Here is a 57,671-nt window from a genome sequence, read left to right on the forward strand (position 1 = left end):
GGTAAAGCCACTAACAACTTTATTCATAAAAGACCATTACGAGTTTGGAGTAGTTATTACTGCTGTATTCGGCTTTAATTTAGTTAAGAGTATTCAAAAAAATAGTTAAGTCCATCTTCAATAAAAGACCAGCTATAAAAAGTCAAGGAACTAAATTGAATTAATTTTTATTGTTTTTATTTAGAGTTTTAGGCATGACAAATAAACCTTTATTTGTTTACTGGTAAAAATAGCAAACAAACAATAGGTTAGTTATTATCTGTTTCCTGAATACGAGGTTTATAGGGTTGTCCATCTCTTAAAATAGCGAAAATAATGTGGGTCAACTTTCTAGCAACAGCTCCAACAGCTGTACCATGGGCTTTTCCCCGATTACGTAATTTTTGATAATAAAGAGAAAGTGCGGGGTCATGAAAACTGGCCACAAATGCTGCTTGCCATAAAGCACGTCTAAGATAGGGAGATCCTCGTTTCGACAGCCTGGTGTTGGAACTATTAAAGTCACCTGATTGGTGAACGGATGCATCAAGACCTGCGAATGCCACCAATTGTCCAGGACGGTCAAAACGGCTAATGGAGCCAATTTCACCTAGGACCACCGCAGCTGTTATATCACTTACTCCCGAAATGGTAGTTAGATAATGTTCTTGACGATTCGAGAGTTCAATCATGGCTTCCTCAATTTGATTTAGTTGTTTTTCAAGTAAATCTATTTGTTCCAGTAAAAGATGAATCTGCATTTTAAAAACGTCTGTCCCTATAGAAATACCAAAGGTATTTTGTGCACTATCTTTCAACTTTTCAGCTTTATTTCGAGCTCGTGTTTCACCGTAACGTCCCTTACTAACACGGTAAAGTAACTTAGCAAGTTGATCTGTATCAATTTCTAACAGGTCTTCTGGTAAAGGATATTGTAGAAGAATTTCAGTTGAAGACATCCCGAAAACATCAGAAAAGTTCTGTTCATATTCAGGGAACACTTGATCTAATAGTGCTATGATTTTTCTTTTAATATCTGAACTTTGATCAACTAACGCATAACGTAACCTTTCTAAATGTCTAAGTTGAAGTAATTCTTCTTCTACAAAAGGCGTTTCTTCTGGAGAATCAATTCGAATCACTTGAGCAATGAGGTAAGCATCCTTCACATCCGTTTTTGTCTTACGAATATAAAATTGACGCAATGCATCTGACTGCATTGGATTAAAAGCTGTGATCTTAAATCCAAGTTTATGTAGAAAAGAAAAAACAGATAACCAATAATGCCCTGTGGCTTCTAGTCCACAATTACAATTCTCAGGTGTTACTTTTTGTTGATTTAAAAATTTAAGTAGTTTTTCACTACCCGATTTTGAATTAGCAAATCGAACAGTCTTTCCGATAGGATCGCCTTTTTCATTAATCAATCCAGCTTCATGATGGCGTTTCCCAATATCAATACCAAGATAAATCACAGTAGCACCACCTAGTTTTAATTAATCAGATGGCAGGATTCCTCTTTTACTTTATAGATATCCAACCTCGTTCGATATACGACAACAAAGTGTCATCCAGCTCATTCGAATAGTTCTATAAAGAAAGAGGTGTCAGTCTTTAACACGAAGACAAAGCTTCAAGGGGGCGAGCGACAACCTCTATCTGATTTAAATACATTATACCTTGAAGAAGGTATAACGATTTAAAGCCAGAAAATATCTGGTTAATAATAATATACGAGGGGGCATATCTGGAACTAGATAAGCCTCTTTATCTTGAAATTAATTTTTGATTCATATTCAACAATTTGTAATAAATTGATATTCGAGCATCATTATGGAGGAGGGCTTTAGGTGTTATGTATTTTCGAAACTATTATTTGTTTAATTCGTAAACAGAAGAAGAGATAAAAATCAGGGAGGGCTAAATTGGAAACAAAAAAACTTCACTACCTAATTGCTTTTCTTTCTTTTCCAATAACAGTCCTACACTTTATTTTTGGTGATTATACAACTGAGAAGTTTGTTTCTGGTATTACATTTTATGTAATTGCCACAGCAATGTATTTAAGTTTTGTTTACTTGTTTAATAAAAATGAAGTTGGCAAAAAGGTAGTATTATGGGGGCTAGTCTTTATTGCTATTGCGAGCATTTTGATGTTCCTTAAATACAGCAAATAAATAACGCTCATATGCCACAATCGGATTAATGAACAAATAATAACATCTTAGCGTTTTATTCTAAAAGGGAGAGGGTTAAAAATGAAGGATTCAACTTATAAAATTATCAAAGTCTTATGTTTAGTTGTAATTGCAATATCAGGAATATATATAGGTATACAGTTAACTGAAATTAAAGATTACCTTTGGGATTTAGTTAAATTATCTGCAAATAGTTGAACATTTTTATATACATAGTTTTTTGTAAACAATCTTCAAGAAACGGGGGCGATAATCCAGGAAGGATTACGCCTCTTTTTGTTTAATACATAAGAATTGGGCAGTTTTTTGGAGGAAGTGAAAGGTAAAGGGGGAGCTTTTATTGGACAAAAATGAAAGACATATATATTTATTGTCGGGACCAGCGGGTGTAGGCAAATCAACAACTTCAAAAGAACTTGTAAAGAAACTATCTGATAGTGCTTATTTATCTGGTGACTATATCAGCCATATGCATATTAATGGGAGAGAAAAGCCGTGGAAAAGTAAACACGAACATTCACTAATATGGGATAATATTTTACACCTTACAAGGAACTTTATTGATTATGGAACCGATGTGGTAATAGATTATGTAACATTTCCAAACGAAGCAAGGTGGCTTAGTGAAAATATCAATCAACCAAATACAGTAGTAAAATATGTAGTATTATGGGTCGATAAAAACACCTTAACTCAAAGAGACAATATGAGAAAAGAAGAAGATAGAATGGGAGAACGGTGTTTTATATTGTTTGATGAATTTAGTGAATCAGGATTAGATAAAAAACACTTTCTAAATACAAGTGAATTAACTATCAAAGAAAATGATTTCGTTATTGATACAATATTGAATGATAGAAGGTTTTGTATAAATGGTTAATTCAGCAAACGGGGGCAATTCTACAAGAACGAATGTGTTTTATGAAAGAATTTCAATTGCATACCTTCAACCTAATGTAAAAGTGTAATTTTCATTCGTTAGCCCAGAAAAATAATACTGCAAGAGAGGACATCCACATTTTAATCATATAAAATTTATTAACCCCATAAAATGATATATCTAATTTATATGGGGAGTGTAAAGATGGGTGAATATCAAGTAACAGAAGCAATGCTTGAAAAATTTTATAGGCTTAATCAAAAGAAAAAGGAAATTGAATCGGCCATGAAGGAAATGAAAAAGCATTTCCATGATTACTTTGATGAGACGGTGGGCGAAAATGTTAAAGGGCAAATAACAGTTGGGGATTACATATTACAAAGGCAAGTTAGAACAGTTGAGAAATTTAATGAAGCGAAGACGGTAGAGACATTAGAGGAACTAAAATTAGAAGATTTATTGGTGAAAAAACCGGATATCGACAAAATGAAAGCAGCGATCAATCTTGGTATTTTAAAGGAAAATGACCTGGAAGATTGTCGGGTAATCAATTTGTCTCCAGCTATTTCAGTAAAAACAAAATGAACAATGGAAGTATATTCGTATTCAAGAATGAAAGCAAAGTTTAATAACACGTTAAATAGTTAATAATGAAATTAATGTTCCGCTAAAGTTTAATAGTTTCCGTTCTAATTCAAAATGTGCTCGTTATTCCACAAAAGGGGCTTATCTGGAACTAGGTAAGCCTCTTTATTGTGAAATAGATTATCAATTTAGTTCCGCAAGTTGAAATAAATTAGTTTAACTTTGAAGATTTTTTGTGGGGGAATGCCTTTGTTGGTCTGTATTTTCGAAACTAATATTCGTTTTATTCGTAAACAAAATAGAGGTAAATATCAAATGGTTACATTTAATAGTGAATGCAGCATATTTGGTTTTTATGGGGGGTTTTTATGTTATCAGCAGGCGGGTTTTCATAGGGGATATTCTGTTTCAATTAATCGCATTCTCATTGGTAATTATTGTTCCTTTCGTAATAGTTTTATTAATTAGAAAGAGAAGCAGTAGATTAAGAAAAATTGAAGAAAAATTAGACATGTTATTAGAAAAACAAGATAAACATTAACATTTTCTTCTGTTGAGGATTGTATGTTTAAGAGGAAGTACAATGCTAAATTTTCAAAGCAAAAAAGACATTCAGCTTGAGGATGTCTTTTTTCCTTTTATATAACTTTTGGTTATAGGGGCTATATGGTTTCTGTACTTACTTTTTAACATCAAACAGATAGAAGTTGGTCAGGAGTAACAAGTGCTTCAACAACACTTATAGGTATTCTATTTTTTAATGAACCGGCAAACAAGCGAAAAATTTCATCCATTTTATTAGTAATGTTTGGTGCATTTGTTCTTCATCTCCAAAGTTAAACTGGGAATAGCGTAATCCTTATTTAACAAAAGAGAGCTATGATCAAGTAAGACCTCGCCATATAAACGTAAAAAGAGCTCAAAATCGAGCTCTTTTCTTGTGATTTTATAAATTTGTCTTGCAATACAGTTTGTGAATGCGTTTTTGAACCTTTCTGTTAAATGGAGACCTTTATCAGATTTCCATCACGGTCAAGGAGTTTTTCAAGATCGTCTAGCTTGATTGAAAAACCAGCTTCACGATATCGGTTTGAACAAGTGACATAGTCAACTTTTTCTCCATTAACCTCAACAAACTTGTGGTTATCAGTAAGAGAATACACGAAGGTGACCGGCAACCCGATAATTCGGAACTCGAACCTCAGCCCGTCCAGTTCATCAGATAGAACAGGGTCAATGATCAAACGGCCATCTTCAATACGGATACCGAGGGCATTCGAGATAAGTTGATTCATATAAATCCCAGGGCCGCTTGAATAGATACGCCATCCACCTTTGACTGGAACATTGCCTTTACGAAGTTCATCAAATCGTTCCTGAGCTTCATATCGTGTATTGAATTTTCCGTCCGAGCTGCTGAAATAAGTGTTGCTCTGACGCAATTCCGCATTCGGAACAACATCCTTCAATCCAATCGGGTTGATGATTTCAAGCCCTTTCCAGACCTCATCTCCGCGACCAAGCTTCGCCATCGCCTCCACAAAACGGATATGCGCATGAACGTATTGCAATCCGATTTCCCTTCCGAAATTCGCGGCTTGCTCTGCACGTTTGAAATGTGTGCTGACTCCACCTGCATAATTGGCTGGACGGTTCATCAAACGGACACCGTCAGGACAATAGAGGTACTCTTTGATCAGTTCATAATGTGACTGAGCCTGCTCTGGTGTGAAAAGTTCGCTGATGATGCTTCGGTTCATCGGGATCAACCGATAGTCGATTCCGGTTTTCGTGTCTGTCGGGTGGATCATCAATTCAGGCTGATTTTTATTCTCCATATAAAGGAAACCTGGCAGGACGTCTGTCTTGAACATGAATCGGTTATAGTCTTCTTTAATTCCGAATGCCAGTGTTTTCAGCTCAATCGCTTCCTGATGATCGAACTTTTCCAGCACTTTTGATAGCTGGTGGAGCACTTGATAGGTAAGGGCGACTGTCCAGCTGCTGACCATATATTTTTTCAATTGCTGATTCGCTGGCTGCAGGGTGTCATCCCAATCCCCATCGTCATATGAAGACAAGAACGTATCATGTAAAAAGTGGCTCTTGATATAATCAATCTGTTTTTTGATATGATCGATCAGCGTCTCTTTTTCAGAACTGAAATCGAAACCATCTCTTATTGTATAAGGTATTTCTTCTTTTAATATTTCAAAATCCCCTGTGGCACGGATGTAATCGCTGACGACCTTCAATGGCCATACAATGACATCACCATGGCTTTCATGAGCCTGGATCTTGAAGTACTTATCGAACATGAACCATTGCGGCCAGCTGCCATCATCTCCATATTGATGCGAATAAACCGTTTGGATGATTTCACGAACTGATTCATAATTTTGTGTGGCAAGGAAGTACTCGGTCGGACCCTGGCAAACATCTCTCGTTCCCCATGCTGCACCGCCATACTGTTCAAGACCGTGCGGAACGGAATAGTGGACGAGCATGTTATGTGTATACCACCAGGAAAGGGTATTCAGTTTATCAACCTGTTTTGAAGACGACGAGAGTTTGAACCCGTTCATCACATCAGCATAATAGTGGCGGTATTTCTCAATCTCTTCTGCCACATCTTTTTGATTGAAATCCATTTCTTCGCCATGAAGCAATCCCTGGATTGTTAAAGTCCAATCACTTGAAGGACTAAGATCCAACACCGATAACGAAGCTGATTCCGGCTCAAGGTTTTGAGAGAAGATCCGTTCGTCTGTCAGCTTGATCTCAGCTCCGTCCACCTTCATACGATAACAAAGTTCAGGAAATACTTGTGCGCTATCTGCATGATCAGCTGCACTGTAAACGATCGTTTCCCCTTGTTGTTCGACATTGAAAGGAACTTCGAATTCATTGTTATTCATCGTAACCTGATTGGATAACAAGAAACGATATGCGTTCCCTTTTTCAGAGCGGACGTTCAATCGAACTTCAGGTGTGTCAACGGTCGTATGGTTCGTCACGACAATCAGATCATCTTCTGTTTTATAAAACCAGCGGGTGTAATTGAAGCCGATTTCGAAAAGGGATGGCATGCCGAGTAGATGATACGTACCATCGATTTCGATATAAAGCCGCTGTCCAGATGTTTTAAGGATGTTCAAAGCATTGCGTGTGTTCGTAATCATTTTATTGAAAGATGTGTTGCCTACGACGAGCTGGGAATTGAACACACCAGTCATATAAGAGGTCGTCGTCATGACATTTTCAGTCAATCGGTCGTTATGGCCGCTCATCAAAATGTGTCCATGAGGGCGTTCAACCAGTCGTTCTTTTCCTTTTAAAACGACATGCTCATGCGTGTCTGTGAAAAACGAGAGTAATGCCCCATCTTGATGTTCCTCGTGCTTACGGACAGGGAAGAGGCTGTGAATCTCTTCTGCAGACAGTTCTACAGTCTGTAAAGGTTTACCGAATTTCGAAGATAGCGAAATTTTTTCAACAGGGTGGAATTCTGTTCCTTCTGCTCCTTCGACCTGTCTCCAGGCAGCAAGGACTTCATCTTCAAATGCTAAGGAAGTGACGGCTTCAGGGTGGTCTTCTTTAAAGAGCCCATAAAAGACGACGCGGTCCTTTCCTATAAGAGCCTTGCGCTCTGATTGCAAAGCGATGTAGGCGAACTCGTATTGGTAGATTTCATTTGCGAGTGATTCTTTGGACAATGCCTCAGGTACATTCGTTTCACGATAAGAAGTGCCGAAAAATTGGAACCCGTCTGTTGAAAATCCTGTCACCTTATTCAAAGAACCTTGTTGGAGGTAAGGGAATCCGGATTGCATCGACTGGTTTTGACGGGAGCAGACGACATAGCCTCGTTTTTCGTCCTCATAAACGGTGTGATCGGTATATTGGGAGATGTAGGATTCATTCGAACGAACTGCCCCTTTATCAGCCAAACCGAGATCCTGTCCATAAATCAAATCGTACTCAATATCTGCTCCTTCCAATTCAACGTCCCAGAACCAGACCCCTGAGTCGGTCAAAATGAAGGATACCTCATAGTGGACATTTTCAGTGACACCCGACCACTTGAGAGCGGATTCAGCGACTTCCAGCTTACTATCCGACTGGATGCCGATAAGGGGAATGACTTTTATCCCGTCCGTCTGAAAAAGACGAAGGTATAGGTTGTTAAGGGAACCGTCAATCGGGTTCCCTTGTACCTGGTTGAGCATTGTAGATTGATGGGATGCTTCAAAAAGATCCCCGGTATTTAAGAAAGAAAATTGCAGGTTTCCTGAACGGATTTGAAACTTTCGATCAGTTTGTAAATGTATAGACAATGAAAGCACCTCTATTTCTCTAGTTTGAAAGGATGTACACTGACATCACGGCTGTTCGGTCCAATATAAGCGACGAAATCTCCAGGGTCACTTTCGAAACGGAGATCAGAATGATAGTAACGAAGCTGTTCTTCCGATAATGTGAACGTGACTTGAGCCGTTTCGCCAGGTTCAAGCGAAATTTTCTTGAATCCTTTCAGCTCTTTCATCGGTCGGACGACTTCTCCAGAAACATCCCGGACATAAAGTTGTACAACTTCTTCACCACTCACATCTCCGGTATTCGTGACATCGACGCTCAGTTTCAATGTTTTTTCTGCGTTCAAGACATCAGTGGATAATGTGGCATCATGGTATGAAAAAGTTGTGTAGCTTAATCCATAGCCGAAGGGGAAGAGCGGTTCATTCGGAATATCCAGGTATTGTGAAACGTAATGGACCTGAGCGTCAGGCGCACCCTTCGGACGTCCGGTATTGTAATGGTTGTAATAGACCGGTACCTGTCCGACAGAATATGGGAAGGACATGGTCAATCGCCCGGATGGGTTGGCATCACCATACAACAGATCAGCGACTGCTGAGCCCGCTTCAGAACCTGGGTACCAGGCTTCTAATACTGCATCCGCTTGATCAGCGACACCGTGTAAATCCAGCGGCCGTCCATTGAACAAGACTGCGACGATTGGTTTTTCCAACTCTTTTAAAGTCTGGACCAGATCAAGCTGTGCTTGAGGCAAACGGATGTCTGCCCGGCATCCAGCTTCTCCGCTCATCCCAGAATCTTCCCCAAGAGCAAGGACGATGACATCTGCATCTTTTGCAGCTTGAAGAGCGTCATCGATTTGGGTTTGTGAAACAGTTTCCACTTCACTTCCTTTAGCGATTGAAAGATTCTGTGAATCGAGCTTTGATTTGATTCCTTCGCTAAGTGTTACTGCGTCTTCTCTTGAACCCATCCATGACCACGGTCCAAGGAGATCGTTGTTTTCTGCGAATGGTCCGATCAGTGCAACCTTCTGTTCTTTTTTGAGCGGGAGGACACCCTCATTTTTCAACAGCACTGCTGATTTTGTTGCCAGCTCGTGAGCAGCCTGACGGTGGGAAGAAGAAAAGACGATCTCTTTTTCCAGTTCTTCATCGGTCCCTCGGTACGGGTTGTCAAACAATCCTAGTTTTTGTTTCAATTCTAGAATTCTAAGAACTGCTTCATCGACCAAACTCTCGCTGAGCACATTTTCTTCAACTAATTGTTTCAAGTGATCGACATAACAAGGGGTCATCATTTCAATGTCCACACCTGCAGTCAAAGCCTTGAGTGCAGCTTCTTTTCCGTCTGCGGCTACCCCGTGAGGAATCAATTCTTTTACCGCACCCCAATCTGAGATGAGGACGCCTTCGAAGCTCCACTCTTCACGGAGAAGATCACGCATCAATTTTTTGTTACCTGTTGCAGGAATGCCGTCTAAAATATTGAAGGCTGTCATGACCATTTCACAACCTTCATCCAGCGCGGCTTTGTAAGCTGGCAAATAGTATTCGCGCAGTTGTCTTTCGGACATATCGACAGTATTATAATCACGGCCACCTTCAGGAGCACCATAAGCAGCGAAATGCTTGACACAAGCTGCGACACGATGGTTGTCACTCGTGAGATCCTCACCCTGGTATCCACGTACGAAAGCGCGTGCGAATTCACTATTCAAGTAGGGGTCTTCACCTGTTGATTCCATCACCCTACCCCAGCGCGGATCACGTACCAGGTCGACCATAGGGGAGAATGTAACATGAACACCCGATACTGCCGCCTCTTTAGCAGCAATTTCCGCACTGTTTTCTGCCAACTCCAAATCCCAAGAACAACCGATGGCAAGCGGAACCGGGAATATTGTTTTATACCCATGGATGATATCGCACATGAACAACAATGGAATTTCTAAACGGTTTTCTTCTAAATGAGTTTGTTGAATCTTTCTGGTCATTTCGGCTCCGGAAGCTCCTAAAACGGAACCGCTATTGTTTACGACATCTTTTGTGATACCCATTTCAGCCATTGGACCTGTGATTTGCCCTTCATTTGAAGCACCTTTGTAAAATGGGGTAGCTAACTGGATCAATTGCGCAATCTTTTCGTCTAACGTCATCTTGTTTACAAGTGAAGTAAGCTGTTCGCTCATATTCATCCTCCCGAGAGTTCTTTGTCATTAGTAGTGTTCATATAAATCGTGTTTTTTCAATTTGGAAAATATACTCGTTTTCCACGGGTGACATGTAAGCCCCGAGAGTGGGTCTATTTAGCTTGCTTTTCCATAGGAATCTCGCATATTTCCACTGTCAATCAGAGTTCATTCATCTCCACATTGGCAATTAAAAGTAAATCATAAAGTTTTACATTCGAAACGTTTCAATATATGTTAACAAGGATTATAAGCGCTTTCTTTTTTGGAGTCAATGAAGATATACATCTCATTTAGCTTGAAAACAATTGATATGAAAGAATGAACGTTGATATTAAAGCAGTTTTTTAAATTTTTTTAATGTTTTTTAAAATAAATGTTGAAAGCGGATTCACATTTGATTATAATCAAGTTGTCGAAACGTTTCAACGAAAAGAAGAAGATTTGTGCTTAAGTGTGTTGAATATCACAGTTGCTGCCATTAAATTTTTCTTTTCTTGCACTTAAAGAAAGTTATTCGTACCGTCAAAGTGCAGAAATCGTAAGTGAGGTATAGCAAGAGGGCTATTCGTACCGTCAAAGAACAGATATAGCAATTTGACGTACAGGAAAAGAACTATCTTGATCGTTAAAGGTCGTAAAAATGCAACTATGGCCCTGTCTTCACAAAGGCTTCATCAAGTTTTCTTTACATTTTTTTATTCTTATTTAAAAAGACTAGCATTAACGAATAATTAGAGTAGAAGGGAGAATGTTCGAAATGAACAAGAAGATTGTTTCGCTTTTCTTTGTTTTTCTTTTAACCGTTTCAGCTTTACTTGGAGGTTGTTCCAACGGCTCTGGTAAAGATGATAACACCATTTCTGTCTGGGCTATGGGTGAAGAAGGTAAGAAACTAGGTGAAATAGCAAAGAAATTTGAGGAAGAAAATCCAGAGATCAAAGTAAAGGTTCAAGCAATTCCATGGGAAAACGCTCACGACAAACTTTTGACAGCAGTTGCCTCTCAAAAAGGTCCGGATGTTGTCCAATTAGGAACCACATGGGTGTCTGAGTTCGCCGATGCAGGCGCACTCCTTGATTTATCTGAACATATGAAGGATTACCCTGAATTCAAACCTGAAAATTACTTTGATGGTGCAGCGAAAACGATGAAATACGATGATCAAATCGTTGGTATCCCCTGGTATGTTGAAACACGTGTACTCTTCTATCGCACGGACCTATTAAAAGAAGCCGGCTATGATGAAGCACCAGCAACGTGGGATGAGTTGAAGGATGCTGCAGGTAAACTGGCAGACCGCGGTGACAAATATTATGGATTGGACATCGCTCTCAACGACCAGATCATGCCATTCATCTTTGCATGGCAAAATGGATTCGAATTTGATACTGATAAACCGAACCTTAACCTCGATAGTCCAAAATTCAATGAAGCACTTGAATATTACACTAGTTATTTTGACGAAGGAATTAGTACTACAGCTGAAGGAATGGACATTGTACAAGCATTCAAAGATGGCGTGAAGCCAATGTTCTTCAGTGGTCCGTGGATGGTGAACATTCTCAATGAACAAGCACCGGATCTTGAAGGGAAGTGGGCTATTGCTACAATGCCGAAAAAAGAACAGGTTGCATCAAGTATCGGTGGATCGAACTTTTCCATTTTCAGCAGCTCAGAAAAAGTGGAAGAATCTCTGAAGTTCATTTCTTACATGAATGAAGTGGATACGCAAGTTGAATGGTTCAAAACATCTAACACGTTGCCTTCAAGAGTCGAAGCATGGGAAGATCCAGCTCTCAAGGAAGATGAAATGCTGGCGACTTTCGGTAAACAATTAGAAACGGCAAAAGCATCTCCACAAATTCAAAATTGGGAAGTTGTTGGACAAGAATTACTGAATGCTATTGAGAAGGTTACTGTCGGTGATGCTGATCTTGAAAAAGAATTAGACAAGTACCGTCAAAAAGTGAAAGAGTCAAATGAAGAATGATGATCATACTTGATTAGTGAAAATAGTGGAGTTACAGGCATTCATCGATAATGCCTGAACTCCATTTTTACGAAGTATACTATTCTCAACTCAAGCTTGGGAATCGCATAGTATTCTGAATCAAAAGGCAGGAGTAAGTTTCAGTTAGGTGGGTTATTATGGGCAATGGATTCAAAAGATTATATAGGGATCGGCATCCTTTCATGTTTATCGGGCCTGCAGTCCTGATTTTATTAGTTTTCAGCATCGTCCCGATTTTTGTTGCATTTTTCATCAGTTTTACGGACCTGGATTTGAAGGGTCTTGCGAATTGGGGGAATATCAACTATATCGGATTTGAAAATTATAAAGAACTCTTTTCGGATGAAGTTTTTCATAAATCGATTTTCAACACACTATTCTATGTAATCATCGGAGTACCACTCGTCATTGTTTGTTCATTAGGAATTGCATTACTGCTGAACTATGGATCAAACTTCATATTCCGTTTTTTCCGTGGTGTATACTATATGCCTTCGATTACGAATATTATTGCAGTGGCAGTTATCTGGGGGTATTTGTATAACACGGAATACGGTCTTTTCAACTATATCTTGTCGTTATTAGAAGCAGATAAAATCCCTTGGCTCGAAGAACCAACGATTGCAAAGCTTTCATTGATCGTCCTTGCTGTCTGGAAAGGGATCGGGATTAATATGATCATTTTCCTTGCAGCATTACAGGGGATTCCGCAATCTTATTATGAAGCTGCGAAAATAGATGGAGCAAACCGCATTCAAATGCTCTTCAAAATCACGATTCCACTTTTACGGTATGCTACTTTTTTCGTAACGATCACAACTTTGATCGGTTGGCTGCAATTTTTCGAAGAACCGTTCGTCATGACAGAAGGTGGACCGTTGAATGGTACGATTTCAATGGCATTGTTCATTTATCAGGAAGGCTTCCAGTATAGTGAATTCGGCTATGCGGCTGCAGGGTCGTTCATCTTGTTCATCTTTATCATTGCCGTAACACTCATACAGTTCAAAATCCGAAAATCTGATACAGAGTACTAGATCGGGGTTGATCAAATGGAATCAAATACGCTTAATCGAAAAATTGAAAAGACAATCGTCAGTATTTTACTTATCGTAGGTGGAATTCTCGTATCCATCCCCTTCTTATGGATGATTACGAGTTCTTTCAAACCGAATGGGGAAGTGCTGCTATTTCCACCAACGTTGTTCCCGGAGAACCCGACACTTGAAAACTATATTAATTTGTTTGAACGACTTAATTTTGGTGTGTATCTGAAAAATACCATCATCATCGTCGTAATGTCGTTTGTGGGTCTGTTATTTAATGCGATGGCGGGTTATGGATTCGCTAAATTCAGATTCAAAGGACGTGAAGGGATCTTCTACTTAGTACTAGCAACAATGATGATCCCAGCACAGGTAACGATGATTCCAGTCTATTTGATTTTGAATGAGATGGGCCTTACCAATACGATGACAGGTATCGTGCTGCCAGGGTTAGCCGCAGCATTCAGTATCTTTTTATTCAGGCAGTTCATGACAACGATTCCGATGGATTTAATCGAAGCAGCTCGTTTGGATGGAGCTGGGGAATTCTATATCTTTTTCAAACTGATCATCCCTATTGTAAAACCGATATTCGCAGTCCAAGGAATCCTGACGTTTATCGGTGCATGGAACAGCTTCTTATGGCCGTTGATTATCGCGAATGATGAAAGTCTTTATACATTATCTGTCGGGTTATCGTTATTGCAAGGCCAATACGCTAGCAACTTTGGTCTTCAAATGGCTGGTGCAGCGTTCATGGTTGTACCGATCATCATCATCTTTTCTTTCTTCCAAAAATATATTGTGGAAGGATTTACGATGTCAGGACTTAAATAAGGAAGTTTGGCTGACCTATATGTGTCTGAGTCTCTCCCTGTTGTGTTGGAGGTGTCTGACACTTATCTTTTGGGTCAGCCTGTTTTTCGATGACGAATATTCGAGTGGTTGGAGGATGTTATGGATAAAAAATGGTGGCATACAGCAACGGTCTATCAAATTTACCCGCGTAGTTTCAATGATTCGGACGGGGATGGGATCGGAGACATCCCGGGGACCATTGAAAAACTGGATTATTTAGCTGAACTTGGGATTGATGTTATCTGGCTCAGTCCAGTCTACAAATCTCCGAATGATGATAATGGTTATGATATTAGTGACTATTATGGGATTATGGATGAGTTCGGGACGATGGAGGATATGGAGAGGCTGATTGAAGAAGCAAAAGCCCTGAATATTCGGATCATCATGGACCTTGTGATCAATCATACGTCCGATGAACACCCATGGTTCGTGGAATCCCGTAAATCGAAGGACAATCCATACCGTGATTTTTACATTTGGCGGGATGGAGAGGACGGACCTCCAAGTGACATCCGCTCCGTTTTCAGCGGTCCAGCATGGGAGTACGATGACGAAACCGGCCAATATTATTTCCATCTCTTTAGTAAAAAACAGCCGGATTTGAATCTTCATAACGATGGCGTCCGCAAAGAGCTGCATAAGATGATGAACTTTTGGCTGGAAAAAGGAATCAGCGGTTTCCGGATGGATGTCATTGATTTGATTGGGAAAGAAGTCGACAAGGGGGTCCTGACAGACGGACCGATGCTGCACCCGTATTTGAAGGAAATCAATGAAAAGGTTTTAGCGAAGTTTGATGTGATGACGGTCGGGGAAACCCCTTCAGCTACGACCGATTCAGCAAAGTTATATACTGCCCCGGAACGGAATGAGCTTGATATGGTGTTCACTTTCGAGCATATGTCGCTAGATGAGGTGGAAGGTGAAGGGAAATGGGCGTTGAAACCGTTGGAGCTTAAAGAGTTGAAAGCGGTCTTAAGCAAGTGGCAGACTGAACTCTACGGGCAGGGCTGGAACAGTTTGTATTGGAATAACCACGACCAGCCACGCATCGTCTCTCGCTGGGGAAATGATGGCGAATATCGGGTCAAGTCTGCTAAAATGCTTGCGACGGTTTTACACATGATGCAAGGCACACCATACATCTATCAAGGTGAAGAAATCGGAATGACCAATATTCATTTTGATGATCTTGAGGATTACCGTGACATCGAGACATTGAACATATATAAGGAAAAAACAGAACAGGGTACGCCGCATGAGGACATCATGAAGTCGATCTATACGAAAGGACGGGACAATGCCCGGACCCCGATCCAGTGGAATGGTTCGGAGCATGCCGGTTTTACAACTGGTGTGCCATGGATCAAGGTGAACCCGAATTACACCGAGATCAATGTGGAGAAAGCTTTAGCTGATGAGCAATCGATTTTTCATCATTATAAAAAGTTGGTTCAATTACGAAAAGAACATGAGATCATCGTCTATGGAGAGTATGAACTGATTGAAGCGGAACATGACGAGATTTTTGCGTATGTACGCCGGCTTGGCGAGGAAACGCTACTCGTAGTTGCAAATTTTTATGACCGCACACCAAAATTTACCTTACGAGAAGGGTTTTCAGCTAAGAATGCGGAAATAGTAATAAGTAACTATGACGATTCACCAAAATCTCCAGAACAGATCGATTTGCGACCATATGAAGCTGTCGTCTATCGTCTAGGACAAGGGTGATATCATGGCCAGGATTACTTGCGATTTTTATTCAGAAGCATTGCAATGTTCAACTTCGATTACCGTGATTCTGCCTCAGCAAATCGGGGTGCTCGAGTCCGAAAAAGTGCCGAAATTCAGAAAAACCTATCCGACGCTCTATTTATTGCACGGGCTTTCGGATGATCATACAACCTGGAGCAGGCGGACTTCGATCGAGCGATATGCGGATTCTTATGGAATTGCGGTTGTCATGCCTGCTGTCGGGAGAAGCTGGTATACGGATATGGAATATGGCCATGACTATTTCACTTATGTGAGTCGTGAGCTTCCGAAAGTAGTCCAATCCATGTTTCCTCTTTCACCAAAACGAGAAGACACCTATATCGCCGGGCTTTCGATGGGTGGATATGGCGCGTTGAAAACCGCATTCCATTTTCCGGATAAATTTTGTGCCGCGGCTAGTCTCTCAGGAGCTGTCGATGTAGTGGAACGGCTTTCTGATTTTAAAAAGGATTTCCCTGCTATATTCGGGAACCGTCAAGTTGAGGGCAGTGGCGATGATCTTTTTCATATGGCAAAAGAATTGGCGGAGAGTGATTCTCCAAAACCATTTCTCTATGCGAATTGCGGAACAGAAGATCACCTTTATGAAGCCAATCTCCGCTTTCGCGATCATTGCAGGGAAATCGGACTTGATCTGATGTATGAAGAATTCCCAGGGACTCATGAATGGGGCTACTGGGATCAGCATATTCAGAAGGTGTTGGCGTTGTTTTTTAAAAGATAGATAATTAGCAAGCAGTAGGATGTGAAGGTTATGGCAACGATCAAAGATGTAGCGAAACGTGCGGGTGTAGCAGTATCGACAGCTTCCTATGCACTGAACAATATCGATAAAATCAGTCCAGACACGAAGAGGAAAGTGATTGAAGCAGCAAAAGAGCTGAACTATCAGAAGAACGGGATAGCCTCAGATTTGAAGAGGACGAAGACGAACACGATCGCGTTGATCTTGAGTGATTTGTCAGGTCCTTATTATTCGGAGCTGATCAACGGGGTCCAGACCGTCGCGATGACGAACGGCTACGATCTGATTGCGTGTAACTCGATGGGAGATACACAATCGACCGCGGTCAAGTTTCTAAAAGAAAAGCGTGTCGACGGTGTCATCATTTTAGCGCACAACGTCAGTGATGAAACGATCCTTGAATCTGCACGTGAAGGGTTTCCAATTGTCGTCCTGGACCGGCATCTGGTCCATGATCATGTGCTCCAGGTAGAGGTCGATAACTGGCAAGGCGGATTCCTTGCTACAGAACATTTGATTGAAAAAGGACACCGTAAGATCGGGTTCATCAGCGGTCCGAGCAACTCCCATGATAATTCGCTTAGATTTCGGGGATATGAAGCGGCATTAGAGAAGCATGGGCTGCCTTATACTTCAAAATGGAAAATCTCAGGAGATTTCACACGGGAGAGCGGATATCGTGCGACGAAAATGCTGATTGCGCAGAATGATCTTCCTGAGGGGATCTTTTACGCGAATGATGAAATGGCGATCGGCGGACTGCAGGCATTCAAAGAAAGGGGTGTGCGTGTCCCAGATGACGTGTCGATTGTCGGCTTTGATGATATCCAGTTGGCTGAGTTCGTTGAGCCGCCATTGAGCACGATCCGCCAGCCGAAGTACGAAGCAGGTGCACTAGCCGTGCACTTGATCTTTCAACAACTATCCAAGGAAAAAGTCGAGCCATACTACAAACTATCAACCGAACTGATCGAGAGGGAATCTGTAGTGGAACGGGATTAGCTGAGTGGAATGAGAACCTATCGCCGAAGTGGCGATAGGTTTTTTTTGTGTTTATTAATTAGGATTTTGTGTAAATTTACACCTTTGGCCGGATTCCGTGTAAAATCGGCCGGATTAATACTCAAACCCGCCGAATTACCACAAAAACTGGCCGGATTAGCTTTCAAACCCGCCGGATTACCGCTTCAACTGGCCGGATTAAATCATCCAAAAAGGATTTTTACAGTTTATCAGGAATATATTCTTATCCAATATTAGAAAAGGAATGATTTTTTGACGCAAAAAATCCACTTTATTAATCAGAAACACGAAAAGCTTGAAGCAATGGAGAGAAGAACACCATTCACTCACCCTGCCCGGTTAAAAGTTGAAAGTTCGGTGGACATCAGCAGATCGGGAGAATGGGGAGAACGGCGGCTTGATTTCTATATAAGCTTTCTCCATAAAAACAACTACCTCATTATTGAAGGACTTCGCTTATCGAGTGGAACGTACCATTTCCAAATTGATACCCTCCTTGTCCACCCAACTTTCATTCTCATCTTTGAAGTGAAAAACCTCACTGGTAATTTAATTTTTGATACCGATTATAATCAACTGATCCAGCAATTTGATGATAGGGAAGTCATCCATAAAGACCCGATCCAACAGGTAAACCTTCAGCATTTCCAACTTTCCGAATGGCTTAACCACTATGATTTTTCAAAAAATATCCCCATTCTTTCATTTGTTGTCATAGTAAATGATAATGCCAGGATACTACCAATGAATAATCACGACCTACTAACCAAAAAAGTAATTCGTAATACGAAAATCCGAGATGTTTTGAATGAATTTCACGCTACATATGATAAAGAAATCCTTTCTCGAAAAGACCTGCAAACTTTAAAAAACCTCTTCCTTAAGTTGCATACCCCAAATAATCCCGACCTTCTTTCCAAACTAAATATAAAAAAGGAAGAACTTATCACTGGGGTTCAATGTCCTGGTTGTTCAAGGTTTCCAATGAGAAGGCATTATGGGAAGTGGCATTGTCTAGAATGCAATGCTGTTTCTAAAAACGCACACATACTATCATTACGTGATTATTTTTTATTGTTCCATCCTGCGATCACGAATAGGCAATTAAGACAATTCCTTCATGTTTCCTCTGATTCTGTTGCAAAAAAAATTGCTCATTCACTCAACCTCACCCACACTGGTTCCACCAAAGACCGCATTTACCACTTGGGTTCTCTTTGGCCGAAAAATTATAGATGAAATTGGCGGTCGCCAATTAATCCGAATAATCCTTTCCTTTCTTTTCCCTCAATAAGTCCGCAGCCTTCCTTTCTACTAAGTCTCAAGCCTTATTGCAAGACCCTTCTTGAGCCAGTTACTGTTTCCGTTTTCAGTCGTTACAATTAACGGTGCAGCTTAACCAAAACAAGAAAGGGGAGAGGACATGAATTCATTAATCCGATTCAGTCTCAAAAATGTTGCCGCTATTTTCATTATTACTTTTTTAATCATTCTAGGAGGACTTTACGCGATCACCAATCTCCGTATCGAAATGTTCCCGGATATTGAAGATCCGACATTGACGGTTGAAGCCGTGTATCCCGGAGCTTCACCTGATGACGTAAACAAAAACGTCACGACCAAACTCGAAGAACAGTTCAATTCGTTGGAAGGATTGAAAACACTAAATAGTTCATCCTACGAAAGCTTCGCACTGCTCTCACTGAATTTTCCGCACAACACGGATCTTGATAAAAAAGAACAGCAAGTGAATAAATTGATTGAGGAATCCAACTTAGAAGATTCTGTCCAAACGAATGTCAAACGCTTTTCAATGGATATGATCCCGATTTATGACATATCCATCTTTGCTAAAGGGAATACAGATCTCGATGCGTATCTTCATAAAAACGTCATCCCGGACATCAAAAAGATATCAGGAGTAAATGAGGTACAGGTTTCGGGGCAAAAAGAGCGTCTTGTCCAGATTACGGTTGATCAGGAAAAGGCTCTTCAAAATGGGTTGTCGCTTGATCATATCAAAAATCAAATCAACGAAAAATATTTCTCCTATCCAGCGGGTCAAGTGCAAGCAGATGAGTTCCAGATACCAGTCCGTGTTGAACAGGACGTAGAAACGATCGAAGAATTGGAAGATCTCCAACTTACAACCCAAAACAATCAACAAGACCCAACACCTATTGCATTAAAAGAAATTGCAACAATTGAAGAAGTGACCGAGAGAGCGGAATTGACACGCTATAACTTGAAGGATTCACTTTCTATGATGATTACGAAAAAGCAGGATGCAAATACGGTTGAAGTGGCTGATCAGGTAACAGAGGTTTTGAAAAAGCATGAAGACCAAATCGATTATTATGTAGGCTTTGATACTGCACAGGGCGTGAAGGATTCTGTGCACACCCTTGTCCGTGAGGGCTTACTTGGGGCGTTGTTCGCTTCACTAGCCGTATTACTTTTCTTGCGGAATATCCGCGCGACGATCATTGCGATCATCTCGATTCCGTTTTCATTACTTTTTTCATCAATCTTCTTATTACAGCTAGGAATTTCATTGAACATGATGACTCTGGGCGGAATGGCCGTTGCGGTCGGCAGGGTTGTTGATGACAGCATCGTCGTCATTGAAAACATCTTCAGGCGGGTGAGGAAATCCCCTGATAAAAAAATCACCGATGAGATCATCACAGATTCGACGAAAGAAATTTTCAAAGCGATCGTCTCATCAACTCTGACAACCATCGTCGTCTTTTTACCACTGGGCTTAGTTGAAGGGGATACGGGAGGCTTTTTCCTGCCATTCGCGCTCGCGATTACGTTCGCACTTTTTGCATCCCTTCTGATTTCGGTCACGCTGGTTCCAATACTGGCGAAATATTCGTTTAAAAAAGCACCAAAGGAAGAGAAAGAAGGCGTATTGCAGAAATTTTATGGGAAGTTGATTGAACGTTCTCTAAATCACAAAGTGACCGCGATCCTACTCTCGCTGGTACTATTGGGTGGTTCCTTTGCACTTGTCCCGACACTCGGGTTCACGTTCATGCCGAATGAAGAGCAGAAGATCTTGAACGCGACAATCGAATTGCCTGCAACAACTTCAATGGAACGGACGAATGAGGTCTCGCTCCAGATGGAAGAGATGTTCGTCGATAAAAGCGAAATTGAAAATGTGACCGCTGGTGTCGGAAGCAAGGATTTCTTTACCGGTCTAAAAAAGGAAAACAAAGCAAGCTACTATTTGACGCTGAAAGAGGACACTGATGTATCTGAGTTTTTAAACGAACTAAGAGATGATATGGAAACAATCATGGATGCTGAAGCGGATGAAGGGGAATTCAACGTTATGGAATTCGCTGCCGCCGGACCACCGACGAACAACAGTGTCTCCATCGATCTCTATTCAACAGACCTTGAAAAGCTTCAAGCCGCTGCGCTTGATGTTGAAGAATACATGAAAGACAACGATGATCTAAAAGATATTTCGAACAATTTTTCCGAAAAACAAAAACAGTACCTTGTTGACATCGATTCAGACAAAGCTGGTGAAAAAGGGATTCCAGGTATGCAAATCCTTGGGATGATATCAGATCAAACACGGCCTGTGCAGGTTGGCGAATTGAATTTGAATAAAGAGGACAAAACCGTCCAATTATCCTACGAAGATGCCTTAAGTGCTGAAGCCCTTGAAGAAATGGAAATCTACGGTCCTCAAGGTCCAGTGAAACTGAAAGAGATTGCAGATATAAAGGAAACGGATAGCTTCACTGCAATTCAAAAGCTTGATGGTAAAGTATTCGCACGTGTGACAGGGCATGTGAAAGGGAACGATGTGCAAGCTGTAACGAACGAGGTGGTAAACGGTGTTAAAACAGATATCGAACTTCCTACAGGTGTTTCTTTTGAAAGCGGCGGCGGAAGTGAAGAGACGACAGCTGAATTCCAACAGATGGGGATCGCGATGATTTCGGCAATGGGTCTCGTCTATCTAACGATGCTCATTACATTTGGAAAAGCGCGGATACCGATCATCATCTTATCATCACTCATCTTCGTTCCAATCGGTTCATTCACAGCTTTATATTTGGCAAAAGAACCACTTTCTATGAGTGTCATGATCGGATTCTTGATGTTGATCGGAATCGTCGTGACCAATGCGATCGTCTTGACTGACAGGATTACCAGGAACCGGGATGAAAAAGGAATGACTGTACGTGAAGCGTTGATCGAGGCTGGGAAAACTCGGTTGAGACCGATTTTAATGACAGCTTTGGCAACGATTGCGGCGTTGACCCCGCTTGCATTTACAACGTCCACAGGAACGTTCATTTCAAAAGGGTTGGCATTGACGGTTATCGGTGGTTTGACTTCCTCTACATTGCTGACATTGATTTTGATACCGGTCCTTTATGAAGTATTCTTTTTCAGAAAAAGGAAAAAAGAGCGAACGAAAACAAACGATCTCTCCGTGTAAACTGAATAATCTTGTTTTACATTAAAGGAAGCTGCACTCAAGGTTTGACTTTGCCAAGTTTTCTTTATTATAGCCCATTTGAGGAGTATCCATTTTACCGATATTTTCCCTCTGAACCAAGTGTTACTCAGGGTTAAATACGATCTACATGCAAACATTAAGAAGGCATAAAACCTTCGAAAAGGAGATAGATGCATGAAAAAACGTATCGTAACCCTGGGTCTGACTGCTCTCCTTTCAGCGGGAATGCTGGCTGGATGTAACATAGATGACACAGGGCAAAATAACGAAGAAGGTATGCAATATAATACGGTGAGATATGACCGCACGAATGATCGGACGAGGATCAACCAGAATAATCGATTCACACCGATTTGGGGAAATGGCGGAAGTTTTCAAAACCGATATAATGCACATAACGCTCAAGGTCCATATGGTCAGCAATATGGCGGCGGTTTCCAGAATACTCAGCCGAACATGCAACAGCCTGGCGACACAGCCCAACAGCCAGATGATACAACCCAACAACCCGGCGGCGGTGCAGCGATGAGTGAGATGGAGAAACAGGTCGTCGAATTGACGAATCAGGAAAGAATGAAAAACGGGCTGTCTGCTTTAAAAGCTGATGCAGAGCTTGCTCAAGTTGCGCAGAAAAAAGCAGATGATTTGGCTCAGAACAATTACTTTTCCCATAACTCACCGACATATGGATCACCGTTCCAGATGATGCAGCAAAATGGTGTCGATTACACGTCGGCAGCTGAAAACATTGCAGCAGGGCAGCAATCAGCTGAACAGGTAGTCCAACAATGGATGAACAGCCCAAGTCACCGTGAGAACATCATGAATGGCCAACTTACGCATATCGGAGTTGGACTTTCAAAAGGTGGTCAGCAAGGCAACTGTTGGTCACAAATGTTCATTCAAAAGTAATGACACAAATGTCAAGCCCCTCTATAAAGGAGTGCTTGGCATTTTTTTTTCCAGAGAGGTCGTTAATTTCCGATTAAACATTTAGTTAATACAATGACACACTCTTTCTCATAAGTTCTGCGCACAAGTAGCAGAAAAATCGCTAACGGACACAGGAGACCTTATTTTCCCAAAAAACGTACATTTTTAATATTAACGGACACCAGGGCTCTTATTTCATTGAAATGATAGTCAAACAGGTCTTTTTTTCACAAATAACGGCTCTAGTGTCCGTTAAATTCTGAAACACCCCATTTTTGTCCAAAATAACGGCTCTGGTGTCCGTTACGATTTCAGGAAAAGCTATGTAAACCAAAAAGGCTGGCCCTGAACATTGGATTGATGTTTGGAACAGCCCAGCCATTGGCTCTAAATATATGCTAAAATCATACCGCCGAGTGCTCCTGTTATCACTACAATCCATGGTGGTAGCTTGTAATAGACCAACATACTGAACAATACAGCTGCAAAAGCGAAATCAATTGCAGAGGTGACAGAGCTTGTCCAGATCGGTTGATAAAATGCGGCAACCAGAATTCCTACGACGGCAGCGTTGACTCCTAGGAGAGCGCCTTTCATTTTCTGATTCTTCCTTAAAGTATCCCAGAACGGTAGAGCACCGAATATCAAAAGAAATGCAGGAAGGAATATCGCGGCAGTTGCAAGTAATCCGCCTTTCCAACCATTGATGACTGCACCTAAATAAGCAGCGAATGTAAACAGCGGTCCAGGAACAGCTTGTGCTGCGCCATAACCGGCGAGGAATTCCTGTTCAGTCAACCAGCCAGTCGGAACAAATTCTCGTTCCAACAATGGTAAGACAACATGCCCGCCGCCAAATACAAGTGCACCTGCTCTATAAAAGCTGTCGAACATCGCAATCCAGTTGGCACCGGTCAACTCCCTTAAAAATGGAAGAAGTGCTAACAATCCGAAGAATAGAATGATACAAACAGCTGCAAAACGTTTTGAAAGCGGAATGCGGAAGTCTTCTGTGTCTTGATCACTTTTGTTTTTGAAAAGAAACAGACCAATGATTGCAGCTCCAATAATGATACCAACCTGGGTGAATGTCGTCTGCCACATAAGTGTAATGACGACTGCGAGCAAAGCTAGCGTCTTCCGACTTGTGTCAGGGGTAAGTTTAGAAGCCATTCCGAGGATCGCATGGGCGACTACGGCTACTGCCACGAGCTTCAACCCCTGGATCCATCCTGCGTCTGCTATGTCCAGTTCTTTTAAAAGGAGTGCAAACAAGATAAGCGCAATGACAGAAGGCATGGTGAACCCAAGGAAAGCGATGAAACCACCAATCGCCCCTCCACGAGCAACACCGATCCCGATCCCGACCTGGCTGCTTGCAGGTCCAGGCAAGAACTGACATAAGGCGACAAGATCAGCATACGTCCGTTCATCTATCCATTTTCGTCTCCGGATATATTCTTCATGAAAATAGCCTAAGTGTGCAATAGGTCCTCCGAATGATGAAACACCCAAACGTAAGGATATAATAAAAATCTCCAGTAATGTTTTCATTGGTTCGCAACTCCTCTCTTAGTCCTTGATTTCTTTGAAAAGTTCAAAAGCTTGTTTTCTGGCTTCATTCAAAACAGTTTCCCCAGCCTCAGTAGTGGTGTAATACTTTCTGATTTTTCCTTCAACATTTCGATCTTCTTTCAACAAAAGCCCATCTTTCTCCATCGAGTGAAGAATCGGATACAAAGTTCCTGCGCTGATATCATATCCATGCTCCCGCAACTCCTCGACCATCCACGATCCATAGATGGGATCCTCTTTTGCATGGTGTAAAATATGGATCTGGATAAAGCCTAAAAACAGCTTACGTAATACTTTATCGGTCATACTATTGCCGCACCTCCAAATATCGGAAATCAATATCGGTTTTCGAAATCGAAATTCGATACCATCATAACAATCTATTTGACACCTGTAAATGATTTTGATACTGGAAACTTATGTTATACTATTTGGAAACTAAAATTGAGGTGGATATAGAAAAAAGGGGGGGTAATTCTTGGATTGGAACAATAAAAGCACGGAATTATGGAATGATCAAGCTGAGCGATGGAATGAACAAGAACGTATTTGGAAAAAAGGTCCGAGAGCAGAAATGCTGGAATTTTTCTTCAAGTCGGTGGGTTACACAAAGAATACCAGGGTACTTGATCTTGGATGTGGTCCTGGTGTAAGTACTAAATTGATGAACGAGGAGGGGTATAAGGCTATCGGGATCGACCAGTCCGAGAGGATGGTTCGTTATGCATTAGATCGTAATGTTGAAGCATATGTCACAACTGATAATATACTCCCTTTTGAAGACGAGAATTTTAATGCTGTATTCGCTTGCACGTCACTTGAATGGACGGACGAACCTCATCAACTTATCAAAGAGATAAACCGTATACTTAAACCTGGAGGAATCGTTGTGACTGTCACCCTTGGTCCATACGCTCCTCCCCGGCAAAGCGGTTACGAACGCTTATATGGTAAAAAGGTGGTCCATAATATGTTGATGCCATGGGAGTTGCATCAGTTGTTAGGTGAACATGGATTCATCATCAAGACAATGCAAGGGGCATTTTCAGGAAAACATACCCCGAATTCGAATATCATCGATTTATTGGACAATAATTGGGTAGCCAAATCAGCTTTGTCTTTCTTATGGGCGTTCGCAGCTGTGAAAGAATCCACGTAAAAATCGGGCATATAATCGCTTTGCGTTGCAAGCATTCTCGCTCACTTGCATATAGATGTGACGGCTTCATCTTCACCACAAAAAGCAAAAAGGTGCCGGACACAAATGTCCAGCACCTTTATTTTTCATTTAATACTTTATTCAAAGGGCAACTAGGGTCCAGCCTGTACAAAGGCTTAGCTGAGCTACGTTTTCTTTAGTGGTTTGCGATTTTTGCATCAGATTTATTGTAAACAGCCAACTGATCAACAAGTTTGTGGCTATCTGCATTCAATCCGATGATTTTCACATTCACACCATTTTGTTTATATTTCAACACGATTTTGTCGACAGCTCCGACTGCTGAATCATCCCAGCAATGGGCATGCGTGAAATCGACGACCACAGTTTCTACATCATCTTTAAAATCGAATTTCGCAACGAAGTCAGTTACCGATGCGAAGAACAATTGCCCTCTTACTTGGTATGTCTTCGTGTTCAAGTGTTGTTCGATATTCGTATCGACATGTACTTTTGAAATTTTAGCAGCAAAGAAGATCGCGCTGAGGATGACCCCGGCAATGACTCCTTTTGAAAGATCGTGTGTCACTACGACTGTCACAACGGTCACGATCATGACTGCTGCATCTGTTTTCGGCATGACATGCAATTTTGTCAAAGAAGACCAATCGAATGTTCCAATTGAAACCATGATCATGACACCAACCAGGGCGGCCATTGGGATTTGAACCAATACATTATTGAAAACTAAGATCAACAGCATCAGTACAATCCCAGCAACAAGGGTAGAAAGTCTGCCTCTACCGCCTGATTTTACGTTTATGACAGATTGTCCGATCATTGCACATCCTGCCATTCCACCAAAAAATCCAGCCACGATGTTTGCTGTCCCTTGACCTTTTGCTTCCTTATTTTTGTCACTTTCCGTATCAGTCATATCATCAACGATTTGAGCTGTAAGAAGTGATTCCAACAAACCTACAATCGCTAAAGCGAAAGAATATGGAAAAATGATCTTTAATGTTTCAAAGTTAAGTGGAATTTCTGGGATCAAGAAAATAGGCAAAGCTTGCGTCAATTGTCCCATATCCCCGACTGTCCGCACGCCAACACCAGATGTCACCGCAATTACTGTCATGACGATGATTGCGATCAACGGTGATGGAACAGCTTTTGTGAATCTCGGTAAAATATAAATGATAGCCAAAGCACCAGCGACCATTATATACATGATCCAGGTTTCACCGACAAAGTGAGGGAGTTGCGCCATGAAAATCAAGATCGCCAACGCATTGACGAAACCGACCATAACCGACTTAGGAATGAATTTCATCACTTTTCCAAGCTTCAATACCCCCATCAGAACCTGGATGATACCTGTCAAAATCGTAGCAGCCAGTAGATATTGCAATCCATGATCAGCAACGAGTGTAGTCATCAGAAGTGCCATCGCACCTGTTGCTGCCGAAATCATTCCTGGTCTACCGCCAACAAATGCAATGACAACTGCGATACAAAACGATGCATAGAGACCGACCATCGGATCTACCCCAGCTATGATTGAAAAGGCTATCGCTTCAGGAATCAATGCTAGTGCAACGACGATACCGGCGAGAACATCACCCCGGACGTTGCTAAACCATTCTTGTTGTAATTTTTGTACGTTCAATGACTTAAAGCACCTCTCTCTTTCTATAGTTTTAAATATCAATGACTTTCAACTCTCATGAAAGTCGGGGCCGTTGTGAACATACGGATTATAACATCGTTTGTAAATGAAAGGTAATACCAGGAAAGCGTATTCTTCTGTTTAAAACTACAATTTTCACCCGAATTCTCTCTCTAATAGGTAAACCTGAGTAATTCACCTGAAAAATAAAGTTTGAAAATTGTAAAATCAATGAAAAAGTGAGAAAATCAGATTATCATTACATACATTTACTAAAAGGAGGGCTTTTCGAAATTCACTCCCTTTCTGCAGGCGATTCCTGCAGGAATCTCGTGAATTTCACTTAAAATCAATAAAGTCCTTTTAAGAGATCCTTTTGGATGTAAGGAGGAAAACATGTTTAAACGGATCCTATTAGCATCAGATGGTTCAGAGCATGCTATGCGAGCAGCAGAGAAAGCAAGCTTCATTGCAAAAGGCGACGAAAAAGCGAAAGTGACGATCGTTTATGTAATTGATGGAGCTACGTCAAAAACAGATGTTTTATCAGAAGGAAGCAAAGAAGCGATAGAAGAAAAACGTAAAAGAAGACTGCAGAATACCGAGGTAGTTCTTGTGAAAAATAAGATTCCATACGAAATAGAGGTCCTGAGGGGCGAACCAGGACCAACAATCGTAAAGTATGCAAATGAAAATTCTTATGACCTGGTTGTCATCGGCAGCAGAGGACTGAATACATTCCAGGAGATGGTATTGGGGAGTGTCAGCCATAAGGTTGCTAAGCGTGTCCATTGCCCGGTCATGATAGTGAAATAGAACTTATGTATAATAGGAGTCATTATCTTGGCGCAGAGTGAGTTTTACTTGTTATTATACTTTTTCTATTAGTGCAATAAAAAGGGGTAAGCAAAACCCCTTTCTATTACCAGCCAAAGCCGCCACAGAAGCCGCGACGACGTCTTGGTCTAGAAGCTGCTGCTCCTACGATTACAAGAAGAATGAACAGGATCAGAACCAATACTGCTACTTTTCCTGTATTTACACCACCTACTGCATCACTCATGAAATAACCTCCTTATTCACCATAAGATAGTACTATCCTATGCTTGTACTACAAGGCTTGTTTGGGTAATTGGACAAGACTTTCAGAAATTGGTCAAGTGCCTCTAACACTGCTTTGCACAATAAATAGTCCTAAAATACCAATTGGAGACGAATTCTATTTCAAGATCATTTGAACGATAAAAAAATTGAGAGAGGTCTTGCTATGCAATTCACACCTCCAAATCCAACGGGTCAGGTTGTCATTCAATCCGATCAATTGATACAGAAACCGTCTGATTATACATTGATTGGAAAAGGCAGAAGTGCGTTTGTATTTAAGGATGAAAATTATAATACTGCAGTGAAAGTGTTTTTTACTCAATTTGCTCATCTTGCAAAGCAGGAAGGCGAAATATATAAGAGACTTAGCGGTTCACCATTCTTTCCAGAAATCTATGAGGTTGGACCGGATTTTATTGTTATGGAGTATATTGAAGGTCATACCTTCTATGAATGTTTGCAGAAAGGGATTCCGATTACAGACGAAATGATCAAGAAAGTAGATGAGGCATTGGATTTTGCTAGATCAAAAGGTCTTAATCCATCGGACATCCACCTGCGTAATCTCATTTTTACAACTGATGGGGCAGTCAAGGTGATTGATGTGGTACGTTTCACTCAGGATAAAAAGTGTCGTCAATGGGATGATCTGAAACGTGGCTATCACCGTTTTTATAAGAGGTTATCTTTAAAGAAAATTCCCAAGGGACTCATTGAACTCATTGCGCTCTATTATAAAAAAGTCATTGTCCCACTCCGTTCAAAAGAACTTACCGATTGATCGAAAGTCGCTGATACACATCAGCGGCTTTTTTAGGTGCATAACTCCTCTTACGGATACAAAACCTAAGGACATGAAACATTTTAGAGGAGTTGTTCTGATGAAGAAATTGACGATGATCTTATTTTCACTATCCCTTGTTTTGACAGCTTGTGGTGGAAATAACAACCCCGGCTCTAATGCCAGTCCAGAAAATACCGAAGCAAATCCGCATCCGTCCCCTGAATCGAATGAGGCGAAGGTTCAAGAGGTCAATCCGAAAGACACCCAGCATGGTAAAAATCAGATTGAAACGATCGGATTTCTAGAACCCATCGACCCGAATAAAGCAGTGAATGAAGTGAAAAAAGTTGGCAAACATTTATCAAACGTCGCTTTTTTCAGCTACCAGGTCAAGGCAGATGGAAGTTTGACATCGATCAAGGATGATGCTGCAATTGCAGAAGCGAAAAAAGCTGGCGCTACACCGATGATGGTGCTTACGAATTTTACAGAAGGGAATTTTTCACCTGATATCGCCCACACCATTTTTACAGATAAGAAAGCGAACAAGGCATTGATCCAAAATGTATTAACAACAATGAAACAAAAAGGATATGAAGCTTTGAACATCGATTTTGAGCATATCCGCGAAGAGGATCGGGAGCTGTACAATGGATTCCTCGACACAATCCTTCCACAAGCAAGAAAGGCAGGTTACACCGTTTCTACTGCTCTGGCTCCTAAAAAGAGTGATGAAGAAGCAGGGCCATGGCACGGTGCACATGATTATAAACGTCATGGTGAGATAGCTGATTATGTAATCCTGATGACGTACGAGTGGGGCTGGTCAGGCGGACCTCCAATGGCGGTTTCTCCCATCCCTCAAGTAAGAGAGGTAGTAGAATATGCATTATCCAAAATTCCACCAGAGAAAATTGTTATGGGTGCACCACTTTATGGCTATGATTGGACCCTCCCATACGAAAAAGGTGGTAAGTTTGCAAAACGATTGTCTCCAAAAGAGGCTGCAGAACTAGCTATCAAAGAAAATGTGGAGGTCCAATACGACAACAAATCTCAGGCACCGCATTTCAAATATAAAGATGATCAAGGAAAAGAACATGAGGTCTGGTTCGAAAATGAGCAAAGCATGCAAGCAAAATTCAATCTTGTCAAAGAGTACAAACTTAGAGGACTTGCGTATTGGGTTCTGGGAGAAGAGTTTCCTGAAAACTGGACGATGTTAGAGGATCAATTTACGATCAAAAAGCCATAAACATGTAATAAAAAAGAGGCTGTCTAAAAAGTGTCTTACACTTTTCTTTTGGACAGTCCCTTTTTAAATTATCAACCTTATCAAGAAACTTGCATAGAACCGGTGAGCTTTAAATGTAAAGGCCAATTGCCGCTCCTATGAGGCCAAGCAGGATTGATGAAAACAGATAAATGCCTACGGTCTTGAACCTTTTCGATTTCAACAATTCCATCATTTCCATACTGAACGTCGAAAAGGTTGTGAAGGCACCGCAAAAACCGATACCGAACATATACCAAACCCATTGAGGGGATTGATTGGATATGTGTAGTCCTGCCAAAACACCAAGGATAATCGAACCTGATAGGTTGACGATCCACGTGGCGAAAGGGAAAGATGAATTACTTTCTCTTGGGATCCATTTGCTGACCATAAAGCGGAATAGTGCACCGATCGAACCGCCAATCCCGACTAGCGTCATCATCCAGCTTCACCTCTTTCTTCAACTTTCCGGTAGGCAAGTCTATGACCGAAGTAAGATAAAGCCAGTCCACCAGCAACGCTTGCCACTACATATACAATCATACTTAAAATCTGTGCATGCTGGAGAAGCTGAATCGATTCAACTGAAAAGGTGGAAAAGGTGGTGAAAGATCCTGTAAAACCAGTGCCGATCAATAAAGATATATTTGGCGACACCCATTTCTTTTGAGTGATGAAGGTCAAAAACCAGGCCAGAAAAAAGCACCCGAGCAAATTGACAGATAAAGTTCCAATCGGAAAACCATTCTCCGTATACAACCATTCACCAAGCATGTATCTGCTGATCGAACCGAAAAAACCTCCGATCATGACGAGCAATATACTCAATATCGTGCACCTCATTTATTTAAAACGGACTATTGTAAATACTAAACTTAATGTATCATAATTTACTGCGGGAAAGTAATTATCTGTTGCATATATAAGAATATACTTATATAATGATTTTGGGTTGGAGGTGAATCCTAATGGAAACGACACTAATTGAAACCGAAAAAGCGGCTCAAGTTTTAAAACTACTGGGAGATAAAACACGGCTTACGATCATTTCACTTGTCAACGAGCAAGAATGTTGTGTTTGTGAATTCGTCGAGATTTTAAAAATGAGTCAACCAGCAATCAGCCAACACCTCAGAAAATTACGGGACGCTGGACTTGTAAAAGAACAACGAAAAGGACAATGGATCTTTTATTCCATTAATAAAGAGTTTGAAGGATACTCTATGATAAAGGAAATTCTGAAGCATGTCCCTGATGGTGCTCATCATTTCGAAGCACTCGAAAAAGCAGGGCTGCGAATCCGTTGCACTTGAAGAAAGTACATAGACTTTCTTCAGTATAAGCGCAATTAAGGCTTAATCTACGCTAAAGCTTGATTTCACCAAGTTTTCTTTACGATAATTGGAGGTTTTGAATTGTTAGCAGTCATCTTAGCATTATTCATTTTTATTGTTACATTAATTCTCGTCATATGGCAGCCGAAAGGTTTAGGGATCGGCTGGTCCGCATGTGGAGGTGCGATTTTAGCCTTACTAGTCGGTGTTGTCGATTTCGGCGACGTCATCGCGGTTACTGATATTGTCTGGAATGCGACACTGGCCTTCATCGCGATCATCATCATTTCCCTGATCCTCGATGAAATCGGCTTTTTCGAATGGTCTGCTTTACACATGGCAAGGATTGCTGGTGGAAACGGCTTGAAAATGTTCGTGTATGTCACGATTCTCGGCTCGATTGTTGCAGCTTTCTTCGCGAATGATGGTGCAGCATTGATTTTGACACCGATTGTTCTTGCAATGGTTCGAGCTCTTGATTTTAAAGAACGGATGATCCTTCCATTCATCATGGCAAGTGGTTTCATTGCAGATACGACTTCGTTGCCATTAATCGTCAGTAATCTGGTGAACATCGTATCAGCGGATGTGTTCGACATCGGTTTCGTCGAATATGCGTCGCGGATGATCGTCCCTAACTTTTTCGCAATCGGAGCGAGCATCCTTGTGTTGTATTTGTATTTCAGAAAAGATATTCCAGCTGATTATGATTTGAAACAGCTGAAAAAACCAGTCGATGCCATAAAGGATCACAAGATGTTCCGCCTTTCCTGGCTGGTATTAGCTATACTGTTGGTTGGATACTTTGCGAGTGAATTTTTCGGCATCCCAGTATCGATCATAGCGGGAATCGTCGCCATCTTCTTCTTGTTCATGGCACAGAAAAGTCCTGCAGTTGCGACCAGGAAAGTGGTAAAAGGAGCACCCTGGGCGATCGTCTTTTTCTCCATCGGTATGTATGTTGTCGTCTACGGTCTTCGAAACGAAGGTTTGACGGATGTATTGGCATCGGTTATTGAGGCGGCAGCTGATCAAGGCTTGTTCGTTGCAACGATATCGATGGGCTTCATAGCAGCGATTCTTTCCTCGATCATGAACAACATGCCGACCGTCATGATTGATGCACTTGCCATTCAAGATACAGCGGCATCCGGAACCATCCGTGAAGCATTGATCTATGCCAACGTCATCGGATCAGATCTTGGGCCTAAGATTACGCCGATCGGATCCCTTGCAACATTGTTATGGCTTCATGTCCTCTCATTGAAAGGGGTGAAAATCTCCTGGGGCTATTATTTTAAAATTGGTGTAATCCTGACGATCCCAACATTGTTCATCACCCTAACCGGACTTTACATCTGGTTATTGATCATATCTTAAAAATTAACTAAAAGGAGTTATGTAAAATGTCTAAACCGATCATCTATTTTCTATGTACAGGAAACTCTTGCCGCAGCCAGATGGCTGAAGGATTCGGGAAAAAATATCTTGGAGATAAGTATGAAGTCCATTCTGCTGGAATCGAAGCACACGGTCTAAACCCGAACGCGGTAAAAGCGATGGAAGAAGTCGAGATTGATATCACTGATCAAACCTCGGACATTATCGATCCAGAAATTTTGAATAAAGCTGATTTTGTCGTTACGCTATGTGGAGATGCAAATGATAAGTGCCCAATGACTCCTCCCAACGTAAAACGTGACCACTGGGGATTCGATGACCCTGCAAAAGCTGAGGGAACTGAAGAAGAAAAGTGGGCATTCTTCCAACGTGTCCGTGATGAAATCAGTGAACGCATCCAGAAGTTCGCAAAAGAAGGAAAGTAATTTAACCGGTTTGAAAAAAATGATGAAGGAGAGGTTTTCATGATCAACCGTATGCATGTCGCTGTAAACTGCAGTGATCTAGATAAGTCTCTTGAATTCTATAAAAGCTTTTTTGGTGCTGAGCCTACAAAAGTAAAGGATAATTATGCGAAGTTCGAGCTTGAAGAACCAGCATTGCATTTTTCGTTGAATGTCCGTGAGTTTAACAAGGAAGGCGTATTGAATCACTTAGGTTTTCAGGTGAACAATACAGAAGATGTATTGAAAATGGGTGAACGCCTTCGCGAATCCGGATTGCTTCTAATCGATGAAATGGATACGACATGCTGCTATGCTGTTCAGGATAAGGTTTGGGTTTATGATCCAGACGGGAATGCCTGGGAGATCTTCTACACGAAAGAGGATTCTGAGTTCGAATCGGCAGGGGATGCGCGTGACCTTTCTTTATGCTGTGCCCCGCCACAGCCGCAGCCGATCAATATTGAATTGACATCACCTAAAAAGTAAGGTGTAACAGTTGAGTGTGGTAAGCGAATACTCTAAACTAAGGTGAGAAATGCTTTAATTGGAAGGAAGAGATTGATGCAAATTACAGATACCGCAAAACAAGCGATCGAGGGTATCCTTCATCAGAATGATGCAAAAGGAATCCGCATCTATTTTGCAGGCATGGGCTGAGGCGGTCCCAAATTGGGAATGGCTCTGGATGAGCCTCAAGAAAATGATAAAGTAGAGGAATTGAATGGCATCCGTGTATCCATCGACGAACGAATTGTTTCTGTTACAGATGGAATCACGGTTGATTTTCAGCAAACGCCACAAGGAGCCGGATTGGTATTCCTTGGCCAGGATGAATGCTGTTAATGAAAATGAAAAAGGACCGATTTCCATTGGGTGGAGATCGGCCTTTTCTGTTTTTAGATAAAATTGGTGGTGGAGGGTGGATTTTGTAGTACTAAAGTTATGAATTGCACAAGATTGGGCTAAAATTGTACAAGATCGAAGGAGAATTGCATAAGCTTGTAGCGAAATTGTTCAAGATCGAGTGAGAATTGTACAAGATGGAATCAGAATTCGCTCAATCTAAGGTTGAGTAGCTCTAGTTTAGGGTTAAAATGCTCCTCTTATAGATAAAATTGCTTGAACTAGAGGCAAAGCTACTCAATTCAAGGACAATAATAGCTCGATCCTGCCACAGTTTTGCGCTAACACCAGCAATAAACTCAACTAGCCACTGCTCATTATCAAATCAGATAAAACACGAATCCTGAAATCGTTGACATTGTGATGACGGACAGGACGAAAGTGATGACGAGTTCTTTCTTGAAAATCGATTTAAGTAAAATCACTTCCGGAAGACTTGCACCTGCAGAACTGATCAGCATCGCCATGACTGGTCCCAGCGCCATCCCCTTGGCAATCAGGATCTGTGAAATGGGAATCATGCTCGATAAGCGGATGTAGAGCGGGACCCCGACGATAGCTGCAATTGGTATGAGCCACCAGGCGTCTTTTCCAAAAACACCTGAAATCCACTCGGTCGGGACAGTCCCGTGGATGACAGCTCCAATCCCCGCGCCAAGAAGTAAATACGGGTACACACTTTTCATCAAATCCCATGTTTCTTTAAATGCCAACTGGAAATTGAATTTCTGGTTTTTCTCATTATATCCTGACATGACGACGTTTTTAATTGCTCTTTCGAATCCTAGTGCACCAAGGGTAAAGCCCATTAACACAGAGAATACAGATGTTAATATGGTGTAGATGATTGTAACTTTCCAGCCGAGAATTACACCCATGATCGTTAAAATTGTTGGATCAAGGACAGGTGAAGCGAATAGGAAAATCATGACGATGTTGAAGGGAAGTTTCTGCTTCAGCATATTGACGACAACAGGAATTGTTGAGCATGAGCAAAATGGTGTAATGAAAGCGAAGAATAAAGCGAAAATGGCGGCTAGAAATTTGTTTTTACCAGTTAGCTTCTTTTCGATTTTTGCATAAGGGATATAACCTTGGAGAAGACTTATGACAAAAGAGATGACGACGAATAGCACAGTCAATTCAAATGCAATCCATAAAAAGTTTTTCAAAGTTTCCATCCACATGGGGGGATCATCCTTTTCATTTTTAATTTTATCAATTAATCAAAAAAAATTGATTAATCAGGTGGAAAGAAAACCTTCTGTTAACAAGAAGGTCTGAATAAGCAGCAAAGTTCCGCAGAAAGCAAGTGGTTCACTTCATCTTGTTTCAATTTATAGTAACTCCATGTACCGCGCGTTTCTCTTGTAATGATCCCAGCATCCAGCAAAATCTTCAGATGGTAAGAGAGTTTCGATTGCGGCATCTCCATCATTTCAACAAGATCGCAAACACAGATTTCGCTCTTCTGGGTAAGAAGGTACATCAACTGGAGTCTTTTCTTGTCCGCAATCGCTTTGAATTTGGCTTCATATCTTTCAAATGTGCGAGGAAGGGATTCATCTACAAGTTCGATTTGTTTCATGTCAATCACCTCGATCAAAAAAGTTTGATTAATCACAGTATATTATGGGGAAAGTAGAAATGCAATTATTAAATCAAAAAAAATTGATTTTATAGTTGCAAAATCGAAACCACAAGAATATAATCTAATTAATCAATAAAAATTGATTTAAGGAGGGCAATAAGTGATGATGAATTTCTATTCAATCGAAACAGAAGTGAAGTATCGGAAGGAACAACTGAATAAAAGCTTGCCAAGGGTTCATACGAACGAGCAACAAACTGCCTGGTTCAAGTTGAAAGAGCTGTATTCCAGATTCACCTCTCCAAAAACAACTTTGGAGTCTCGCTCGAAATGTAATTATGAAAGTGTCTGTTGCTAATTTTTTTGAAATTAAAATCAAAAAAAATTGATTAAGGAGATGAATAACATGATTCAATTCATTAAAAAGGTATCTGGTAGTGGTAAAGGGAAAGAAAACGATTGCTGTGGAGTAGAAATCAAGGAAGTATCAGTGGAGGAAAGCGACTCTTGCTGCGGTAGTTCTGAAGAGGAAACATGTTGCGGATCAGAGAAAGAAGCAGATACTTGTTGTTGATTAACATACGTAAAGGGTGCCGAGGTCGGCATCCTTTTTCCGTTTAAAGAAAGTATAAATACTTTCTTCAATATAAGGGCTAAGGCACAGCCAGCGATAAGGCTTGGCAAAGCCCAAGTTTTATTTACATTACTTTAGCCAAAGCCTAATGCTTACCAGGATTTCTTTATTTATGTCATTGGTCCCATATAAAGTATTTTCAACATTCTGTATAATATAATGAAAACGGTTGCACAAGTTGTTAGCAACCGTTCTTTTTACACAGTTGTGAAAACGGTTGCACAACCTATTGTGAGAATAAAAATGAAAGGGGTATGATTGTGAGAATACGACGTTCGAAGACTTTTTTGTTGTTCATGGTGTTTCTCTTGACCGTGCAGATATTTTCAGGGCTACAGCCTTCTAACGCTGATGCCGAAGAACGGACAGTACGGTTAGTAGGTAACTTTGGCGAAGAGGGGGATGATACATATTGGAACCCAGCATCTGACGAGTTGAAGATGACGGATGCAGAAAGCGGGAAGTATTATTTGAAAAAGACTTTATCTCCAGGTACCTATGAATATAAAGTTGCCATCAACGGCAGTTGGGATGAAAATTATGGTGCAGATGGCGAAGCGGGTGGTCAAAACATGTCCTTTACACTAGAGGAAGAAAAAGAAGTCCTCTTTGTCTACAATGACGAGACGCATGTGACGACCACCATGACCGAGGATCGACTACCACGTCTGGCCGGAACGATCCAATCAGCAATAGACGCGGGAAGTGACTGGTCTCCGGGTACCTCTACTGCGATTTTAGAGGATGACGACCACGATAACAACTACGAATTCACAGCCAACGTTCCAGCAGGAAACTATGAATTCAAGGTCGTTATAGGAAATGATTGGGGCGAAGAGTATCCCGGCGAAAACGTCAAGTTGAACGTAACGCATGATCAAGAGGTGACCTTCTTTTATAACCATGAAACGAAGGAAGTGACGACAAGCAACCAAACTTCCGGTCCCGATGGCCTCATCAAGTCAGACAAGCTCTATCACAATACTTGGGATGAGCTGTACCGAAAGCCTTTCGGTGCGATTGAGACCGGAAAAGAAGTGAAACTGCGATTTGAAGCGGAAAAAGGTGATTTGACTGGAGCTAACCTTCTTTTAAAAAATCAGACTTCTGGAAATTCGAATTTGATCAAAATGGAGAAGATCGGATGGACAGATATCGAGGGAAAAGGGGAGCGGGAATACTGGGAAGCGACGTTCACTCCTGAGGAAAAAGGGGTCTACGGGTATAAATTCATTGCCATTGATGGAAAAACCTCAAAAGAATACGGGGAAGATACAGCTCAGGGGAACACGGGACGTGCTGGTGATAATGTACTTGATTTCTTCCAGCTGACCGTCTATGATCCTGGGTATAAAACACCTGATTGGATGAAGGAAGCGGTCGTCTATCAGATTTTCCCTGACCGCTTTTATAATGGAAATCCAAAAAATGACGATGCAAAAGAACATGCACGGGGCGATGAACCGATTGAGCATCAGGAGTGGGACGAGCTACCTGATAATCCGAGACTTGAAAGTAAATCAGATTATGAGGGAGATGGAATCTGGAGCAATGATTTCTTTGGAGGAGACATCAAAGGAATTCATGAAAAGCTTGATTACATCCAGTCACTCGGGGTAAATACGATCTATCTCAACCCTGTGGCACACGCGGCTTCGAACCATAAATATGATGCGACGGATTTTAAAGCTGTCGATCCGATGTTCGGTTCACCGAAGGAGTTCAAGAAGTTCACCCAAGAATTGAAGAAACGGGATATGCACCTCATTCTAGATGGCGTGTTCAATCATGTAGGTGACGACTCGATTTATTTCGACCGTTATGGAAAATATGAGACGGTCGGCGCTTATGAGTATTGGGCACGAATCTATGATTATATGAATAAGGATGGTTTTTCGGAGGAAGAGGCAAAGGCAAAAGCTGAGGAAGAATTTCTTGCTGAAGGACAGGTGTTCAGTGAGTACGGGTTCCATAATTGGTTTAATATCGAGAATGATAAAGTGGAAGAAGGGACCCCGAATGAACGATATGACTACCAGGCCTGGTGGGGATTTGATAGTCTGCCAGAAATTGCATCAGTCCCTGGGGATGCTGTCCCTTATGATTCTGAACTGAATAATGAAGAGTTTGCGGACTACATCATGTACGATAAGGATTCTGTATCTAAATCCTGGTTGAAGCGAGGCGGATCCGGTTGGCGTTTGGATGTTGCCAATGAAGTTGATCCAGAGTTTTGGAGAGAGTTCCGTACGGAGATTAAAGATACGAAAACAAAAACAAAGGATGATCCGTTGATTCTTGGGGAAATCTGGGATGATGCGTCCAAGTACTTCCTTGGTGATCTCTACGATTCAGTGATGAACTACAGATTCCGTGGTGCGATGCTTGATTACTTACGGAACGGCAATGCTGGGGATGCAGCTAATCAACTGAACGCCATCAAGGAAGACTACCCTGAAGAGGCATTTTACAACCTGATGAACTTGATGGGTTCACACGACACAGCTCGAGCAGTCTTTTTGCTCGGAAATGGATCTGAGAATGCTGAACGGGCAGAGTTTGACGCAAATTATGATCATGAACTGGGTGTCGAACGATTGAAGCTTGCTGCGATCTTCCAATTCGGTTACCCTGGAGCGCCGACGGTCTATTACGGTGATGAAGCAGGCCTTACTGGCTCCAAGGATCCGGATGACAGGCGGACATACCCATGGGGCGGAGAGAATGAGGAGCTGATCAAGCACTACCAGAAACTCGGTAAGATCCGTGAGCAGCATCAGGATCTTTTTGCACATGGTGATCTGAAGAATCTTCACTCTGAAGGAGATGTCTTCGTCTATGGACGGAGTCTTGATAAAAAGGCGGGGCTTGTGGCGATCAACCGCGGAAATGAAGAGAAGACAGTCGAAGTGGATGTGAAAGACTTCGCTCTTAATGGGGTAGATTTTAAAGACCAGCTTTCGGAAAAGAATGTTATAAAAGTTGGAGATGGAAAAGTGACATTGACGATTCCAGCTATGAGCGGTCAAATGTTTGTCTCAAAAAATGCGAGGATTAAACCACCTGCCACAGTCAATGATTTGAAAGTTGAAGAAGGTGTAGGCTCAGCTACGCTTTCCTGGTCTGGAAAAGCAGAACAATACAATGTGTATATGACGAATATTGAAGGAGCTCTTTATAAGAAGGTTGAAACCACAACAGATAATTCAGTCAAAATCGACGGACTTGATAACGGGAGGAAGTATTATTTTTCTGTGACCTCTGTCGATCAACATGGGAATGAATCGGGTAAAACCGCAACCGAAGAGGTGGTTCCGCATATTCCATTGACTGAAGGTTCTTATACCATCAATGGGGTATCGGAATTGGAATCTTCAGTCCTTGATTTAGCTGAACCGAAGACGGTAGAATCGAGCATTTCAGTAGGTGATTTTTCAGCAGATGATCTCGTTGAAGGACTTCAAGCTCAATTGCAAGTTCGTACTCCTGGTTCTGAAGAGTGGGAAATGATTGATGCTCGTTATGCTGGGCAAGATGGTGGCGCGAATCACTTTTCAGCAGAATTTTTACCTTTGGAAGTCGGTGACTATCAATACCGTTATGCCTATACGACGGACCTTGGACGAAATTGGGTTTATTCTGAAGAACAATCGGTAACAATCTCGAAATCTGAAGATGAAACGTCGCCGGTTGATTCGGTCAATTTGGAGCAACCGACACAGGAATCCGGACAGGTCAATTTGAACTGGAGTTTGGAAAATCCTGATGATCCTTACATGATTGCGATTCTCCGGGATGGTGTCGTGATTGATAAGATTTGGGATCCGGAAGCGATCAGTTATCAAGATCTGAGTGTTGAGAACGGTAAGGAATATTCCTATGTTGTTCGCGTCTATGATCAGTATGGAAATTTTAAGGATTCCAACGCTGTAGCAGTCACTCCAGATATCGTCATGGTAGAAGTGACGTTCAAGGTGGGCGCACCGGATTATACACCGCTTGATACGAAAATCACCATGCCAAACAGCTTGAATGGCTGGAATACAAGTGCGTGGGAGATGAGCCGTAATGGGGCGGTGACACCGGATTGGGAATATACAGTTGACATGCAAGTCGGGGAAGTATTGACATATAAATACGTGAAGGGCAACTCCTGGGACAAAGAAGGCCTCGCTGACCACACGCCAGATGACCCGACTGACGATGATATCAGTTATTATGGTTACGGGGCACCAGGAACAGACCTGAAAGTCATCGTCGAAAATCAGGGCAATAACAAAATGGTGGTGGAAGATACGATTGTGCGATGGATCGACCAGCCGGTTGTCATCACCTCACATGCAGATGGACAGAAGGTAACGGATAATCGTGTAGAATTAAGCGGAAATGCGATTAAGGAAGGTGTGCTCACCATCAATGGGGAACAGGTAACTGTCAATGAAGATCTGAGTTGGAGACACGAAGTCGATCTTTCTGACGGAGAGAATGTATTTGACATCCACATCGAACCGACAGACGAGAATAAATCAGAAATCTTCAACAACGACGCAGGTTCAATCGCCAAAAACACCAAAGACATCACCTTCAAACTGATGAAAGAATGATTGATGGTGCCAGGTACACATTGGGAACCCTTATGCAGCAACGGTTCTTTTTGGGTGCCTGGCACCGTTTTGAATTCGGTGGGGGAGTAGGCATCTGAATCGGTGCCAGGCACCAGTGCACTTATTGTTTTGAATTTTCGCGGTAGGGGAAGTATGATAAGAAGATAAATGGAGTTGAAGTTCGTTTAAAGGAGCATGTGATGGAGAGTTGGTATACAGAGTTCATTGAGCATTATGGGTATTTTGGCATCTTCCTTATAATGGCTTTGGAAAATCTTTTTCCCCCGATCCCTTCTGAGGTGGTGCTGCCGTTCAGTGGGTTCGTCACGACAACCACAGACCTGCACATCATCGGTGTCATCTTAGCCTCGACTGCCGGATCGGTATTTGGGGCTATCGTGCTTTATGGCGTTGGATTGCTTCTGGATGTTGAAAATTTAGAAAAAATGATTGATCGCTGGGGACACATTCTCCGAGTGAAAAAGAAGGATGTAAGACGTGCAGATGACTGGTTCGATCGTTATGGAAAATGGACGGTTTTCTTTGGAAGGATGATGCCATTTTTACGAAGTGTCATTTCCATCCCTGCAGGTATGTCGAACATGCCATTTGTCTTTTTCATCGTTCTCACAACACTCGGAACGATCATTTGGAATATCCTCCTTGTAAGCATTGGGGCTGCACTCGGTGACAATTGGACAGGTATCATCCAGTATGTAAAGCTTTATTCGAAAACAATCTATATCGTACTTGGCATCGGTGCCATCCTGTTTATTGCCTGGTACGTGCAACATAAAAGGAAAAAGAAGAATAATTCTCAATAAATCGATGGTCTTGGAGGTCGTCTTTTTTTAGGCTTTTTACTAAAGGCTGTTTTCGCAAACGTTGTTGCACTTGCACTTAAAGAAAATATAAAATACTTTCTTCAGTATAAGGGCAACTAAGGCTCGACCTACAAAAGGCTTGGTCTCGCCAAGTTTTCTTTAAGAGTCGTTGATTTCTGCTTCAGGTGCTCTCTTTCCGCGGGCATAAGAAAAGCGGAAGCGACCCACTTAGTCACGCCGGTCACTGGAGGACTGACGAGGAGTCTCGAACCTAACAAAGACTTGGTTCTGCGTGGCCTCACTCATAAGGATGTCGATCAATGTATCGACCGCTGCAAGAAAGTTTGAAGTGATCCAAGTGACTGGTCGCTGAGCTAAACATCACATTTCTGAATGCGGGGTCTCACCTGTCCCACTGATCCCGAAGGAGTCTCGTACCTTGCTCTCCAGAGGCTGTCCAATAAGTCCCTAAAATGAAAAAGCAACGAGGAAAATGGTGTTCGTTTTCCTTCGTTGCTTTTTCGTTGAATCAGAATCATTGGGGGTGGCGGAACGGATCCCCGCCACTTTCAATAGATTGTGGACAATCACCAACTGGAAAAGGAAAACCTGCGGAACGACAGATTGCCCTTGATGGCTCTCTACCTCACCAGCGTAGATGGCGGCTTCATCTTCATCAATTTAGAGATAAATTCGGAGTTGTAGAGATAAATTCAGAGTTTTAGAGATAATTGTAAAATTGCAGCGTTTTGGTGCTAGTTGTAGAGATAAACGTTTTTGGTAGGTCACTCAACATACTTTCTCCTCTTTACCTAAGGGAAGTTGTCCAAAAAGTGTCTGACTCTCTCCAAATTTCACAACATTTTACGAATAATTGTGGTTTTGATTCAAAATGTTGTTTTGGAGGTGTCTGACACTTTTCTTTTTGGACAGTCCTTATTACCAAAATGACCCAAAAGCAACACTCTTTAAAAAAGAGCTTTTCTCAAAGATTGATTTTGTTTACATTATTCTTTTTTATTGTTACGATGATTTCAAAATATTAACAAAATTTGTGATATTAGAGATGGGCAACTCCAGAGTATGAAGGGGGACAAATAGGTGTTGTCATTGGGGGTTTATTTTAAACGATTGAAATCGATTATAATCGGCATCCTTTTCATCGGTTTTTTACCGAGTTTTATTTATGGTTTTGACCAGACGATCAATCTCCAATCCTACACATTCAATGGAAAAACATATGATCTGTTTCCTGGTATTTTTGACAAGTACGCTTATTCGATGACGATTTTTTTGGGCGCGTTGATACTCGGCCTGGTTTTTGCTATTTTGTTTACATTTTGCACCACTTTGTTGCCGCGTTTTCTAAAGAGGATGGTCTACGGGATATTAACCTTGTTCGAATCCATTCCTGATTTGTTCATTGTACTCTCCTTGCAATTGTTGATCGTTTATATCTACCAGAAAACAGGCTGGCTCATCAGTAATGTGACGGTGGTCTATGATGATAAAATTTATCTGCTCCCGATTTTGGTCCTATCAGTCCTGCCTACCATCCAGTTATTCAAAATCACTTTCCTTTTGCTAGAAGAAGAGAAGGATAAAGCCTACGTCAACGTTGCAAAATCAATGGGTCTTGGTGATTATTACATATTGCTCCGACATGTGTTCAGAAACGTTATATTCAATCTGTTCCTCTATTTCAAAACGATCTTCGTCTTCATGCTATCGAATCTATTTATCATGGAATATGTTTTCAACATCCACGGATTGATGAGGATCATGCTTAGCCCGAATATTTTTGTGTTTATTATAAGCACGATCATGATCACAATTCCTTTCTTATTATTGTTCGAAGCAGCTCAAGCGATGATTGATAGAGCCACTGGTGATCGAGGTGAGGGAAACGTATGAGCAAGGTCTTATGGAAACAACCTCAGTTTTTGATTGGTGCCTTACTCGTATTGTCATTGCTAGGGTTGAGTCTTGTATATCCGTTATTTTCTGAACCTCCAGAGGAAGTCAAATATCTTTATAAAGATGGTAAGCTGGTTGATGTTGCTCCTTTTTCGCCATCACAGGTTCCTCCGTTCGGAACGGATCGATTCGGCAGGAACTTGCTTAGCCTGGTAATCAGTGGTGCCAAGTATACATTGTTGATCACAATTGCGATTGCATTAATACGGGTTATCGTCGCCGGTGTGCTGGCGATTTTTTACCATCAATACAACAAAAAACTACGTCCTATGTTTGAAGATATCATCGAATCCACCCTTTTTGTACCAGCTTCAATATTAGGGTATTTGCTGATGGCTCCATTAGCGGTAAAACAAGCGCAGGAAGGGACCAGTTTCTTTGAAATCGTATTGATCCAGAGCATCATATTGATCTTGATCGGGGTTCCGCCACTCATATCGGTTTTTTCAAAGGATATGTCAATGATCACAAGGAAGGAACACATTGTCAGCACTTTGTCTCTTGGGGCGAAGCATCGATATGTATATGTCAAACACGTACTGCCAGAGATGGCCAGCCGCTTCTTATTGGTGACAGCCCAACAAATTATTCAGGTAATGATTCTGCTTGCACATCTGGGTGTTTTATTGATTTTCCTTGGAGGGGTCAAAACGATCCTGGATGGGGATTTATTAAGCACACACAAGGTATTCGTCTCGCTGTCTGGTGAATGGTCAGGTCTTATCGGCAACAATTTTCAAGAAATCGTACATAGTCCACATGTCGTCCTTATACCTTTAGCTTTCTTTTCATTGACTATTTTCTCAATGAACCTGATCATCAATGGCATGCAGAATGCGATGAAACACAAAGAGAGGGGGAGAGGGATATGAAGCTCCTGGAAGTTCAAAATTTGAGTGTCGCTTTTGGCTCTGAAAAGGATGAATTCATCGCAATCGATGATGTCAGCTTTTCAATCGATAAAGGTGAAACGGTTGCGCTGATCGGAGAATCTGGATCCGGAAAAAGTGTGACCTCCCTCTCTATCCTGGGGCTTTTACCAGCTAACGGAAGTATCCGTAAGGGCCGAATTTTCTATAGTGACAAGGATTTATTAGCACTGCCAGATAAAGAATTACAAAAAATCCGGGGGAAAGAGATATCGATGATTTTCCAGGATGCTTCTGTATCATTGAATCCATCTATGAAAGTCGGAAAACAGATTACAGAGGGCCTCGTTTATCATCGGCTGATGAATCGCAAAGAACTCAGACGGGAGGCTCTGCGTTTATTGACAGAGGTAGGATTCAACAACCCGACAGAAGTGTTCGATCAATACCCTGGTCAGCTTTCCGGCGGTATGAAACAACGGGCTCTCATTGCAATGGCGATTTCTTGCAAACCACAGCTGATCATTGCTGATGAACCCACAACTGCACTAGATGTCACGATACAAAAACAGATTCTTGACTTAATGAACGAATATAAGAAAACGACTGCTACGTCTCTCCTCCTGATCACTCATGATTTCGGGTTAGTGGCAGAATATGCGGATCGAGTATTGGTGATGTTCGGTGGTAAAATCGTCGAATCAGCTGATGTATTCACGCTTTTCAAAAATCCCATCCATCCCTATACGAAAGGATTGATGGAGAGTATCCCGAAAATAGAAGAGCCTAAAGAGCATTTGCAGACGATAAGGGATGCCGTCAGCTTGCAACTTGGCTATGGAGAACGGAAATTTGCACCGGAAACGTTTTCGACTGATGAAAAGGTGTATCATTCACCTTCAACCTTGATTGAAGTTGAACCTGGTCATCATGTCAGGTTCTTTGACATTTAAAGAAAGTATAAAATAGTTTTTTCAATATAAGCGCAACTAAAGCTCAGCCTGCGCCATAGGCTTGGCTTTACCAAGTTTTCTTTATGAAAGGTCGGAGGTGTTGAAGGCATGAAACCATTAGTTGAAGTCCAAAATCTTTCTACTTCTTTTCAAGATGGCAGAAGCATAAAGAAGGCGATTGAAGGGGTAACTTTCAATGTATACGAAGGTGAGACGTTAGGTATCGTAGGGGAGTCAGGTTCTGGTAAAACGACTCTTGGGAGAACGATCATTCGTCTCCTGGCTCCTGACTATGGTTCTATCAAGTTTACTGGAATTGATCTGACTAGATTGACCGGTAAAAAATTGAGGGATATGAGGAAGGATTTCCAGATGATTTTTCAAAATCCCTATGAATCTCTTAGTCCTCGATTGAAAGTAGGGGAAATCATCGAAGAGCCACTCGCCATACAGAAGATGTTTTCACAAAGGGAAAGAACGCAGAGAGCTTTTCAGATGCTAGATAATGTAGGTCTTCCTAAAAGTGCCTATCATAAAACAATCCATGAGTTCTCAGGAGGTCAAAGACAAAGGATAGCAATCGCCCGTGCACTGATCTTGAATCCTAAACTGATCATTGCTGATGAACCTGTTTCAGCATTAGACGTTTCTGTGCAGGCACAAATATTGAACCTGTTAAAGGATTTACAGAAAGAATACAATCTGACCTCCATTTTCATTTCCCATGATTTAAACGTAGTACATCATATGAGCGATCGGGTAGGTATATTGAATGGAGGACATATGTTGGAAATTGCCGGAAAAGAGGAAATTTACAGGAATCCTGTCCATCCTTATACGAAGTCTCTCCTCTCATCCATTCCAAGAAACGATCCGACTCAACGGGATGTGATCCAGGAGAAAGTCATCGTCCCTTCTGCATCACCACATCCTCCTCATCTGATCAATATCGGCAATGAGCATTATGTTGCTTCGAATGTCATTGAAATCAAGAATTTCGAAGTCAGCTCTATAAACTAGTTCGATCAAAACAAGGACTGACACACCAAAATATTGGTGAGACAGTCCTTCTGTCTTTGGTCCTATCATCTTTTAGTTTGGTTCCGTTCATTTTTACGATTACACCGAGTTTCGCTCCCTTTCCACAGGCAAATGGAAAGCGGAAGCGATTCGTAAGCATCTATCTTCTCCGTCGTTTCTTCCATTCTTTTTTCGCCATTGGAATGAGATGCCTTCTTGCCATGTTATATCCTTTTTTCAGGATAAAAGCTTTGATCAGTTTTTTGATCGCCATTTGTATTCTCCTTCCATCGGTTTGTAGCCATCGTCTTGTTGATAGATTAAGGCTCTTTTCGCAAACTTTGTGGCTCTTGAAAGTTGTTGATTTCTGCTCCAGGATGCTCGCTTTCCGCGGGGCGTGCGGTGAGCCACTCGTCGCCTTGCGACCCTTTTCAAGGAAGCATTTGTGCTCCTGCGTCTACAAGAAAGTCCTGTCGAAGCGAGCTTCCTCGTCGCATGCCTTGCGAGGAGATCATTCAGGTAGTAGGCACGCTGTTCCCGCAGGAGTCTCGCACCTTGCTCTCCAATCAACTTGCACAAGGTGATTTTAAAATGACTCAAAAGCAACAATCTTTTAGAAAACAGCCTAAATTAAAGAGGAGATATTAATACATTCCTCTTATGATAAAAATAAAACACTGTCCCAAAAAAGTGTCATTAACCTCCAAAACAACATTTTGTTTCAAAAAACTATTTATCTCAAAATGTTGTTAAGTACGAGAGGCTCAGACACTAATGGGACAGCCTGGTTCATTTCAGTATTTACTGTATTTTTCCAGCAGGCCGTAGAGCTTCTCCAATGGATTGCTTTGCTCGCTCCGCTGCATATTTCTTTTATATTGGTCACGTTCATTGTATGTTTTCTCTATTAATTGATGAAGAGATTCATCAGTGACGTCTTCTTCTTGAATCACTTCAGCAAAGCCTTGCTTTTTAAAAGACTCCGCATTTTGGATCTGATCACCACGGCTCTGGCTGAGAGGAAGTGGTACAAGAATCATCGGAATCTCGAGATCTAGAAATTCATAGATTGAGTTTGAGCCAGCTCGTGTGACGACCAGATTCGTCATTGCAAGAATGTCAGGCAACTCATCTTTTATATACTCAAACTGCTTATATCCATGAACATGGATTGTCTCGTCGACTTTCCCTTTCCCGCAGAGATGGACGATTTGATATTTTTCAGTCAATGTCGGTACAAGATTTCTTACAGCCTCATTCAGCCGCTTAGCTCCCTGGCTTCCTCCCATCACGAGGATGACTGGCTTGGATTCAGTGAAATCACAGAAATGTAGCCCTTTCCGTTTGGAACCTGTACGCAATTCTTCTCGAACAATCGACCCTAGTAAAATTCCTTTGTCTTCAGGGAGGTGTTTGAGTGTTTCCGGGAATGTCACACATACCTTTGAAGCGAATGGCATTGAGATTTTATTCGCTAGTCCCGGACTCATATCAGACTCGTGAGAAATCACTGGCGTTTTCGTAAGGCGGGAGGCAAGGATTACAGGAACTGAAACGAAGCCTCCTTTAGAGAAGACGATACTCGGCTTCACCTTCCGGATGATCCGGTACGCCTGACCGATCCCTTTGATTACCCGGAACGGATCTTTAAAGTTATTGATATCGAAGTATCTCCGCAGTTTTCCAGTTGATATCGGATAATACGTCACATCAGGGAGATGTTCGATCAATTCACGTTCAATTCCATTGTGCGATCCGATATAATGGATTTCCCAATTATTACGTTTCAAATGAGGGATCAAGGCGAGATTGACAGCGACGTGGCCAGTCGAACCGCCCCCCGTTAACAATATACGCTTCATTTACATCATCCTTTAATTAAACTGCTTCCGTACCAGGCACCGAAATGGAGGCTTACTCTCCCAAGATGTTTCGAAGTGTGCCAGGCACCGATCAGGAATTCAATGGTAGCAGGGCTTCTTAATCAGTGCCAGGCACCGTTGAATAGAGCACTGCCTTTATTATATATGGATTGTGTTCGTGTTTCATCCCACATATGTATATCAATTTTGACAGACTGTTGTTTTATTCGTTTGTACAACAGCATAAATAGGGGTTGACCTGCTAAAACACGGTCAACCCTACTACGCATAATTCTCACTCAGTCTTCATCAAAGGTAGGATTCTCGCCTGATGATACAGACAAATCCAACCCATTTCAGCTTTGCGGGTTTTTGATATGAGCCAGACCGCCTAGATCACTGTAAACCTCGAGATCGCTCAATTCGCACCATATTTTTCTGATCAGATCCCCTTCGAATGCGAAAATCAATACACCTGTTTCCTTGACAGGTTCGTCACGCGTAGGCAACTCAAGCCAGCCCCCAGCATAGGTACTCGTTCCAGTGTACCGGATGACGACTTTTTCATCTCCAACGATGATATCGTGCAATTCCCATTCACTGTTTGTAAACGTCGACCGGTACCAGTCCAGAAATTGGATGAACTCCTGTTTTCCGACTGAATGGCGCCCGGCAGTTTTCACTGTCACTGCATCCACTGCAATTTCATCCAACCGATCCAAATCGCCTCTTCCAAATACATCGTGGAACCACGCTTTCGCATGCTCAACTCTCAAATTCCCCATTACAAGCCCCCTATATCAATTTCTTCTGATTTTCGATAACAGCCTCAACATTTCAATATACAGCCAGACTAGCGTGACCAACAGCCCAAATCCAGCATACCACTCCATATATTTCGGTACCTGTTGTCTGGCACCTGCCTCAATGAAATCAAAATCCAAAACCAGGTTCAGGGCAGCCACTCCGACGATGACTAATGAAATGAGGATTCCCATCATGCCTGTTTCATGTAGAAATGGAATATTCATTCCGAAAAACCTCAAGATGATATCAATCAAGTAAACAAAGAAAATTCCCATAGTCGCAGATATGACTCCTATTCTGAAATTCCTCGTCACTTTTATGACGCCTGTCTTATATAAAAGCAGCATTGCTAATAACGTACTGATCGTAAGGAGAGCAGCCTGCAACGTGATGCCGCTGAATTGAGATTCATAGATTGCGGATAAAGCACCGATCGCCAGCCCCTCTAACAGAGCATAAGCAGGAGCGGTGAAAGGGGAAATTCTCGGAACAAAAGCAGTGATCAATGCCATCACAAGTCCGCCTAACACCCCGATCCATAATAAGTGTTGTACCATGTGGCCTGAAAAATACTCATTCCAGGAATAGAAGGCACTGCCCATTAGCACCACAAGCAAAATGAAAGTCTTGTTTACGGAGCCCCCGATGGTCATCGCATTACCCGATGACGCAATTCCTCGAAATCTACTGAACGTTTTATCATTCAAACTCGGATTCGAACTGCGCATATCATCACCTCAAATAGAAATCTACCCATTGATACAAAGCTTAACATATTCAAAGTAATGTGCCGTCTTATACAACCTGTAATGTAAAAACATTTTTTACAAATATATGAAACTTTCCACGAAAGTAACCGTAATAAAGAGTGAGTATAAATGAGAGTACTGATCAAATTCAAGCAAATGGGGGGATGTAGATGTTTGAGCTTTTTAAACGGGTGAAGACAGTCGTCAATTCGGAATTGAACAGCCTGATCGACAAGGCAGAAGACCCGATCAAAATGGTGGAGCAGTATTTACGTGAGATGGCTTCGGACATCCAGGAGGCAGAGAAAGCGACTGCAAAGATCATGGCGGAAGAAAAACTGCTGAAGATGAAATGGGAAGAAGCCCAATCGATGGTCAAGAATCGTGAAGCGCAGGCAATCCTTGCACTTCAAGAAGACAATGAAGATTTGGCGAGAAGAGCACTCGAAGATAAATCGCGTCTTCAGAAAGAAGCAGAACAATTGGAGCACCTCTACATCGAGGCTACTAAAACTGCTGCAGACCTCAAAGAAAAGCTGACTGAAATGAAATCTGAATTTCGTGATATGGAAATGAAGAAAGCCACATTGAAATCCCGTGCCCAGTCTGCTAAAGCACGCACAAACATCAACCGCTCCATGGCTATGCACAATAGCGAAGGTTCAAAAAACGGCTTCAAACGAATGGAAGAGAAGGTGTTAAGGTTTGAAGCTGAAGCAGAAACAAGTGAGGACCTTAACCTATCAAGCCGAACGTTGGACACCGAATTGAAGGAAGTGGAGATGAAAAGCAGTGTGGACGAAGAACTGCGTTTATTGAAAGAACGAATTGCTAATCAATCAAATGGAACAAGCGAATAGGGGCTTCATATGGAGTTATTTGGATATCCCATAGAGACGCTTTATCTCTATGGACTCATCATCGGAGGATGTTTAACGCTTATTTATATATTAATGAGCGATGTTTTGGAAGGGATTTTCGAGGTCTTGTCAGAGACGTTCTTCAATCCGACATTGATTCTTTCTTTCCTCACCATCTTCAGTGCATCCGGATACTTGCTTGAAATCATGACTGGAATGAACAGCTGGATCATCCTGGTCGTTTCTGCACTTTTAGCATTCTTATTCGTTACTTTGTTGAACGTATTCGTTTTGATTCCACTCTCTTCTGCGGAGGAATCCAATACGTATGCGATAGAAGATTTACAAGGCCGGATTGGAAAAGTCATCATTTCCATTCCTGCTGATGGTTATGGTGAGGTATTGATCAGCGGGAACAGTGGAAATATCGCTAAGTCTGCGGTAAGTCTGGAAAACGAACCAATCGAGGCTGGATCTGATATTCTCATCATCGACACCAAAGATGGGGTTCTGCACGTTACCCGATACGAACAAGATACCTTCAACGTGTAACAATTCATATTCAGGGAGGATCATATGGGTCTAAGTCCACTTTTCATTGTCATTGGGGTCGTAGCATTTTTATTGATTGCTTTAATCGGGGTGTTCGTTTCAAAATACCGTACAGCGGGACCTGATGAAGCATTGATCGTCACAGGAAGTTACCTCGGATCGAGGAACGTCAACATTGATGAAGCCGGTAATAAAATCAAGATCGTCCGCGGGGGCGGTACATTCGTGCTTCCTGTTTTCCAACAAGCTGAATCATTAAGTCTCCTTTCTAGTAAAATTGATGTACAGACACCAGAAGTCTACACAGAGCAGGGTGTGCCGGTCATGGCTGACGGTACAGCGATCATCAAAATCGGCGGATCGATCGGCGAAATCGCAACGGCTGCTGAACAATTTTTAGGTAAAACCAAAAGTGACCGTGAAAATGAAGCGCGTGAAGTTCTAGAGGGACACTTACGTTCTATTCTCGGTTCGATGACGGTCGAAGAAATTTATAAGAACCGTGAAAAGTTCTCGCAGGAAGTGCAGCGTGTTGCTTCTCAAGATCTTGCGAAAATGGGGCTGAACATCGTCTCCTTCACAATCAAAGATGTCCGTGATAAAAATGGATACCTTGAGTCACTCGGTAAGCCGCGGATCGCTCAGGTGAAACGGGATGCGGATATCGCAACTGCGGAAGCAGAAAAGGAAACGCGTATCAAACGTGCAGAAGCAGATAAGGATGCGAAGAAATCGGAGCTTGAACGTGCAACTGAGGTAGCTGAAGCAGAAAAAATCAATCAGTTGAAAATAGCGGAATATCGTGAAGAGCAGGACCGTGCAAAAGCACGTGCCGACCAGGCTTATCACTTAGAAGAAGCAAGATCGATGCAAGAGGTTACAGAGCATCAGATGCAAATCAAAATCATCGAGCGACAAAAGCAGATCGAACTCGAAGAAAAAGAAATCGCCCGTCGTGAGAAGCAATATGATTCCGAAGTCAAAAAGAAGGCGGATGCAGATCGATATGCTGTTGAACAATCCGCAGAAGCAGACAAACGGAAACAGATCGCTTCAGCAGATGCAGAGCAATATCGCATTGAATCAATGGCGAGAGCAGAAGCAGAAAAAATCCGTATCGACGGTATCGCAAAGGCGGACGCAGAACGAGCCCAGGGTGAATCATCAGCTGAAGTCATTCGTCTGAAGGGTCTTGCAGAAGCAGAAGCGAAACAGAAAATTGCAGAAGCCTTTGAACAATATGGTCAAGCAGCTATGCTCGATATGATCATTAACATGCTTCCTTCCTATGCGAAAGAGATTGCAAGTCCATTGGGTAATATTGATAAAATTACAGTGGTCGATACTGGCAGTGGTGAAGGCGGAGGAGCGAACAAGGTAACGGGCTATGCCACGAATTTGATGTCTACACTACAAGAGTCGTTGAAGGCTTCTTCTGGTTTGGACGTTAAGGAATTGATCGAAAACTTCTCTGGAAAAGGGAATGTCCGATCAAGCGTTGATGATTTGACTAGAGAGATCACCCGTAAAAGGGACGGTCTCCCTACCAATGAAAACGAGGCAAAACCAGGAAAAGAATATGTAAAGAGCGAGAATTAACAATAAGGGGATGATCCGTACGGATCATCCCTAAACTTTTGGCCGGACCAAGAAACATCAGATTTTCCGATTCTTTCCCTTCTCAGTCATCGCGAGCTTCTTATTCCGTGTCAACGATTTGATATAGTCTACGTGACGGAAACGGAGTGCGGACCAATCTTCGTTGACCGCAACTTGCCTGACAGCTTCGAAACCAGCATCACCTAACGGCTGCCATCCTGTATCTCTCGTCAAGTCGGATGTATACTTTTTAGACGATTTCTTCGGATAGGCGAACCAGACAACGGCATCCTCTTCCAGCTGGGGCAGGAGTTCTCTTATAAATGGACCTACATCTGCCTTTGTATACGTGAAAACAAGAACAAAGTGAATTTTGCTCCCAGCTTTCAAATCTTCCATGATCGTCACTTCATCTGCTATTTCCTTCATGGTTTCTTCAAACTCTGCAGGCGCTTTGATTATCCAGGCATCAGGTTGGTTTTTATAATTCAGCTTTTTCAATAAGGGATGCATGACGGACCTCCTTTGTACATCTATGTAATGTCTTTAGTCTACCTAAAATTTTGAAAAACACAAACGTATCGTATACATTTTAGATACGATACATTTTGTTCAAGTATTGGAACTAGTAAATGGAGGCCGGCAACCATGCCAACAATTCAAGAAATCTTTCAGCTGCAACGAACTTATTTTTTCTCAGGAGAAACGAAGTCCGTCGATTTCCGCATCCGACAGCTTGAGAAATTAAGAAAGGCAATCGACAAATACGAGAAAGATATCTTAGGTGCATTAAAAAAAGACCTCAACAAATCCGAATTTGAAGCCTATTCATCAGAGATAGGGATGTTACTAAAAGAAATCAGTTTCACTCTCAAGCACCTGAAAAAATGGGCAAAGCCTGTACGGGTAAAAACAGCAGCCACACATTTCGGCTCTAAAAGTTATATTCAATCAGAGCCTTTCGGAGTAGGTTTAATCATCGCTCCTTGGAATTATCCTTTTCAGCTGCAAATTTCTCCTTTAGTCGGAGCGATTGCGGCAGGCAATTGCGCGATTCTCAAACCATCAGAGCTGACACCCGCTGTCTCTGAGGTCATTTCGAAACTGATAGGAGAAATATATGAGGAGCATTATGTAGCAGTTGTGGAAGGTGGGGCGGAAGTAAGCCAGCAGCTGCTGGAACAAGACTTCGATAAAATTTTCTTTACTGGAAGCGTGAATGTCGGAAAAATCGTCATGGAAGCAGCTTCTAAAAAATTGATTCCCGTGACTTTGGAACTCGGTGGAAAAAGTCCTGCAATCGTTGATGAAAGTGCGAATCTTAAACTTGCAGCCAAAAGGATTGTATGGGGAAAATTCACAAATGCTGGCCAAACATGTATTGCACCAGATTATTTATTTGTTCACAAAGAAGTGAAGGCTGAACTGATAACCAAAATTAAAAAATACATCGATGAATTCTATGGTGCAAACCCGCTTGAGAATCCTGAAATAACGCATATCGTGAATATGAAACATTTCAAAAGGCTAAGCCGATATCTTGAGGATGGACAGATCATAACAGGCGGTAAGAAAGATGAAAGTTCTTTGGTGATCGAACCTACGTTAATCGATCAAGAAGGCTGGTCTGATCCGGTCATGCAAGAAGAAATATTCGGCCCTATCTTGCCGGTTATGGAATATGAATCAATTGATCAAGTCATCCATGCTGTCCGTAAATATCCGAAGCCTTTAGCTCTTTATATGTTTTCAGAATCAGATGAACAGCAGGGTCATGTCATGGGTAGCTTATCTTTTGGAGGGGGTTGTATCAACGACACGTTGGTTCATGTCGCATCACCTTATTTACCTTTCGGCGGTGTTGGTGAAAGTGGGACTGGAAGTTATCATGGTAAAGCAAGTTTTGATGCTTTTTCTCATCAAAAAAGTATTGTGAAGCAGACGAACCGGTTTGACATTGACTTCCGATACCCATCGAACAAGCATGGACTGAAAATCATGAAAAAGCTGTTGAAATAAATCAAAACGTTTTCCATTCTCATGTGATGGTGCCAAAGAATTACTCAAATTTGTTCCATCCGGACATTTGAGTTTTTTTATACTTAAAGAAAGTATAAGTGCACAAGCTGGTGGCTTCGGAAGCAATACACAGCACGAAGGAAAAGCAACTGCTTTTTCGAGGAACTATTGGCTCAGCCTATGGACTTATAAAGATGGGTCAGACAGCCAGTCCACAAAGTTTTCTTTGACCTCAGGGGCATGTGTATTGATGACCGTGAAAGCTTCCTGGATTTTTTTCTTCCGAATATGTTCTTTCGCTAAACCGATTACGATATCATTCTTGCTGTATAAGAGGCGTAACTTAGATAGGTTTCCACGACCGATTCCTGGATTCCATTCAATGAACTTTTGTTTATGTAATTCCCCGACGATTTTCTTCGCATAACGAGTTGTAATTTTCCACTCATCAGCTAGACGTTTTAAAGGAACTTCAACGAATTCTTCAGCTGTGAAAAGATCGCATAGCTGCAAATAATATATTCCGTATTTCATCACGGCACCTCCTTGAAAAAGGGGAACAACTCCCAACAAAATTTTCACTTTTTTCCATATTCTACTTTCCATTATACTTTAAAATATCAAAAAAGTCAGAAAAAAGAGGGTTGTTTCAATGAAAACATATTTTTTTAAGCGGTTTTTGTACTTACTCATCACTTTATTCGTCATTGCTTCTGCAACGTTTTTCTTGATGAAACTGATGCCAGGTTCTCCTTTAAGTAACCAGGCGAAATTGACTGCTGAACAAGAGGTGATCATTCTCGAAAAATATAATTTGAATGATCCTATCCCTTTGCAGTATGTAAAGTACATGACAAATCTTGTGCAGGGAGACCTGGGGATTTCCTTTCAATTTGAAGGAAGGAAAGTCACGGATTTGATCCTTCAGAGAATTGGTCCTTCTGCTCAGCTTGGTTTTCAGTCGATGTTTTTTGGAAGTTTGTTAGGGATGGTTCTTGGAATCATTGCAGCAGTAAGGCATAATTCTTATTTAGACTACTCATCGACCTTACTTTCAGTAATCGGTATCTCCATTCCAAGTTTCGTTTTTGCTGGCCTGCTTCAATACTATGTAGGAGTAAAACTACAATGGCTACCAGTGGCGTTTTGGGAAGGATTCGAGTATACGATTCTTCCTACAATAGCGCTTATGATCTTTCCGATGGCAGTAACAGCGAGATTCATGAGGACGGAACTTTTAGAAGTGTTGAGTCAGGATTATATCGTGTTATCAAAAGCGAAAGGGGTAAGTTCAGCTAACGTCATAGTGTTCCATGCAGTTCGTAATGCGCTTATCCCGCTCATTACCGTTCTTGGGCCAATGCTCGTCGGTATTATGACAGGAACCCTTGTCATTGAACGAATCTTTTCTGTACCAGGTCTTGGGGAACAGTTTGTACGATCAATTACTATGAACGATTACCCAGTAATCATGGGTACGACATTGTTCTATTCCTTTTTGTTCATAGCTATGATCTTGATTGTCGATTTTGCATATGGGTTGATTGACCCAAGGATCAGACTTGGCGATAAAAGCTAATCTTTTTAAGGGGCTTCCAAAAGCAAACCAGACCCTCATGTAGAGAGTCGGCACTTATTGGACTGCCCCTTTAATTTAACCCTGGGCTTGTTCAGCTTGTAGGTTTTCCTCATCAGATACGTGTTGGACAAGGTCGCCATTTCGTTCTTCGTCTACACCAGGGTGTTCTGTGTGTTCTTCGATTTCTCTTATATAAGGGTGCTCGATTTCCACCAATCGTTTTTTCTTGTTTTTCATTATCATCACTCCTTATTATGCTTAGCTTTCCCATCTAGATGGTCCTTCTGATACTGGTAAATCAAATCCTTAGAGTACAAAAATTACCTGTTATAGAGTGAAATGGTTCAAAGCCACAATAATAAAGGAACGAAATAATGATGAACGGAGAACATGAAATGAGACGAAGCTTTCTAATTGTTGCAATTTGTGGACTTTTAACGAGTCTTTTTCCAATGGAAGAGATCTATGCGAAAGG

Annotated in this window: 52 protein-coding genes (1 of these 52 running past the window's edge); 35 read left to right on the plus strand and 17 right to left on the minus strand. The window is 41.7% G+C overall.

Going from position 1 to position 57,671, the window contains the following annotated elements; genetic code table 11:
- Nucleotides 1–248 precede the first annotated feature (248 nt).
- The gene (locus tag N8M93_RS05815) at nucleotides 249–1,454 is read right to left on the minus strand and encodes an IS110 family transposase (RefSeq protein ID WP_261130293.1); all 1,206 of its coding nucleotides are present in this window, start codon (nucleotides 1,452–1,454) and stop codon (nucleotides 249–251) included.
- Between the two features lie 450 nt (nucleotides 1,455–1,904).
- Here N8M93_RS05815 and N8M93_RS05820 point away from each other — a divergent pair, with 450 nt between their 5' ends.
- From N8M93_RS05820 to N8M93_RS05830, 3 genes are all read left to right on the plus strand, one after another.
- Nucleotides 1,905–2,156, plus strand: coding sequence for a hypothetical protein (locus N8M93_RS05820; protein ID WP_261130295.1), 252 nt, complete (start codon nucleotides 1,905–1,907; stop codon nucleotides 2,154–2,156).
- 361 nt (nucleotides 2,157–2,517) lie between these two features.
- A complete protein-coding gene (locus N8M93_RS05825) occupies nucleotides 2,518–3,057 on the plus strand; it encodes an AAA family ATPase (protein ID WP_261130297.1) in 540 nt (179 codons plus the stop codon).
- A gap of 204 nt (nucleotides 3,058–3,261) precedes the next feature.
- Complete coding sequence (locus N8M93_RS05830; RefSeq protein WP_261130299.1) at nucleotides 3,262–3,642, plus strand: hypothetical protein; 381 nt, start codon at nucleotides 3,262–3,264, stop codon at nucleotides 3,640–3,642.
- A 998-nt stretch (nucleotides 3,643–4,640) separates the two neighbouring features.
- Here the strand turns inward: N8M93_RS05830 and N8M93_RS05835 are convergent.
- A complete protein-coding gene (locus N8M93_RS05835) occupies nucleotides 4,641–7,973 on the minus strand; it encodes a GH36-type glycosyl hydrolase domain-containing protein (protein WP_261130764.1) in 3,333 nt (1,110 codons plus the stop codon).
- A gap of 17 nt (nucleotides 7,974–7,990) precedes the next feature.
- On the minus strand, nucleotides 7,991–10,153 hold the full coding sequence (gene bglX / locus N8M93_RS05840; RefSeq protein ID WP_261130301.1) for a beta-glucosidase BglX: 2,163 nt from the start codon (nucleotides 10,151–10,153) through the stop codon (nucleotides 7,991–7,993).
- Nucleotides 10,154–10,913: 760 nt separating this feature from the next.
- Between bglX and N8M93_RS05845 the strand changes: the two genes are divergently transcribed.
- From N8M93_RS05845 to N8M93_RS05885, 9 genes are all read left to right on the plus strand, one after another.
- Complete coding sequence (locus N8M93_RS05845) at nucleotides 10,914–12,146, plus strand: sugar ABC transporter substrate-binding protein (protein ID WP_261130302.1); 1,233 nt, start codon at nucleotides 10,914–10,916, stop codon at nucleotides 12,144–12,146.
- 158 nt (nucleotides 12,147–12,304) lie between these two features.
- The gene (locus tag N8M93_RS05850; RefSeq protein WP_261130304.1) at nucleotides 12,305–13,204 is read left to right on the plus strand and encodes a carbohydrate ABC transporter permease; all 900 of its coding nucleotides are present in this window, start codon (nucleotides 12,305–12,307) and stop codon (nucleotides 13,202–13,204) included.
- A 15-nt stretch (nucleotides 13,205–13,219) separates the two neighbouring features.
- Entirely contained in the window at nucleotides 13,220–14,050 is an 831-nt protein-coding gene (locus tag N8M93_RS05855; RefSeq protein WP_261130306.1) for a carbohydrate ABC transporter permease, read from the plus strand.
- Between the two features lie 120 nt (nucleotides 14,051–14,170).
- Entirely contained in the window at nucleotides 14,171–15,808 is a 1,638-nt protein-coding gene (locus N8M93_RS05860) for an alpha-glucosidase (protein ID WP_261130307.1), read from the plus strand.
- Nucleotides 15,809–15,812: 4 nt separating this feature from the next.
- Nucleotides 15,813–16,577, plus strand: coding sequence for an alpha/beta hydrolase family protein (locus N8M93_RS05865; protein WP_261130308.1), 765 nt, complete (start codon nucleotides 15,813–15,815; stop codon nucleotides 16,575–16,577).
- 30 nt (nucleotides 16,578–16,607) lie between these two features.
- Complete coding sequence (locus tag N8M93_RS05870; RefSeq protein WP_261130309.1) at nucleotides 16,608–17,600, plus strand: LacI family DNA-binding transcriptional regulator; 993 nt, start codon at nucleotides 16,608–16,610, stop codon at nucleotides 17,598–17,600.
- 273 nt (nucleotides 17,601–17,873) lie between these two features.
- Nucleotides 17,874–18,860 (plus strand): nuclease-related domain-containing protein, encoded by a 987-nt coding sequence (locus N8M93_RS05875; RefSeq protein WP_261130310.1) that lies wholly within the window; start codon nucleotides 17,874–17,876, stop codon nucleotides 18,858–18,860.
- A gap of 184 nt (nucleotides 18,861–19,044) precedes the next feature.
- Nucleotides 19,045–22,092 (plus strand): efflux RND transporter permease subunit, encoded by a 3,048-nt coding sequence (locus tag N8M93_RS05880; protein ID WP_261130311.1) that lies wholly within the window; start codon nucleotides 19,045–19,047, stop codon nucleotides 22,090–22,092.
- 195 nt (nucleotides 22,093–22,287) lie between these two features.
- The gene (locus N8M93_RS05885) at nucleotides 22,288–23,025 is read left to right on the plus strand and encodes a CAP domain-containing protein (protein WP_261130312.1); all 738 of its coding nucleotides are present in this window, start codon (nucleotides 22,288–22,290) and stop codon (nucleotides 23,023–23,025) included.
- Between the two features lie 408 nt (nucleotides 23,026–23,433).
- On the opposite strand, the gene chrA is transcribed toward N8M93_RS05885, so the two are convergent.
- Together chrA and N8M93_RS05895 are read right to left on the minus strand one after the other, a co-directional pair.
- Complete coding sequence (chrA, locus tag N8M93_RS05890; RefSeq protein ID WP_261130313.1) at nucleotides 23,434–24,600, minus strand: chromate efflux transporter; 1,167 nt, start codon at nucleotides 24,598–24,600, stop codon at nucleotides 23,434–23,436.
- 18 nt (nucleotides 24,601–24,618) lie between these two features.
- On the minus strand, nucleotides 24,619–24,927 hold the full coding sequence (locus N8M93_RS05895) for a PadR family transcriptional regulator (protein WP_261130314.1): 309 nt from the start codon (nucleotides 24,925–24,927) through the stop codon (nucleotides 24,619–24,621).
- 172 nt (nucleotides 24,928–25,099) lie between these two features.
- Between N8M93_RS05895 and N8M93_RS05900 the strand changes: the two genes are divergently transcribed.
- A complete protein-coding gene (locus N8M93_RS05900) occupies nucleotides 25,100–25,780 on the plus strand; it encodes a class I SAM-dependent methyltransferase (protein ID WP_261130315.1) in 681 nt (226 codons plus the stop codon).
- Nucleotides 25,781–25,976: 196 nt separating this feature from the next.
- Here N8M93_RS05900 and N8M93_RS05905 read toward each other — a convergent pair whose 3' ends face one another.
- Nucleotides 25,977–27,449: a SulP family inorganic anion transporter gene (locus N8M93_RS05905; RefSeq protein ID WP_261130316.1), complete on the minus strand. Its 1,473-nt coding sequence runs from the start codon at nucleotides 27,447–27,449 to the stop codon at nucleotides 25,977–25,979.
- 396 nt (nucleotides 27,450–27,845) lie between these two features.
- Here N8M93_RS05905 and N8M93_RS05910 point away from each other — a divergent pair, with 396 nt between their 5' ends.
- Entirely contained in the window at nucleotides 27,846–28,265 is a 420-nt protein-coding gene (locus N8M93_RS05910) for a universal stress protein (protein WP_261130317.1), read from the plus strand.
- 106 nt (nucleotides 28,266–28,371) lie between these two features.
- On the opposite strand, the gene N8M93_RS05915 is transcribed toward N8M93_RS05910, so the two are convergent.
- Nucleotides 28,372–28,512, minus strand: coding sequence for a sporulation protein YjcZ (locus tag N8M93_RS05915; RefSeq protein ID WP_261130319.1), 141 nt, complete (start codon nucleotides 28,510–28,512; stop codon nucleotides 28,372–28,374).
- Nucleotides 28,513–28,716: 204 nt separating this feature from the next.
- On the opposite strand from N8M93_RS05915, the gene N8M93_RS05920 reads away from it, so the two are divergent.
- On the plus strand, nucleotides 28,717–29,334 hold the full coding sequence (locus N8M93_RS05920) for a hypothetical protein (protein WP_261130320.1): 618 nt from the start codon (nucleotides 28,717–28,719) through the stop codon (nucleotides 29,332–29,334).
- Nucleotides 29,335–29,434: 100 nt separating this feature from the next.
- Nucleotides 29,435–30,592, plus strand: a complete 1,158-nt coding sequence (locus tag N8M93_RS05925) for a glycosyl hydrolase family 18 protein (RefSeq protein WP_261130322.1) — start codon at nucleotides 29,435–29,437, stop codon at nucleotides 30,590–30,592.
- A gap of 109 nt (nucleotides 30,593–30,701) precedes the next feature.
- On the opposite strand, the gene crcB (N8M93_RS05930) is transcribed toward N8M93_RS05925, so the two are convergent.
- Nucleotides 30,702–31,055 (minus strand): fluoride efflux transporter CrcB, encoded by a 354-nt coding sequence (crcB, locus tag N8M93_RS05930; protein ID WP_261130323.1) that lies wholly within the window; start codon nucleotides 31,053–31,055, stop codon nucleotides 30,702–30,704.
- Nucleotides 31,052–31,441 carry a fluoride efflux transporter CrcB gene (gene crcB / locus N8M93_RS05935; protein WP_261130324.1) on the minus strand — a complete coding sequence of 130 codons (390 nt, stop codon included), beginning with the start codon at nucleotides 31,439–31,441 and terminating at the stop codon, nucleotides 31,052–31,054. The genes crcB (N8M93_RS05930) and crcB (N8M93_RS05935) overlap by 4 nt, the downstream gene beginning before the upstream one ends.
- 140 nt (nucleotides 31,442–31,581) lie before the next feature.
- Here crcB (N8M93_RS05935) and N8M93_RS05940 point away from each other — a divergent pair, with 140 nt between their 5' ends.
- The 5 genes from N8M93_RS05940 (at nucleotide 31,582) to N8M93_RS22860 (ending at nucleotide 34,637) form a co-directional block, all read left to right on the plus strand.
- Entirely contained in the window at nucleotides 31,582–31,926 is a 345-nt protein-coding gene (locus N8M93_RS05940; protein WP_261130325.1) for a metalloregulator ArsR/SmtB family transcription factor, read from the plus strand.
- A 102-nt stretch (nucleotides 31,927–32,028) separates the two neighbouring features.
- Nucleotides 32,029–33,327 (plus strand): arsenic transporter, encoded by a 1,299-nt coding sequence (locus N8M93_RS05945; RefSeq protein WP_261130326.1) that lies wholly within the window; start codon nucleotides 32,029–32,031, stop codon nucleotides 33,325–33,327.
- Nucleotides 33,328–33,353: 26 nt separating this feature from the next.
- A complete protein-coding gene (gene arsC, locus N8M93_RS05950; protein WP_261130327.1) occupies nucleotides 33,354–33,773 on the plus strand; it encodes an arsenate reductase (thioredoxin) in 420 nt (139 codons plus the stop codon).
- A gap of 39 nt (nucleotides 33,774–33,812) precedes the next feature.
- A complete protein-coding gene (locus tag N8M93_RS05955; RefSeq protein WP_261130328.1) occupies nucleotides 33,813–34,280 on the plus strand; it encodes an ArsI/CadI family heavy metal resistance metalloenzyme in 468 nt (155 codons plus the stop codon).
- A gap of 72 nt (nucleotides 34,281–34,352) precedes the next feature.
- Entirely contained in the window at nucleotides 34,353–34,637 is a 285-nt protein-coding gene (locus N8M93_RS22860; RefSeq protein ID WP_396125378.1) for a HesB/IscA family protein, read from the plus strand.
- Between the two features lie 380 nt (nucleotides 34,638–35,017).
- Here N8M93_RS22860 and N8M93_RS05965 read toward each other — a convergent pair whose 3' ends face one another.
- Together N8M93_RS05965 and N8M93_RS05970 are read right to left on the minus strand one after the other, a co-directional pair.
- A complete protein-coding gene (locus N8M93_RS05965; protein ID WP_261130330.1) occupies nucleotides 35,018–35,884 on the minus strand; it encodes a permease in 867 nt (288 codons plus the stop codon).
- An 80-nt stretch (nucleotides 35,885–35,964) separates the two neighbouring features.
- The gene (locus N8M93_RS05970; RefSeq protein WP_261130331.1) at nucleotides 35,965–36,285 is read right to left on the minus strand and encodes a metalloregulator ArsR/SmtB family transcription factor; all 321 of its coding nucleotides are present in this window, start codon (nucleotides 36,283–36,285) and stop codon (nucleotides 35,965–35,967) included.
- Between the two features lie 166 nt (nucleotides 36,286–36,451).
- Here N8M93_RS05970 and N8M93_RS05975 point away from each other — a divergent pair, with 166 nt between their 5' ends.
- From N8M93_RS05975 to N8M93_RS06010, 8 genes are all read left to right on the plus strand, one after another.
- Nucleotides 36,452–36,646 carry a hypothetical protein gene (locus N8M93_RS05975; RefSeq protein ID WP_261130332.1) on the plus strand — a complete coding sequence of 65 codons (195 nt, stop codon included), beginning with the start codon at nucleotides 36,452–36,454 and terminating at the stop codon, nucleotides 36,644–36,646.
- A gap of 48 nt (nucleotides 36,647–36,694) precedes the next feature.
- The gene (locus tag N8M93_RS05980) at nucleotides 36,695–36,862 is read left to right on the plus strand and encodes a hypothetical protein (RefSeq protein WP_261130333.1); all 168 of its coding nucleotides are present in this window, start codon (nucleotides 36,695–36,697) and stop codon (nucleotides 36,860–36,862) included.
- A gap of 320 nt (nucleotides 36,863–37,182) precedes the next feature.
- On the plus strand, nucleotides 37,183–41,526 hold the full coding sequence (locus tag N8M93_RS05985) for an alpha-amylase family glycosyl hydrolase (protein ID WP_261130334.1): 4,344 nt from the start codon (nucleotides 37,183–37,185) through the stop codon (nucleotides 41,524–41,526).
- A 200-nt stretch (nucleotides 41,527–41,726) separates the two neighbouring features.
- The gene (locus N8M93_RS05990) at nucleotides 41,727–42,350 is read left to right on the plus strand and encodes a DedA family protein (RefSeq protein ID WP_261130336.1); all 624 of its coding nucleotides are present in this window, start codon (nucleotides 41,727–41,729) and stop codon (nucleotides 42,348–42,350) included.
- A gap of 1,101 nt (nucleotides 42,351–43,451) precedes the next feature.
- Nucleotides 43,452–44,264, plus strand: a complete 813-nt coding sequence (locus tag N8M93_RS05995; RefSeq protein ID WP_261130337.1) for an ABC transporter permease subunit — start codon at nucleotides 43,452–43,454, stop codon at nucleotides 44,262–44,264.
- Nucleotides 44,261–45,199, plus strand: a complete 939-nt coding sequence (locus N8M93_RS06000; protein WP_261130339.1) for an ABC transporter permease subunit — start codon at nucleotides 44,261–44,263, stop codon at nucleotides 45,197–45,199. Before N8M93_RS05995 ends, N8M93_RS06000 begins: the two co-directional genes overlap by 4 nt.
- Entirely contained in the window at nucleotides 45,196–46,149 is a 954-nt protein-coding gene (locus N8M93_RS06005) for an ABC transporter ATP-binding protein (protein ID WP_261130341.1), read from the plus strand. The genes N8M93_RS06000 and N8M93_RS06005 overlap by 4 nt, the downstream gene beginning before the upstream one ends.
- Nucleotides 46,150–46,257: 108 nt before the next feature.
- Nucleotides 46,258–47,169 carry an ABC transporter ATP-binding protein gene (locus tag N8M93_RS06010; protein WP_261130342.1) on the plus strand — a complete coding sequence of 304 codons (912 nt, stop codon included), beginning with the start codon at nucleotides 46,258–46,260 and terminating at the stop codon, nucleotides 47,167–47,169.
- 794 nt (nucleotides 47,170–47,963) lie between these two features.
- On the opposite strand, the gene N8M93_RS06015 is transcribed toward N8M93_RS06010, so the two are convergent.
- The 3 genes from N8M93_RS06015 to N8M93_RS06025 form a co-directional block, all read right to left on the minus strand.
- Nucleotides 47,964–49,031 (minus strand): undecaprenyldiphospho-muramoylpentapeptide beta-N-acetylglucosaminyltransferase, encoded by a 1,068-nt coding sequence (locus tag N8M93_RS06015; RefSeq protein ID WP_261130344.1) that lies wholly within the window; start codon nucleotides 49,029–49,031, stop codon nucleotides 47,964–47,966.
- 356 nt (nucleotides 49,032–49,387) lie between these two features.
- Complete coding sequence (locus tag N8M93_RS06020) at nucleotides 49,388–49,816, minus strand: ester cyclase (protein WP_261130346.1); 429 nt, start codon at nucleotides 49,814–49,816, stop codon at nucleotides 49,388–49,390.
- 15 nt (nucleotides 49,817–49,831) lie between these two features.
- The gene (locus N8M93_RS06025; RefSeq protein ID WP_261130348.1) at nucleotides 49,832–50,566 is read right to left on the minus strand and encodes a Bax inhibitor-1/YccA family protein; all 735 of its coding nucleotides are present in this window, start codon (nucleotides 50,564–50,566) and stop codon (nucleotides 49,832–49,834) included.
- Nucleotides 50,567–50,757: 191 nt separating this feature from the next.
- Here N8M93_RS06025 and N8M93_RS06030 point away from each other — a divergent pair, with 191 nt between their 5' ends.
- Genes N8M93_RS06030 through N8M93_RS06040 form a run of 3 tightly spaced genes read left to right on the plus strand, consistent with a single transcriptional unit; the run spans nucleotide 50,758 to nucleotide 53,598 of the window.
- Complete coding sequence (locus N8M93_RS06030; protein WP_261130349.1) at nucleotides 50,758–51,447, plus strand: PspA/IM30 family protein; 690 nt, start codon at nucleotides 50,758–50,760, stop codon at nucleotides 51,445–51,447.
- Between the two features lie 9 nt (nucleotides 51,448–51,456).
- Nucleotides 51,457–51,999, plus strand: coding sequence for an NfeD family protein (locus N8M93_RS06035; protein ID WP_261130351.1), 543 nt, complete (start codon nucleotides 51,457–51,459; stop codon nucleotides 51,997–51,999).
- Nucleotides 52,000–52,023: 24 nt separating this feature from the next.
- A complete protein-coding gene (locus N8M93_RS06040; protein ID WP_261130353.1) occupies nucleotides 52,024–53,598 on the plus strand; it encodes a flotillin family protein in 1,575 nt (524 codons plus the stop codon).
- Nucleotides 53,599–53,655: 57 nt separating this feature from the next.
- On the opposite strand, the gene N8M93_RS06045 is transcribed toward N8M93_RS06040, so the two are convergent.
- A complete protein-coding gene (locus N8M93_RS06045; RefSeq protein ID WP_261130354.1) occupies nucleotides 53,656–54,111 on the minus strand; it encodes a DUF3052 domain-containing protein in 456 nt (151 codons plus the stop codon).
- A 135-nt stretch (nucleotides 54,112–54,246) separates the two neighbouring features.
- Here N8M93_RS06045 and N8M93_RS06050 point away from each other — a divergent pair, with 135 nt between their 5' ends.
- On the plus strand, nucleotides 54,247–55,617 hold the full coding sequence (locus tag N8M93_RS06050) for an aldehyde dehydrogenase (RefSeq protein WP_261130355.1): 1,371 nt from the start codon (nucleotides 54,247–54,249) through the stop codon (nucleotides 55,615–55,617).
- A 186-nt stretch (nucleotides 55,618–55,803) separates the two neighbouring features.
- On the opposite strand, the gene N8M93_RS06055 is transcribed toward N8M93_RS06050, so the two are convergent.
- On the minus strand, nucleotides 55,804–56,151 hold the full coding sequence (locus N8M93_RS06055) for an SgrR family transcriptional regulator (protein ID WP_261130357.1): 348 nt from the start codon (nucleotides 56,149–56,151) through the stop codon (nucleotides 55,804–55,806).
- A gap of 118 nt (nucleotides 56,152–56,269) precedes the next feature.
- Here N8M93_RS06055 and opp3b point away from each other — a divergent pair, with 118 nt between their 5' ends.
- Nucleotides 56,270–57,196: an oligopeptide ABC transporter permease gene (gene opp3b / locus N8M93_RS06060; RefSeq protein WP_261130359.1), complete on the plus strand. Its 927-nt coding sequence runs from the start codon at nucleotides 56,270–56,272 to the stop codon at nucleotides 57,194–57,196.
- A 75-nt stretch (nucleotides 57,197–57,271) separates the two neighbouring features.
- Here opp3b and N8M93_RS06065 read toward each other — a convergent pair whose 3' ends face one another.
- A complete protein-coding gene (locus tag N8M93_RS06065; RefSeq protein ID WP_261130360.1) occupies nucleotides 57,272–57,433 on the minus strand; it encodes a hypothetical protein in 162 nt (53 codons plus the stop codon).
- A 158-nt stretch (nucleotides 57,434–57,591) separates the two neighbouring features.
- On the opposite strand from N8M93_RS06065, the gene N8M93_RS06070 reads away from it, so the two are divergent.
- Nucleotides 57,592–57,671, plus strand: partial view of a hypothetical protein gene (locus N8M93_RS06070; RefSeq protein WP_261130361.1) — the start only. Its footprint extends 775 nt past the window's final position; the window shows 80 of its 855 coding nt (coding positions 1–80); the start codon lies at nucleotides 57,592–57,594; the stop codon falls past the right edge of the window.

This window comes from Bacillus sp. Marseille-Q3570, assembly GCF_946151055.1.
Lineage (GTDB): Bacteria > Bacillota > Bacilli > Bacillales > Fictibacillaceae > Pseudalkalibacillus.

Bases quoted from the DNA above. Each gene is read 5' to 3' on its own strand.
- N8M93_RS06020 (WP_261130346.1), bottom strand. From the start codon at position 49,816: ATGGGGAATTTGAGAGTTGAGCATGCGAAAGCGTGGTTCCACGATGTA.
- N8M93_RS05880 (WP_261130311.1), top strand. From the start codon at position 19,045: ATGAATTCATTAATCCGATTCAGTCTCAAAAATGTTGCCGCTATTTTC.
- N8M93_RS05830 (WP_261130299.1), top strand. From the start codon at position 3,262: ATGGGTGAATATCAAGTAACAGAAGCAATGCTTGAAAAATTTTATAGG.
- N8M93_RS05855 (WP_261130306.1), top strand. From the start codon at position 13,220: ATGGAATCAAATACGCTTAATCGAAAAATTGAAAAGACAATCGTCAGT.
- N8M93_RS05865 (WP_261130308.1), top strand. From the start codon at position 15,813: ATGGCCAGGATTACTTGCGATTTTTATTCAGAAGCATTGCAATGTTCA.
- crcB (WP_261130323.1), bottom strand. From the start codon at position 31,055: ATGATGACGCTAGTCGGGATTGGCGGTTCGATCGGTGCACTATTCCGC.
- N8M93_RS05845 (WP_261130302.1), top strand. From the start codon at position 10,914: ATGAACAAGAAGATTGTTTCGCTTTTCTTTGTTTTTCTTTTAACCGTT.
- N8M93_RS05970 (WP_261130331.1), bottom strand. From the start codon at position 36,285: ATGAAACAAATCGAACTTGTAGATGAATCCCTTCCTCGCACATTTGAA.
- N8M93_RS05925 (WP_261130322.1), top strand. From the start codon at position 29,435: ATGAAGAAATTGACGATGATCTTATTTTCACTATCCCTTGTTTTGACA.
- N8M93_RS06010 (WP_261130342.1), top strand. From the start codon at position 46,258: ATGAAACCATTAGTTGAAGTCCAAAATCTTTCTACTTCTTTTCAAGAT.
- opp3b (WP_261130359.1), top strand. From the start codon at position 56,270: ATGAAAACATATTTTTTTAAGCGGTTTTTGTACTTACTCATCACTTTA.
- N8M93_RS05940 (WP_261130325.1), top strand. From the start codon at position 31,582: ATGGAAACGACACTAATTGAAACCGAAAAAGCGGCTCAAGTTTTAAAA.
- N8M93_RS05910 (WP_261130317.1), top strand. From the start codon at position 27,846: ATGTTTAAACGGATCCTATTAGCATCAGATGGTTCAGAGCATGCTATG.
- N8M93_RS06005 (WP_261130341.1), top strand. From the start codon at position 45,196: ATGAAGCTCCTGGAAGTTCAAAATTTGAGTGTCGCTTTTGGCTCTGAA.
- N8M93_RS05885 (WP_261130312.1), top strand. From the start codon at position 22,288: ATGAAAAAACGTATCGTAACCCTGGGTCTGACTGCTCTCCTTTCAGCG.
- N8M93_RS06015 (WP_261130344.1), bottom strand. From the start codon at position 49,031: ATGAAGCGTATATTGTTAACGGGGGGCGGTTCGACTGGCCACGTCGCT.
- N8M93_RS05860 (WP_261130307.1), top strand. From the start codon at position 14,171: ATGGATAAAAAATGGTGGCATACAGCAACGGTCTATCAAATTTACCCG.
- N8M93_RS05850 (WP_261130304.1), top strand. From the start codon at position 12,305: ATGGGCAATGGATTCAAAAGATTATATAGGGATCGGCATCCTTTCATG.
- N8M93_RS06035 (WP_261130351.1), top strand. From the start codon at position 51,457: ATGGAGTTATTTGGATATCCCATAGAGACGCTTTATCTCTATGGACTC.
- N8M93_RS05955 (WP_261130328.1), top strand. From the start codon at position 33,813: ATGATCAACCGTATGCATGTCGCTGTAAACTGCAGTGATCTAGATAAG.
- N8M93_RS05975 (WP_261130332.1), top strand. From the start codon at position 36,452: ATGATGAATTTCTATTCAATCGAAACAGAAGTGAAGTATCGGAAGGAA.
- N8M93_RS06065 (WP_261130360.1), bottom strand. From the start codon at position 57,433: ATGAAAAACAAGAAAAAACGATTGGTGGAAATCGAGCACCCTTATATA.
- N8M93_RS05965 (WP_261130330.1), bottom strand. From the start codon at position 35,884: ATGTGGATGGAAACTTTGAAAAACTTTTTATGGATTGCATTTGAATTG.
- N8M93_RS05915 (WP_261130319.1), bottom strand. From the start codon at position 28,512: ATGAGTGATGCAGTAGGTGGTGTAAATACAGGAAAAGTAGCAGTATTG.
- N8M93_RS06055 (WP_261130357.1), bottom strand. From the start codon at position 56,151: ATGAAATACGGAATATATTATTTGCAGCTATGCGATCTTTTCACAGCT.
- N8M93_RS06025 (WP_261130348.1), bottom strand. From the start codon at position 50,566: ATGCGCAGTTCGAATCCGAGTTTGAATGATAAAACGTTCAGTAGATTT.
- bglX (WP_261130301.1), bottom strand. From the start codon at position 10,153: ATGAGCGAACAGCTTACTTCACTTGTAAACAAGATGACGTTAGACGAA.
- chrA (WP_261130313.1), bottom strand. From the start codon at position 24,600: ATGAAAACATTACTGGAGATTTTTATTATATCCTTACGTTTGGGTGTT.
- N8M93_RS06000 (WP_261130339.1), top strand. From the start codon at position 44,261: ATGAGCAAGGTCTTATGGAAACAACCTCAGTTTTTGATTGGTGCCTTA.
- N8M93_RS05990 (WP_261130336.1), top strand. From the start codon at position 41,727: ATGGAGAGTTGGTATACAGAGTTCATTGAGCATTATGGGTATTTTGGC.
- N8M93_RS05920 (WP_261130320.1), top strand. From the start codon at position 28,717: ATGCAATTCACACCTCCAAATCCAACGGGTCAGGTTGTCATTCAATCC.
- N8M93_RS06030 (WP_261130349.1), top strand. From the start codon at position 50,758: ATGTTTGAGCTTTTTAAACGGGTGAAGACAGTCGTCAATTCGGAATTG.
- N8M93_RS05870 (WP_261130309.1), top strand. From the start codon at position 16,608: ATGGCAACGATCAAAGATGTAGCGAAACGTGCGGGTGTAGCAGTATCG.
- N8M93_RS05980 (WP_261130333.1), top strand. From the start codon at position 36,695: ATGATTCAATTCATTAAAAAGGTATCTGGTAGTGGTAAAGGGAAAGAA.
- N8M93_RS06045 (WP_261130354.1), bottom strand. From the start codon at position 54,111: ATGCATCCCTTATTGAAAAAGCTGAATTATAAAAACCAACCTGATGCC.
- N8M93_RS06040 (WP_261130353.1), top strand. From the start codon at position 52,024: ATGGGTCTAAGTCCACTTTTCATTGTCATTGGGGTCGTAGCATTTTTA.
- N8M93_RS05895 (WP_261130314.1), bottom strand. From the start codon at position 24,927: ATGACCGATAAAGTATTACGTAAGCTGTTTTTAGGCTTTATCCAGATC.
- arsC (WP_261130327.1), top strand. From the start codon at position 33,354: ATGTCTAAACCGATCATCTATTTTCTATGTACAGGAAACTCTTGCCGC.
- N8M93_RS06050 (WP_261130355.1), top strand. From the start codon at position 54,247: ATGCCAACAATTCAAGAAATCTTTCAGCTGCAACGAACTTATTTTTTC.